46 protein-coding genes and 2 pseudogenes (1 of these 48 running past the window's edge) are annotated in these 57,671 nt (G+C 65.1%); 27 read left to right on the top strand and 21 right to left on the bottom strand.

Annotation, left to right across the window (positions count from 1 at the left end):
- On the bottom strand, positions 1 to 102 hold the 5' end (the start) of the coding sequence (locus I6F38_RS17425) for a hypothetical protein (RefSeq protein WP_225161208.1). The gene continues 822 nt to the left of window position 1, outside the view; the window shows 102 of its 924 coding nt (coding positions 1-102); the start codon lies at positions 100 to 102; the stop codon falls past the left edge of the window.
- 194 nt (positions 103 to 296) lie between these two features.
- Between I6F38_RS17425 and I6F38_RS17420 the strand changes: the two genes are divergently transcribed.
- From I6F38_RS17420 to galE, 5 genes are all read left to right on the top strand, one after another.
- Positions 297 to 1,532, top strand: coding sequence for a glycosyltransferase family 4 protein (locus tag I6F38_RS17420; protein WP_057020241.1), 1,236 nt, complete (start codon positions 297 to 299; stop codon positions 1,530 to 1,532).
- A 15-nt stretch (positions 1,533 to 1,547) separates the two neighbouring features.
- Positions 1,548 to 2,210, top strand: coding sequence for a ParA family protein (locus I6F38_RS17415; protein WP_016841664.1), 663 nt, complete (start codon positions 1,548 to 1,550; stop codon positions 2,208 to 2,210).
- A gap of 219 nt (positions 2,211 to 2,429) precedes the next feature.
- Positions 2,430 to 3,059: a transglutaminase-like cysteine peptidase gene (locus I6F38_RS17410; RefSeq protein ID WP_225161207.1), complete on the top strand. Its 630-nt coding sequence runs from the start codon at positions 2,430 to 2,432 to the stop codon at positions 3,057 to 3,059.
- A gap of 157 nt (positions 3,060 to 3,216) precedes the next feature.
- The gene (locus tag I6F38_RS17405) at positions 3,217 to 3,471 is read left to right on the top strand and encodes a hypothetical protein (protein WP_225161206.1); all 255 of its coding nucleotides are present in this window, start codon (positions 3,217 to 3,219) and stop codon (positions 3,469 to 3,471) included.
- 139 nt (positions 3,472 to 3,610) lie between these two features.
- Positions 3,611 to 4,606 carry a UDP-glucose 4-epimerase GalE gene (gene galE / locus I6F38_RS17400; protein ID WP_225161205.1) on the top strand — a complete coding sequence of 332 codons (996 nt, stop codon included), beginning with the start codon at positions 3,611 to 3,613 and terminating at the stop codon, positions 4,604 to 4,606.
- A 15-nt stretch (positions 4,607 to 4,621) separates the two neighbouring features.
- On the opposite strand, the gene I6F38_RS17395 is transcribed toward galE, so the two are convergent.
- Entirely contained in the window at positions 4,622 to 5,608 is a 987-nt protein-coding gene (locus tag I6F38_RS17395; RefSeq protein ID WP_225161204.1) for a UbiA family prenyltransferase, read from the bottom strand.
- A 36-nt stretch (positions 5,609 to 5,644) separates the two neighbouring features.
- Positions 5,645 to 7,213: a hypothetical protein gene (locus I6F38_RS17390; RefSeq protein WP_225161203.1), complete on the bottom strand. Its 1,569-nt coding sequence runs from the start codon at positions 7,211 to 7,213 to the stop codon at positions 5,645 to 5,647.
- A 129-nt stretch (positions 7,214 to 7,342) separates the two neighbouring features.
- Between I6F38_RS17390 and I6F38_RS17385 the strand changes: the two genes are divergently transcribed.
- Both I6F38_RS17385 and I6F38_RS17380 read left to right on the top strand, forming a co-directional pair.
- Positions 7,343 to 8,500 (top strand): hypothetical protein, encoded by a 1,158-nt coding sequence (locus I6F38_RS17385; RefSeq protein ID WP_225161202.1) that lies wholly within the window; start codon positions 7,343 to 7,345, stop codon positions 8,498 to 8,500.
- Positions 8,497 to 8,730: a hypothetical protein gene (locus I6F38_RS17380; RefSeq protein ID WP_225161201.1), complete on the top strand. Its 234-nt coding sequence runs from the start codon at positions 8,497 to 8,499 to the stop codon at positions 8,728 to 8,730. The genes I6F38_RS17385 and I6F38_RS17380 overlap by 4 nt, the downstream gene beginning before the upstream one ends.
- Positions 8,731 to 8,748: 18 nt before the next feature.
- Here I6F38_RS17380 and I6F38_RS17375 read toward each other — a convergent pair whose 3' ends face one another.
- Positions 8,749 to 9,369 (bottom strand): hypothetical protein, encoded by a 621-nt coding sequence (locus I6F38_RS17375; RefSeq protein WP_225161200.1) that lies wholly within the window; start codon positions 9,367 to 9,369, stop codon positions 8,749 to 8,751.
- Positions 9,370 to 9,518: 149 nt separating this feature from the next.
- Here I6F38_RS17375 and I6F38_RS17370 point away from each other — a divergent pair, with 149 nt between their 5' ends.
- The 3 genes from I6F38_RS17370 (at position 9,519) to I6F38_RS17360 (ending at position 13,712) form a co-directional block, all read left to right on the top strand.
- A complete protein-coding gene (locus I6F38_RS17370; RefSeq protein WP_016841655.1) occupies positions 9,519 to 10,181 on the top strand; it encodes a response regulator transcription factor in 663 nt (220 codons plus the stop codon).
- A 216-nt stretch (positions 10,182 to 10,397) separates the two neighbouring features.
- Positions 10,398 to 11,774 (top strand): sensor histidine kinase, encoded by a 1,377-nt coding sequence (locus I6F38_RS17365; protein WP_225161199.1) that lies wholly within the window; start codon positions 10,398 to 10,400, stop codon positions 11,772 to 11,774.
- Positions 11,775 to 12,317: 543 nt separating this feature from the next.
- Entirely contained in the window at positions 12,318 to 13,712 is a 1,395-nt protein-coding gene (locus tag I6F38_RS17360; protein WP_225161198.1) for a hypothetical protein, read from the top strand.
- A gap of 203 nt (positions 13,713 to 13,915) precedes the next feature.
- Here I6F38_RS17360 and I6F38_RS17355 read toward each other — a convergent pair whose 3' ends face one another.
- Complete coding sequence (locus tag I6F38_RS17355; protein WP_028345270.1) at positions 13,916 to 14,239, bottom strand: DUF1127 domain-containing protein; 324 nt, start codon at positions 14,237 to 14,239, stop codon at positions 13,916 to 13,918.
- Between the two features lie 155 nt (positions 14,240 to 14,394).
- On the opposite strand from I6F38_RS17355, the gene I6F38_RS17350 reads away from it, so the two are divergent.
- The 11 genes from I6F38_RS17350 to I6F38_RS17300 all read left to right on the top strand — a co-directional run bounded on the left by I6F38_RS17350 (position 14,395) and on the right by I6F38_RS17300 (position 28,665).
- On the top strand, positions 14,395 to 15,975 hold the full coding sequence (locus I6F38_RS17350; protein WP_225161197.1) for a winged helix-turn-helix domain-containing protein: 1,581 nt from the start codon (positions 14,395 to 14,397) through the stop codon (positions 15,973 to 15,975).
- A gap of 224 nt (positions 15,976 to 16,199) precedes the next feature.
- Entirely contained in the window at positions 16,200 to 16,400 is a 201-nt protein-coding gene (locus tag I6F38_RS17345) for a DUF6494 family protein (RefSeq protein ID WP_225161196.1), read from the top strand.
- Positions 16,401 to 16,458: 58 nt separating this feature from the next.
- Entirely contained in the window at positions 16,459 to 16,827 is a 369-nt protein-coding gene (locus I6F38_RS17340) for a VOC family protein (RefSeq protein WP_225161195.1), read from the top strand.
- 542 nt (positions 16,828 to 17,369) lie between these two features.
- Complete coding sequence (gene ccmI, locus I6F38_RS17335) at positions 17,370 to 18,527, top strand: c-type cytochrome biogenesis protein CcmI (protein WP_225161194.1); 1,158 nt, start codon at positions 17,370 to 17,372, stop codon at positions 18,525 to 18,527.
- Positions 18,528 to 18,586: 59 nt separating this feature from the next.
- Positions 18,587 to 19,084 carry a cytochrome c maturation protein CcmE gene (ccmE, locus tag I6F38_RS17330; RefSeq protein WP_168858113.1) on the top strand — a complete coding sequence of 166 codons (498 nt, stop codon included), beginning with the start codon at positions 18,587 to 18,589 and terminating at the stop codon, positions 19,082 to 19,084.
- Positions 19,081 to 21,063, top strand: coding sequence for a heme lyase CcmF/NrfE family subunit (locus I6F38_RS17325; protein WP_225161193.1), 1,983 nt, complete (start codon positions 19,081 to 19,083; stop codon positions 21,061 to 21,063). Before ccmE ends, I6F38_RS17325 begins: the two co-directional genes overlap by 4 nt.
- Positions 21,063 to 21,569 carry a cytochrome c-type biogenesis protein gene (locus tag I6F38_RS17320; RefSeq protein ID WP_225161246.1) on the top strand — a complete coding sequence of 169 codons (507 nt, stop codon included), beginning with the start codon at positions 21,063 to 21,065 and terminating at the stop codon, positions 21,567 to 21,569. Before I6F38_RS17325 ends, I6F38_RS17320 begins: the two co-directional genes overlap by 1 nt.
- Positions 21,570 to 21,740: 171 nt before the next feature.
- The gene (locus I6F38_RS17315; RefSeq protein ID WP_057020253.1) at positions 21,741 to 23,327 is read left to right on the top strand and encodes a Do family serine endopeptidase; all 1,587 of its coding nucleotides are present in this window, start codon (positions 21,741 to 21,743) and stop codon (positions 23,325 to 23,327) included.
- A 265-nt stretch (positions 23,328 to 23,592) separates the two neighbouring features.
- Entirely contained in the window at positions 23,593 to 24,273 is a 681-nt protein-coding gene (locus I6F38_RS17310; RefSeq protein ID WP_016842329.1) for a response regulator transcription factor, read from the top strand.
- Positions 24,257 to 25,711, top strand: a complete 1,455-nt coding sequence (locus tag I6F38_RS17305; protein WP_225161192.1) for an ATP-binding protein — start codon at positions 24,257 to 24,259, stop codon at positions 25,709 to 25,711. Before I6F38_RS17310 ends, I6F38_RS17305 begins: the two co-directional genes overlap by 17 nt.
- Positions 25,708 to 28,665: a bifunctional [glutamine synthetase] adenylyltransferase/[glutamine synthetase]-adenylyl-L-tyrosine phosphorylase gene (locus I6F38_RS17300; protein WP_225161191.1), complete on the top strand. Its 2,958-nt coding sequence runs from the start codon at positions 25,708 to 25,710 to the stop codon at positions 28,663 to 28,665. The genes I6F38_RS17305 and I6F38_RS17300 overlap by 4 nt, the downstream gene beginning before the upstream one ends.
- Positions 28,666 to 28,808: 143 nt before the next feature.
- On the opposite strand, the gene I6F38_RS17295 is transcribed toward I6F38_RS17300, so the two are convergent.
- From I6F38_RS17295 to I6F38_RS17275, 5 genes are read right to left on the bottom strand one after another with little or no spacing between them, the layout of a single operon-like run.
- Positions 28,809 to 29,030, bottom strand: a complete 222-nt coding sequence (locus I6F38_RS17295) for a formate dehydrogenase subunit delta (RefSeq protein WP_076833312.1) — start codon at positions 29,028 to 29,030, stop codon at positions 28,809 to 28,811.
- On the bottom strand, positions 29,014 to 29,850 hold the full coding sequence (gene fdhD / locus I6F38_RS17290) for a formate dehydrogenase accessory sulfurtransferase FdhD (RefSeq protein WP_225161190.1): 837 nt from the start codon (positions 29,848 to 29,850) through the stop codon (positions 29,014 to 29,016). The genes I6F38_RS17295 and fdhD overlap by 17 nt, the downstream gene beginning before the upstream one ends.
- Before the next feature lie 2 nt (positions 29,851 to 29,852).
- Entirely contained in the window at positions 29,853 to 32,732 is a 2,880-nt protein-coding gene (gene fdhF / locus I6F38_RS17285; protein WP_225161189.1) for a formate dehydrogenase subunit alpha, read from the bottom strand.
- A gap of 13 nt (positions 32,733 to 32,745) precedes the next feature.
- Positions 32,746 to 34,314, bottom strand: coding sequence for an NADH-quinone oxidoreductase subunit NuoF (locus I6F38_RS17280; protein WP_225161188.1), 1,569 nt, complete (start codon positions 34,312 to 34,314; stop codon positions 32,746 to 32,748).
- The gene (locus I6F38_RS17275) at positions 34,311 to 34,787 is read right to left on the bottom strand and encodes a formate dehydrogenase subunit gamma (RefSeq protein ID WP_225161187.1); all 477 of its coding nucleotides are present in this window, start codon (positions 34,785 to 34,787) and stop codon (positions 34,311 to 34,313) included. Before I6F38_RS17275 ends, I6F38_RS17280 begins: the two co-directional genes overlap by 4 nt.
- 256 nt (positions 34,788 to 35,043) lie before the next feature.
- Here I6F38_RS17275 and I6F38_RS17270 point away from each other — a divergent pair, with 256 nt between their 5' ends.
- From I6F38_RS17270 to mdoH, 3 genes are all read left to right on the top strand, one after another.
- On the top strand, positions 35,044 to 35,940 hold the full coding sequence (locus I6F38_RS17270; protein WP_018270739.1) for a LysR family transcriptional regulator: 897 nt from the start codon (positions 35,044 to 35,046) through the stop codon (positions 35,938 to 35,940).
- Between the two features lie 242 nt (positions 35,941 to 36,182).
- Complete coding sequence (locus I6F38_RS17265; protein ID WP_225161186.1) at positions 36,183 to 37,649, top strand: glucan biosynthesis protein G; 1,467 nt, start codon at positions 36,183 to 36,185, stop codon at positions 37,647 to 37,649.
- Positions 37,637 to 39,757: a glucans biosynthesis glucosyltransferase MdoH gene (mdoH, locus tag I6F38_RS17260; protein ID WP_225161185.1), complete on the top strand. Its 2,121-nt coding sequence runs from the start codon at positions 37,637 to 37,639 to the stop codon at positions 39,755 to 39,757. The genes I6F38_RS17265 and mdoH overlap by 13 nt, the downstream gene beginning before the upstream one ends.
- A gap of 9 nt (positions 39,758 to 39,766) precedes the next feature.
- Here mdoH and I6F38_RS17255 read toward each other — a convergent pair whose 3' ends face one another.
- Both I6F38_RS17255 and I6F38_RS17250 read right to left on the bottom strand, forming a co-directional pair.
- Complete coding sequence (locus I6F38_RS17255; RefSeq protein ID WP_225161184.1) at positions 39,767 to 42,088, bottom strand: ATP-binding protein; 2,322 nt, start codon at positions 42,086 to 42,088, stop codon at positions 39,767 to 39,769.
- Positions 42,089 to 42,281: 193 nt separating this feature from the next.
- Positions 42,282 to 43,670, bottom strand: a complete 1,389-nt coding sequence (locus I6F38_RS17250) for a cation diffusion facilitator family transporter (RefSeq protein WP_225161183.1) — start codon at positions 43,668 to 43,670, stop codon at positions 42,282 to 42,284.
- Positions 43,671 to 44,080: 410 nt separating this feature from the next.
- Here I6F38_RS17250 and I6F38_RS17245 point away from each other — a divergent pair, with 410 nt between their 5' ends.
- Complete coding sequence (locus tag I6F38_RS17245; RefSeq protein WP_225161245.1) at positions 44,081 to 44,695, top strand: TetR/AcrR family transcriptional regulator; 615 nt, start codon at positions 44,081 to 44,083, stop codon at positions 44,693 to 44,695.
- An 88-nt stretch (positions 44,696 to 44,783) separates the two neighbouring features.
- Positions 44,784 to 45,635 (top strand): EamA family transporter, encoded by an 852-nt coding sequence (locus I6F38_RS17240; RefSeq protein ID WP_225161182.1) that lies wholly within the window; start codon positions 44,784 to 44,786, stop codon positions 45,633 to 45,635.
- A 120-nt stretch (positions 45,636 to 45,755) separates the two neighbouring features.
- Here I6F38_RS17240 and I6F38_RS17235 read toward each other — a convergent pair.
- Positions 45,756 to 45,972: pseudogene (locus tag I6F38_RS17235) on the bottom strand (zinc-binding dehydrogenase); the annotation flags it as partial.
- 225 nt (positions 45,973 to 46,197) lie between these two features.
- Between I6F38_RS17235 and I6F38_RS17230 the strand changes: the two are divergent.
- Positions 46,198 to 46,692 carry a septal ring lytic transglycosylase RlpA family protein gene (locus tag I6F38_RS17230; protein WP_225161181.1) on the top strand — a complete coding sequence of 165 codons (495 nt, stop codon included), beginning with the start codon at positions 46,198 to 46,200 and terminating at the stop codon, positions 46,690 to 46,692.
- Positions 46,693 to 46,794: 102 nt separating this feature from the next.
- Here I6F38_RS17230 and I6F38_RS17225 read toward each other — a convergent pair whose 3' ends face one another.
- The 8 genes and pseudogenes from I6F38_RS17225 to I6F38_RS17190 all read right to left on the bottom strand — a co-directional run.
- Positions 46,795 to 47,763, bottom strand: coding sequence for a zinc-binding dehydrogenase (locus I6F38_RS17225; protein WP_141340892.1), 969 nt, complete (start codon positions 47,761 to 47,763; stop codon positions 46,795 to 46,797).
- Positions 47,764 to 47,935: 172 nt separating this feature from the next.
- Positions 47,936 to 48,931 (bottom strand): annotated as a pseudogene (locus I6F38_RS17220) (nitronate monooxygenase family protein).
- Between the two features lie 246 nt (positions 48,932 to 49,177).
- Positions 49,178 to 49,612 (bottom strand): CBS domain-containing protein, encoded by a 435-nt coding sequence (locus I6F38_RS17215; protein WP_028331534.1) that lies wholly within the window; start codon positions 49,610 to 49,612, stop codon positions 49,178 to 49,180.
- A gap of 274 nt (positions 49,613 to 49,886) precedes the next feature.
- Positions 49,887 to 51,203, bottom strand: coding sequence for an oxalate/formate MFS antiporter (oxlT, locus tag I6F38_RS17210; protein ID WP_028331533.1), 1,317 nt, complete (start codon positions 51,201 to 51,203; stop codon positions 49,887 to 49,889).
- Between the two features lie 237 nt (positions 51,204 to 51,440).
- Positions 51,441 to 52,733 (bottom strand): oxalate/formate MFS antiporter, encoded by a 1,293-nt coding sequence (oxlT, locus tag I6F38_RS17205; RefSeq protein ID WP_057020267.1) that lies wholly within the window; start codon positions 52,731 to 52,733, stop codon positions 51,441 to 51,443.
- Between the two features lie 258 nt (positions 52,734 to 52,991).
- A complete protein-coding gene (locus I6F38_RS17200; protein WP_167350443.1) occupies positions 52,992 to 53,129 on the bottom strand; it encodes a hypothetical protein in 138 nt (45 codons plus the stop codon).
- Between the two features lie 188 nt (positions 53,130 to 53,317).
- Entirely contained in the window at positions 53,318 to 57,352 is a 4,035-nt protein-coding gene (locus tag I6F38_RS17195; RefSeq protein WP_225161180.1) for an autotransporter domain-containing protein, read from the bottom strand.
- A partial coding sequence (locus I6F38_RS17190) for an ANTAR domain-containing protein (RefSeq protein ID WP_225161179.1) occupies positions 57,349 to 57,671 on the bottom strand: 323 nt, incomplete at its 5' end. The genes I6F38_RS17190 and I6F38_RS17195, both read right to left, overlap by 4 nt.

Raw genomic sequence — 57,671 nt, 5'->3', positions numbered from 1 at the left:
GCGCACCACCGGAGGTGACACTTTATCATCTGCGCCATTGTATCGAACCAGGAAGAGACCCCGTGCCAGATCAATGGTTTTCTGCTGAATCTGTTCGTTCATTGTCGCCTGCGAGCCTAACGGAATGGATTGGTAAGTCTCGCGCAGTGTGCCCCAAAAATCTGTGTGATAGAAGGGGTCTTAATGTTAATCCGGTAAGATAGTTTCGCTCGCCAATCGATGACATACCGCCGGTGATGATGCAGACCCTGACCCCAATCGAAGACCGCGCGGCCGGGGGGCGCGCTCGCCCGCCAATGAACGTCCTGTTCGTCCACAATAACTTTCCGGCCCAGTACCGCCACATTGCGCGCGCGCTCGCAGAGCAGCCCGGCAACAGGGTCGTTGCGGTCGGTTCATCGACCGCCAGCACGACGCCGGATATCCGGCTGCTCAAATATTCGACGACCAAGACGGATTCCGCGGTCGTCCATCCGTTTGCCCGGCGCTTCGATGTCGAATCGCGGCGTGCCGAAGAGGTTCTGTACGCGCTGTCGTCGCTGTCGGGGCAAGGCTTCGTGCCCGACCTGATCTTCGCGCATCCCGGTTGGGGCGAGACGCTGCCGTTGCGCACGATGTTTCCGCGCGCGCGGATCATCCTCTATTGCGAATTCTACTACGGTGCCGAGGGCAGGGACGTCGGCTTCGATCCCGAGTTTCCCATGACGGGCCTCGATGGCAATGTCGCACTCCATCTGAAGAATGCGACCACGCTGCTGGCGCTCACGGAATGCGATACGGGCGTCTCGCCGACGCCATGGCAGAGGTCGACCTTTCCCGCCGAGTTTCAGAGCAAGATCGAGGTGATCCACGAGGGCGTCGACACCGACGAGGTGAAGCCCAATCCGGTCGCGCGGTTTCAGCTTCCGAACGGCGCGACGCTGTCGGCGGACGACGAAGTGATCACCTACGTCTCGCGCAACCTCGAGCCGGTGCGCGGATTCCATATCTTCATGCGGTCCCTGCCGAGGATCCTCGCCGCGCGGCCGAATGCGCAGGTCGTGATCGTCGGCGGCAGCGGGACATCCTACGGGGCGAACCCACCCAAGGGCTCGAGCTGGAAGTCGATGTTCCTCGACGAAATCAAGTCGGACATCGACCTTCGCCGGGTGCATTTCCTCGGCCGGATTCCTCGGGAACCATATCTCGAGCTGCTGCAGATTTCCTCGGTGCACGTCTATCTGACCTATCCCTTCGTGCTGTCCTGGTCGCTGCTGGAGGCCATGAGCGCGGGATGTGCTGTGGTGGCATCCGACACCGCCCCGCTTCGCGATATCATCTCGGACGGGAACGGCCTGCTGGTGCCGTTTTTTGATATTGATGCGCTGTCGGATCAGGTACTCTCGGTGCTGTCACGGCCCAAGGCCTTCAAGAAGATGCGGATGAAGGCGCGCAGCTTCGTGCGGGACAATTACGACGCAAAGCGGGTCTGTCTGCCCCGGATGCTGACGCTCGTTGATGAAGGTGTCCTCCCGCGCACGTACGGGGGATAACGCCAGGAGTTTGCGATGCCGCTTGTCATCTCGGTTGCCCAGCGCAAGGGCGGAGTCGGAAAGACGACCCTTGCGGTCTTGCTCGCCGCAGAACTGGATCGGCGCACGGGCGTGGTCGGACTGGTCGACGCCGACTCGCAGGCGTCCGCGTGTCACTGGGCCGAGCCCGGCAATCTGTCGTTCCCCGTCTACCAGCTTGATCCGGAAACCCGGCCGGTCGCCGAATGGGCCAGGCTGATGCGCCAGATCCCGCATCAGATCATCGTCGTGGACTCCGCGCCGAACGATCGGGTGCTGGGAGCCGTGCTCGCGGTCGCCAATATCGTGCTGATGCCGTGCACGCCGTCCGGCCTTGACATCGAGGCCACCGCGCGGACGCTCGACATCGTACGGGAAGTGCGTGCCACGCGGCGAACGGCGCTCCGTGCCATGATCGTGCCGAACCGCGTCGACCAGCGCACGCTCGAAGGCCAGCAGCTGATCGAGGAGCTCGATACGCTTGACGAGGAGATCGGGCCGATGATCGGCAGTCGCTCGGCCTATGTGCGCGCCGTCGCCTTGGGGCAATCGGTCGCCGATTTCGCCGGCGGCACACCCGCGGATCTCGAGATCAAGATGCTCGCCGATCTCGTCATGAGCTGGTGCGGGATTGCGCCCAGGCAGCGGGTGGCGATTTAACAGAGCGCGCCGGCGGCTTCACGACAGGCCAACCATGCCGGCATGGGAACGAAAGAGTTCGGGCCGCAACCGGCCCTTGACCTGACGGCGGCGCCCCGCAGGCTTGGTTAACGGATTGCTCGCGCGCACCCTCGCATTTGAAACAAATGCCGCCGCGCGCTTGAGCCCAAGCTCAAGACATTTCCCGTACATGCTTCCCGTCGCTGTGGGGAGTGAAGAATGTACAACGTCAAGAGAGTGATGGCCCTGGTTCTGGCCGTCCTTGCGCTCGGCACAAGCGCACAGAACACCCAGGCTGGAATGGTCGGCTTCCCGCTGCCGCTGCGCGGCGTGATCGAGAAGATCCGCTTCAGCGAGCCGACGCTGGCGCCGATGGCCTACACCATGTTCTGCATGCGCTATGCCGACGAGTGCAAGCCGAAAGCCCGCGCCCGGATGGTGTTCCGCGGCGGCGCCACACGCCTGACCAAGCAGCGCATCGCCGACCTGATCGAGGTCAACGCTTCGGTCAATCGCAGCATCGTGCCACAGCGCAACGAACGCGGCCTTGCCGGCGAGGAATGGTTGATCAATCCGGCGCGCGGCGATTGCAACGACTACGCGGTCAGCAAGCGCCACGAGCTCCTGGCGCGCGGCTGGCCGATGCGCGACCTTCTGCTGAGCGAGGTTGTGACTTCCTCCGGCGAGCATCATCTCGTGCTGGTGGTCCGCGCCAAGGGTGGAGACATCGTGCTCGACAATCTGAATGCGCAGATTCGCAGCTGGTCGCAGGCGCGTTATCGTTGGGTCAGGATGCAGACCCCCGCGAACCCCGATCACTGGGCCGGCGTCGCGCAGGCCGGCGCCTGAATTTCTGAACGAGTCCCATCGATCGAAAATGGCGCGGCGAGACATTTCGCCGCGCCATTTTTGCATCGGAGACGATCGCCAGCGCGCTGCGGCGACATTGCCGGAACGATTGGAGGCATCGACGGTTGACCCCGGTTCAACCCATCGAGGCATCGACATGAAGCTGGCCGGCCTTGTCACAACAGCGGCGCTGGTCGTCGCCACCGCCCCGGCGCTTGCACAGGGCACCGGGCAGACCACGCAGGGCACAACGCGCTATTCGATCGATGGACCGGGCGGCGGCGTTCCGACATCGCGGCCGCAGGCGACCCGGCCGGTCCCGCCGGCAACACCGGCTTACCCGTATGGCAGAGCGTCGCGGCACGCGCCGCCGGTCGGGCAACGGACCAACGTGCCGCTCGGGTCGCGCTGACCGTCCCTTGGGCTGCAAATCCGTTCGGTCTTAACGCTATTCCCATCGTGATTTTGCCGCCTCGGATGGAATGTCGTACCGATGCGATCACTGCGCCGGTTGAGGCGCGGGATTGGTTCGCGCAGGGCGAAATTTTCAGATGGCGAGCAGGGGTTCGATCCTGATCACGGGTGGCGCGGGATACATCGGATCCCATTGCGCCAAGGCGGTTGCCGAGGCCGGGTTTCTGCCGGTCGTCTACGACAATTTGTCCACCGGTCACCGTGATTTCGTGCGGTGGGGGCCGCTCGTGATCGGCGACGTCGCCGACCACGACAGGATCGCCGCCACCGTCGGCGAGCACAATGTGCTCGCCGTGATGCATTTCGCGGCGTTCAGTGCGGTCGGCGAGTCCGTGGCTGATCCGCAGAAATACTTCAGCAATAACGTTGCCGGCACGCTCGGCCTGCTGCGCGGCATGCGGGAGGCGGGCTGCGACCGCCTGGTGTTCTCCAGCACCGGCGCGGTCTACGGCAACGCCGGACGCGATCCAATTCCCGAGAGTGCCGCAGGTCCGACCGTCAATCCCTACGGCCGCTCCAAATTCATGATCGAGCAGATCCTGGCCGACTACCGCGCGGCCTATCGGTTCAACTCGGTCTGCCTGCGCTATTTCAACGCATGCGGCGCCGACGCCTCCGTCACCATCGGCGAACTCCGCGATCCCGAGACGCATCTGATTCCGCGCGCGCTGATGGCGCTGCTGGGGCACGTGCCGGACTTTGCGATCTTCGGCGAAGACTATGACACGCCTGATGGCACCGCGGTGCGCGACTACATCCATGTCGATGACCTCGCGAGCGCCCATATCGCGGCGCTCGAGCTGCTGCTGAGTGGCGACGCCGGCGGCGTGTTCAATCTCGGCACCGGCACCGGCTATTCGGTGCGCAAGGTGCTCGATGCGATCCGCGCCGAGACCGGTGAAGCGGTGCCGAGCGTGGTGCGCGAGCGCCGGGCCGGCGATCCGCCGATCCTGGTGGCCGATCCTTCCAGGTCGGAGCGCGGCCTCGGCTTCAAGGCCAGCCGGTCCGATCTCGGCTACATCATACGTTCGGCCTGGGCCTGGCATCAGAAGGCGCATCCGCGCCGGCGGTAGCCCGCCGCGAGAGGCTCAGTTCAATGTGATGTAGTGCTGTTCGGCCAATCGCGCGAGGAACGGCATGTCGACAAGGCTTGCCACCAGGAAGACGGCGACCAGCGCCAGCACGAGCAGCATCAGGCCGCGCTCGCCATAGAGCTTCTCGGGCTTCTGCGCCGGCGATCCCGGCGACGTCGACATCGAGAAGTAGGTGGTGAACAGCATCACCACCAGCGGCATCGCAAGGACATACTCGATGCGGTACTTCACCAGGAACACCGAGAGGAAGAACACCGAGAACAGCGAATAGCTGAGGCACGAGGCCGTCAGCGACACCTCGGTATAGTGCCCGAAGCTCGCGCGGTAGCGCGCCAGCAGCTCCCTGCCATGGGACGCGGCAATCTCGCGATATTCGGACAGCCGCTTGGCCGCCATCAGGAACGCGCCGCCAAACCAGTAGCACAGGATCACCGAGCCCGGCGGCAGCGAGGTCGGGTCGATCATCGCCCAGCCGATCAACAGCCGCAGCGGATTGTTGACGGATTCCGAGATGACGTCGAAATAGGCCTTGTCCTTGCTGCGGAGCGGCGGGACATTGTAGACGATGCCCTGCAAGGCGAAGATGCCGATTGCGAACAGCATCAGGCGGCTGCTCGCAGATGCGCAGACGAGACCGAGCGTGACCAGCAGCAGCCACTCGATTCCGATGATCTTGCCGTCCATCGCGCTCTGCACCGCGGAGCGCTGCGATTTGGTCGGGTGATGCCGGTCGAAGTCGCGGTCGAACCATTCATTGATCACATAATTGGCCGACGCGATGCAGATCGCGGCCACGAGGCCGAGGACGATCGCGCTTGCGATATGCTCGCCTCTCGGGCCGCGCAACAGCCAGGCGAGGACAATCCCGGGAACGATGAAGATGTGCTTGGTGCTGTGATCGAGCCGCAGGATGGCGAGATACTGCCGGATGCTTGCGGCCGGCGGCTTGCCGGCTTCGACCTTGCTGTCCATCAGCGCCATCGCACGGTCCTTTTTCTGTCGTCGTTGATCGATCGCCTAGTTGAGGAGGTAGACGTCGAAACTCTCGTCGGTCTTGGCGGGGCCGAAGCCGCGGAGCATCGTGGTCGCTTCGCGGAAATCGCGGATCTGCGCCGCCGAGGCGCGGAATGTCCGCCAGTCCTTTCCTTCGTCGTAGATCCGGTCGGGCGTGATCTCGTCGAGTCGGTAGGCCAGCAGGATGATGACGGGCGCACGGGTCGTGTCGCGAAGCTCGCGGCCAAGGCGCAGGGTCTCGCCGAGATCGCTGTCCATCTTGCCCTTGCGCGAGAAGATCACGACGCTGCCGAATTTATGGTCACGCGCGAGATAGATCCGGTTCTTGACGTAATAAGGCAGCGCCTCGACCAGATATTCCGGCTCGGCGAGGATCACTGCATTGGTGAGATCGGCGCGCGAGGCGATCAGGCGGCCGAGATCGGCGCTGCGGCTCGCGACCACGCCGGTCACTGCGTTGCGCAAATCGTTGATGCCGGCGGCGGTCTGGATCGCGAGCACCAGCAGGAGCGACCCGCGTCCGATCGCCGGCAGGCGCCGGTCGAGCCACGCGCGAGAGCCGGATGGCGCGGTGACCCGGCTCCAGCCGATCCAGTAAAGCGCGATCAGGAAGCTCAGCCAGACCGCGGCATGTCGGTAGGCACCGTTGGCGGCGACGGCGAAGAACAACGACGTCAGCAACAGGGCGGCGATGGCGGCGAGGAAGGCCGGTCGCCGCGGCAAGAGCCCGAGCGTCGCGCCGAACAGCAGCACCGATCCCGCGACCCCCGGCAGCAGATTGGCAAACAGCGCGCCCAGCGACGTCGCGCCGGGGTTCACCAGGGACAGGATTGCCGCCGCGAGTGGTGACTCGTGCGACCAGTCCCGGGCCGCGGCGTCATTATAGGTCGGCAACATCGTCGCCGCGCAGATCACGACGCCAATCGTCGCGATCGTTGCATTGATCGCGAAATTGGTGAGTTGCGGCGACCAGCGCCAGCCATCGGTCTCGAGCAGGTCGAGCAGCCAGAACAGCAGGAATGCGCCGGCCATGATCGCGCCGACGACGTTGGTGTTGGCGAGCAGGAACAGCAGTGCGCCGAGCAGCAGACCACGGTCGCGGTGGGCCCGATAGCAGGCCGCGATCGCGAACAGGAACAGGGCCGAGATGCCGTAATTCCTGGCCATCACGACATATTCAAACAACAGCGCATGGCCCGTGATCAGCAGCAGGACCAACGGTCGTGGGAATGGTGACCGGAAGATCAACAGCGCGACCGTGATGAGCCCGACCACGAAGGCGACAGCGGGCAGCACCTCGACCCGATCGAATACGGCATGTGCGCCGCGCAGCAGAAGATACCAAAGGGCAGGGTGGCCCTCGCCATGCAACCCTCTCAGCATGGCGACCGGATCGTCGCCGTTCAGGGCAATGGTGAGCGCGCGGACCTCGTCGCGCCACATCACGTGACGGCCGATCTGGAAGCCGACCAGTGCGATCCATCCCGCGAGGAGCAGGACGTCCGGCCAGGATCGGCGGTCCCGCTTGGGCGCGAACAACCACTGGTCCAGGATGGGCAGAGAACGGGTCAATGAATCCTGCTGCTGCTGCTCGGATGGGGACGGCCAAACCGTGGCGTCATCGGCCGGCCTGGTGGTTTGTGTTAACAGTAAAATCCACATAGAATGTTGTAACATTATGGGCAAACCAGACTAACATTTATGACGCCGACGCCGGCCCAGAGAACGGTCAGGGACATCGGTCCTGCGCACCCCGAGGTGGAGTTCGCGCTGGTGCTGGCGCGAACCATCGATTCCGTGAGCGCCGACCCGCAGCAGCTGCGCAGCGCGGTCTACGAGCTCGCGCGGCAGAAGCTGCAGCAGCTCGCGCACGAGGATCCGGCGGAAAAGCAGCGTCTGATGCAGGCGCTGGAAGTGGCGATTGAAGGCGTCGAAGCGCACACCAAGAGCAATGTGATCGAGAAATTCGAGGTGCCGCCGGCGCGGGCGCTGCCCGCATTCCTCGAGGCGGCGGGCGCTGCGCGGCGGATCGAGGCACCGCCCCGGATCGATGCCGAGGCGGCCTTTGTCACGACCCTCGAGCGCGTCGAGCCCGCCGCGGTGTCGCGCGGTCCGCGATGGTCGTCGTCGGCGCCGCTGCGTTACGTTGTCATGCTGGCGTTCTTCGGGCTGATCTCGGCCGTTGTCCTGCTGCAGCAACGTGGCGTGTCATTGGCCGCGGCCCGCGCGATGATTGCCGGCACGCTGGCATCGGCGCCGCCCGAAGCCCAAAGGCCGGCGGTGGTCGCGGCCGTCCCGGCGCCGGCCGCTGCGGCCGAGCCGCCGGCGCCGAGACGGCCATTGCCGACCGCCTACGGCGTCTACGCCGAGAGCGACGGCAAGCTCTACGAGTTGCAGCTGATCCAGGGGCGTGCGCCGGATCCGCGGGTGGCGATCTCGGCGGCGATCACCAGGCCGAGCGAGACCACGCTGCCGGACGGACATCTCCGCTTCATCGTGTTCCGGCGCGAGGGAGCCGGCGGCGCCTCCGATCCGATCGATGTACGTCTGATCGCGCATGTGAGCCAGCAGACCACGTTCGACGCGACCGGCAAGCCGGTGGTCTCGCCGGGCGACGACAGCTGGGTGATCCGCAACATCTCGATCCCGTTCCGCGCGGCGCCGCTCAAGGACGATCCGCAGATGTTCGAGGTCCTGCCGCGCGACGACGCGCCGCTGCCGCCGGGACGCTACGCGTTGATCCTGAAGGCGCAGGCCTACGATTTCACGGTCGAGGGCGCGGTCACCGACAGGCGGCACTGCCTGCAGCGGCTGGCGGCCGCAAATGGCGTGTTCTACTCGGAATGCGAGAAACCGTGAGCGGGGTGTCCGTCCGGTTCAGCGTCGTGCTGGCGCTCCTGCTGGCATCGCGTGCCGCCGTCGCCGCACCCGCCGCCGAGACCGCAAAGCGCTGCCTGCGCGCGGCCTACATGGTCTACCCCTACAAGCGACCCGGAGCCGTGCCGATGAATGGCGATCGGCTGCATTTCTTTCAGCAATGCATGGTGCGAGACGACACGAAGTCGGCGGAAGCGCCGAAGCGCGATTGAGCGCAGTGCGCCGAATGCTCAGTTCGCGGACTGTTCCACGTCCGACCTCAGCCGGCCGAGCTGGTTGCGCAGCACGAGCAGCATGAAGCGACCGACGCCGATGCCGACGAGACCTCCCGCCACCTTGACGATCGCGTCGATCAGGCGGCCGTGACGGTCCGGTGTCAGGAATTGCATCGCTTCGAGCGTGAACGCGCTGAAGATGACAAGGAGCACGATCAGCGCGGTGCGCCGCGGGTAGCCCAGCACGAAGGCCAGCGCCATCACGGCGAACGCAGCGAAATGCTCGATCTGCGGATGGAATAGCGAGGGACGGTCCTGGATCGGGGACAGTGTCACGAAGGCGATGAACGCAAGCGCAAGCCAGCCTGCAATCACGCCGAACCTCCGTATCTTTGAAACAAGCAACGCGTTCTTCCCGGTCCATATGCGCTGGGCGCACCGCGGTTGAATTAGCGCATCGCCGATGTCAGCGACATGAAAATGGTCGTCGAAGGTTAACTTGCCGATCGACTGCAAATGACCCGACATGTTGTCCGCGCGCCGGTCCGCCGGAAGGTTGCCAGCAACAATCGCTTTCAAGTTTAGGGTATTATAATACCTTAGACTGAAACCCAATCTCACTTCGCGCGCTCTCATGGAGGGAACCAGGGGTGCTTGCGCGGGTTCCCGGGATGGTGCACCTGACGAAAAAATAGCGGCGCCTTGCGGGTCCATTCATAAGCCGTTCACGGCCGGAAGCCTCATTTGGTGCCGGAATGTCGTAATGCTCACTCTCGGAGGCCAAAGTGCGTCTGCTCGTCGTTGAGGATGATCCGGATCTGAACCGCCAGCTCACCACCGCGCTGACGGACGCCGGCTATGTGGTCGATCGCGCGTTCGACGGCGAGGAGGGGCATTTCCTTGGTGATAGCGAGCCGTACGACGCGGTGGTGCTGGACATCGGCCTGCCGAAAATGGACGGTATCTCGGTGCTCGAGGCCTGGCGGCGGAACAAGCGGGTGATGCCGGTGCTGATCCTCACCGCACGTGATCGCTGGAGCGACAAGGTTCAGGGCTTCGACGCCGGCGCCGACGACTATGTCGCCAAGCCCTTCCACCTCGAGGAGGTGCTGGCGCGGATCCGCGCGCTGCTGCGCCGCGCGACCGGGCATGCCCAGGTCGAACTGAACTGCGGGCCGGTGGCGCTGAATACCCGCACCAAGCGGGTCACCGTCAACGGCAATCCGATCAAGCTGACCTCGCACGAATACAATCTGCTCGACTATCTGATGCACCACACCGGGCGGGTGGTCTCGCGCACCGAGCTGGTCGAGCATCTCTACGACCAGGACTTCGACCGCGACTCCAACACGATCGAGGTGTTCGTCGGGCGCATTCGCAAGAAGCTGGAAGTCGATATCATCCAGACCGTTCGTGGCCTCGGCTACATGCTGTCGCCGCCGACCTAAACCATTTTCGAGCGAGATGGATGCCGGTTCGTTCGCGTGAAGAAAGCGCGGACCAAACAACGGGATAAGAGCATGTCCTATTCAATCGGATCATGCTCTTAAGGTGCTTGATCGCGATGCGGGCATTGGCATGATCCGCGCCAGGAGGACTGGATTCGCCATGTCTGAACTCGCCTTGTCGCGGCCCGCTGACCTGATGTTCGAGCTCGTGCCCTGATGGGCGGCAGCTCACTCGCGACACGCCTGTTCGTCTCGGCGACCGCCTGGGTGGTGGTGATCCTGGCGATCACGGGCGTCATCCTGTCGTCGGTCTATCGCGACGCCACCGAGCGCGCCTTCGACCGCCGGCTCAATCTCTATCTGCGCACCCTGATCGCCGAGGTGGCGACGCCGGACGAGCCGGCGGACCGCCAGTTTCAGTCGCTCGGCGAGCCGCTGTTCGACCTGCCATTGTCGGGCTGGTACTGGCAGATCACCCGGACCGATACCGAGAAGGGCGAGACCCGCGCCTCGCGCTCGCTGTGGGACAAGAAGCTACCCAAGCTCGAGGAGCACGGCGCCGAGCTGACCGCTGCCGGGGTCCGGCTCGGCTATGTCGACGGGCCCGAAGGCCAGAGCCTGCGCGTGGTGGAGCGGCCGGTCGATCTCGGCGCCGACGGCAAGTTCCTGGTCAGCGTCGCCGGCGATGCCACCGAGATATTCGATGAGACGCGCAGCTTCGACTATTATCTCGGCGGCACCTTCGCCGCGCTCGGCATCGTGCTGCTGCTGACCACGATCTTCCAGGTGCGCTACGGCCTTGCGCCGCTCAAGCGCATTTCGGATGCGATCGCCGATATCCGCTCCGGCCGCGCCGAGCGGCTGGAGGGCCGGTTTCCGGTCGAGATCGCACCGCTGGCGCGCGAGACCAATGCGCTGATCGATGCCAACCGGGAGATCGTCGAGCGCTCGCGCACCCATGTCGGCAATCTCGCCCATGCGATCAAGACGCCGCTTTCGGTGATCGTGAACGAGGCGGCCGCCCATACCGCCGATCCTTTCGCCAGCAAGGTGCTGGAGCAGGCGGATCTGATGAGGGACCAGGTCGCGCACCATCTGGAGCGGGCGCGGATCGCCGCCCGTGCCACCATCGTCAGCACCATCACCGACGTCGCACCTGTGATCGAGGCGCTGCGCCGGACCATGGAGAAGATCCATCGCGATCGCGACCTCTCGATCGAGGCGAAGGCCGATCCGGCGGCACGGTTTCGCGGCGAGCGGCAGGATCTGGAGGAGATGGTCGGCAATCTCGTCGACAACGCCTGCAAATGGGCGGCTTCGCAGGTGTTCGTCGAGGTGACCGTGGTCCCGCCCGAGGCCTCGGGCGCCGGGCCGAGGCTGCGCATTGTGGTCGACGACGACGGGCGCGGCCTGTCGGAAGCCGAGCGTGCCCAGGTGTCGCGGCGCGGCCAGCGGCTCGACGAGTCAAAACCAGGCTCCGGTCTCGGCCTGTCGATCGTGACCGATCTCGCCGGCCTCTACGGCGGCAATCTCACCCTGAACAACGCGCCGATCGGCGGCCTGCGCGCCGAGCTCGTGTTGCCGGCGGTGTAGGATGTGATGACTTTACCCCGAATCGAGCAGCGGACTCCGTTCACCTCGCCCCGCGTGCGGTAGGGCAATCGCATATGGCCGTTTGAGGCGATCGGAGTTCCCACAAACTCGTCATGCCCGGGCTTGTCCCGGGCATCCACGTCTTCGTTTCCACGCGAAGAAAAGACGTGGATGGCCGGGACAAGCCCGGCCATGACGGCGCGGAAGAATCGGTTCATTCCATATGCGATTGCCCTGCCGCGTGCGGGGAGAGGTCGGAACGCATCGTTAGATGCGTTCCGGGTGAGGGGGAGTCTCCGCAAACGCGGCTATTGCCGGATACGCGGAGGCGGCCCCTCACCCCAACCCTCTCCCCGTAAGAACGGGGCGAGGGAGCGCAGCGCCGCCGCGGTCGCCATCCGACCTAAACCCATCTCGCTCCAGTCTGCCTTGGGAGGCTCGACGCCGCTATTATTCCTAAACGGCTTCTTAACGGGCCAGCCGCTATCATGGCGGGCGGACGGGCTGCGGCGCTTGCCGGGCACCAAGCTTTCACGACCGGGCATGAGCCAGAAATCGACCGAGCGGCTGAGGGATTATCTCGCACAGCTTCCGCCGCAATCGCAGGCGCTGCTGATGCGGGAGCTGGAGCGCGCCGTCGAACGCGGCGATGACGTCGCCGTCGCCAATCTGGTCCTCGAGCAGCTGCGCAAGATCGTGCGCGGGGCCGAGGAGGACGAGCAGATCCAGCCGCGCAGCGACGACCCGGCCCGGCTCCTGTTCCGGCCGCTCGAGCCGTTCCTCGTCGAGACCAATTTCCCGACCCGAGCGGGCCAGATCCGGCGCGCCTCGCTGCTGCCGATCTGGCAATGGCTGGCACGCGAGGGCGCGCCCGAGGCGGCCCGCGCGTTCGAGGCCGCGCTCGCCGCGGCGACGGAGAGCGGTCCGATGGAGACTGCCGCGCGCAAGTTCCAGCTTGCGGCCGCGGACGCCATCCTCAAGATCGCGGCGCCGAGTCAAGACGACCGCCAGCGCGTGCTGTCGCGCGTCGGCCCGCCAAACGTTGTCGAGGACCTGCTGCCGATCGGCCTCGTGCTGCAGGCCCGCGAAGCGCTGGAAACCCTGGGAAGCCGGCTGCCGAGCCAGATCCGGGTATTTGCCGACTCCCAGATCGCGTCCGCGACGGAGGCGCTCAAGCTGCCGTCGCTGCAGACGCCGCAGCTTTTGCCCTTCGCGCTGTCACTGATTGCGCAGCGGCTCGCCGCGCCATGGCAGATCGTCCGTCTTGCCATCAAGATGGCGGCCTCGGACGATGAGCTCCGCGTCGCGGCAACGCCGTATGGCATCGTGGTCACCATCGCGCTGCATGATTTGTCGTTCGTCGCGGCCTGCCTGCGCACCGACATCAGGCGCGGGCATTTCGATTATGTCGGCGAGCAGCTCAAGACCCTGCATGACGGCGTCCGCGGCCTGCGCACCGAGCTTGATCTGCGCAACGATTCCACCTGGGGCCGCCAGCTCACCTCGGTCCGCGCCGATACTTCGAACGCGCTGCAATCGGAGATCGACAGCGTACCCGGCCGGGTCCGCCGCATCCTGCGCCAGCGCGCCGACAAGGACATTACGGCCGGCGCCAAGATCGATGCGACCGAGGTCGAGGACGCCGCCGCGCTGATCGATTTCGTCGCGGTGTGCCGCACCTATGCCAGCGAGCTCGCCATCAACGAGGTGACGCTGCGGACCTTCTCGGACCTGCAACATTATGTCGAGCAGTCGACCGAAGGGCTGGTGCAGTCGCTGCGCGGCGGCGACGCCCGGGTCCGGGCCTTCCGCCAGCAGCAGGTCAAGGCCGCGATCCGCTTCTGCGAGGTGCTGTTCGGCCACGACTATGCCTCGCTGATGAACCGTGCGGCCGAAAACGCCGTCACCGGCGAGCGGAAGTCGTCGCGGGCGGGGTAGCGATAGCCTACGGTTCGAACCCTGTTCGAGCGCTCCAAAATCCCACTTACCAGGGCGTGTACCTGTAAATCCGTCCGCTGTACCAACGTCCGCATTGCCAACGGTAAGCTGACAAAACAGGCGCGCTTGGTCATGTCGGCTAAGGGGCCAGAAGCAGCCATAACGGCTTGCGTAGCAGACCGCGATGGTTTCCGCGCATTGCACTAGCGAGGTTTGACGCGTGTTTCTGAGAGGTGCTTGTCCCAATGTGGGTGGATTTGGCCGTCCACTGTTGGCAGGTATTGGACCCATTCGGCTCGTATGCCTCGCGGGTCGATATCTCTGTTCGACACGACGTAGTCAATCTCGCCTCGCGTCGTGCCAATATCCATCAGCTCGCGGTCCGTCAGGCGGCATAATTCCGTTTGCAGCCTCCGGCGTTTGCGCCACTCCTGAAATGCCTTCCAATATGCTTCGAGCGGACTATAGACCGGCCGGTCGGCAGTTGCTCTGTGCTGCAACTTGGTGATCTCTTGGACTGTGCTCATTGCCGTGTGTCCTGTCTACTTTTCGGAGGACGAACATGCTGTACGACGAGCCACCGCGCCTGACATCCGGCTTACATTTTCCTTACCAGCGGCTTATTCTTTGCGTTCGAGGGCGTTAAAGCCTGAAAATCGAACGCCCTTTAAGGGATCGCCAGATGCGCTATTTCTTCGAGGAGTACGCATTCGATACTGACCGTCGCGAGCTACATCGCGGGACCATCCCTGTTCCCATCACGCCGCAGGTCTTCGATCTACTAGACCATTTGATCCGGCACAGGGAGCGCGTCGTCAGCAAGGACGATCTCATCAGCGCAGTTTGGAACGGACGCATAGTCTCAGATGCCGCGTTGACGACCCGCTTGAATGCCGCTCGCGCCGCAATCGGTGACGATGGTGACAAGCAGCGCCTAATCAAAACGTTGCCGCGCAAAGGCTTTCGCTTCGTTGGCGTAGTGCACGAAGGGCAGACGCCCGAAACTGCGGCGGCTAGTTCGGCGGCGCAGAACGACGGCACGGCACAAATGTCGCTTTCATCGCCTCACCTCTCCATCGTTGTGTTGCCCTTCGCCAACCTCAACGGCGACCCAGAGCACGACTATTTCGTCGATGGTGTAACGGAAAGCCTCACTACGGACTTGTCGCGGATCAGCGGCTCATTGGTGATCGGGCGACACACCGCATTCACCTACAAGGGCAAAGCAGTTGACCTCAAGCAAATCGGTCGCGAGTTGAACATCCGGTATGTGCTAGAAGGCTCCGTGCAGCGTCACGAAAGCCGACTTCGCGTCAACGTGCAGCTGGTAGACGCTGAAACCAGCGCGCACTTATGGGCGGACCGCTTTGACAAACCCGTCGCCGATCTGTTCGATATGCAGGACGAGATCATATCTAGGCTAGCTAACTCCTTAGACGCGCAGCTCGTCGCAGCCGAGGCCGTGAGAGCACAACGTTCGGCGCATCCCAATTCAATGGAGTTGTACTTCCAGGGCAGAGCTAAGCTCAATATGGGGTTGACTTGCGAATATATCTTGCAGGCGCGCCAGTTTTTCGAGCGTGCCCTGACGCTTGATCCCGGCAATATCGAAGCGTGTCTGGGCTTAGCGCATGTTGATGGCATTGTTGGTGCCGGCTACATGACCGACAATCGGATAAAGTACCTTACCGTAGCAGAAGTGGCCGTTATGCATGTCCTGACCCTCGCGCCGAACCACGCCTTGGCTCACTTACATTTGGGAACAGCGAAAATTTTCACGAACCGCGTGTCCGAGGGCATTGACGAACTACAACACGCTTTGGCGTTGGACCGAAATCTGGCCCATGCGCACGGGTTAATCGGTCAAGCCAAGATTTTCCTCGGTCGCGGCGGGGACACTGAGGCGCATGTCTTAGAGGCACTCCGCCTGTCTCCCCGCGACATTCATGCCTTCATGTGGATGCAGTATGTCGGTTTCGCTAAGTTGCAACTTAGTGCCGATAGGGAAGCCGTCTGTTGGCTCCGCAGGAGCATCGACGCCAACCGAAATTATCCGTTTGCGCATCTTGGGCTCGCCGCTGCCCTAGCACTGCTTGGAGCACTCGATGACGCGCGGGCCGCGGCGCAAGCAGGGCTCGCGCTTCAACCTAATTTCAGCATCCGCCGCTTCCGCGCCAGCCCGTCGAGCGATAATCCAGCTTATCTCGCCAAACGTGAGCGCATTTATGAAGGCATGCGATTGGCAGGAGTACCGGAGGGGTAATGTCGCAGATGGGTCACAAGCAGCGGTCGAGGACCGCGCTCAGCCGTGTCCGGTCCACCTCAGCGCGCCGACATTGCAGCGTCAGGTGTAGTCTTCAGATCCGGGCCGAGGTTGGTAGGCGATCCAGGTAAGGAGGAAGTCGGCGGCGACGCGAGCGCGGCCTCGATGTTTGGGGTTTGCTCACCTCGTGTTAGACTTTGGCTACCCGATCAGGGAGAACAGCCATGACCGCCGAGTTCGATGAAGACCGCTTCAATATGGCTGTCCGTAAATTTCTGAAGCATGTCGGAGTTACATCGCAGCGTGAAATCGAGAACCTGGTGCGTAGCGGGGCGGTGAAAGGTGGCGAGCTCAAACTGCGAATGACCCTGTCCGCTGAGGGGACGCCGCTGAAACATGTTGTCGAGGAAACAGTCGCACTCTGACCGCGAGAGAAGTCTTACCTACAAACGACGCAGGAAATAGTGCAGGAGAGTTGTTTCCATGATCGAGGGGATCAGCGCGGTCACGCTTGGCACCCACGAAATGCCACGGGCTGTCCGATTTTACCGCGCCTTGGGATTTGAGGTCCTGCATGGCGGCGAACAGTCGTCATTCACCAGCTTTCGGGCTGGTGCGAGTTATCTCAACCTCATCGCCCAGCCTGCCGATCGGTGCTGGTCCTGGTGGGGACGCATCATCTTTTATGTTGGCGATGTTGACAAACTCTACGACCGTTCGCTTGCAGCCGGATACCAGCCGGCTACTGTCCCCCGCGACGCCGAATGGGGTGAGCGCTACTTCCACCTGATTGATCCCGATGGCCACGAACTCAGTTTCGCCCGGCCTCTGCTCCCAGTTTCCGTCGAATAGCAGCTCGAAGCGACCTACCATCCCGCGCGGCAGCCGGCCTGGGTGCTCAAATGCCACGCTGCATAACAATGATCCTCGGTGACGGCGTGACGCTTTCATCCGCCGCCCGTCGCCGCGTCGCGCTAATGCGAACATCCCTGGATGTCGCAGAAGGGTCGCAGGACGATATTGCCGGGGTCGGGTCGCGTGTCCACTTTGCCCCCGAAAGCGGACGGCAAATTGACGACCGCGCCGGGGTCGGGGGACAGCATTGCACAATTTCGGAATAATGGAAGTGTGCCGCTGATTTGCCCGACATGTCAAGTCGTCAATCGAGCGCCGGCGGAAGCCTGCACCTTTGCATGGGGTTGTTTTCGACATTTTGGTCGTGTGCACCTTCGCCCGGAGACGCCGGCGCAATACCGCCGGAACGGCACCGGAAACCGGCTGATTTCGACCTTCGGTCGATCCAGCAATTGTCAATTGCCGGGCTCGCCGCCGGTAGTGTAAAGCGATTCTAAGGCGGCTTGCCGGAAGCCGCCGTTCCATCCGGGAACCGCTTGATGACGCTGTGGTTTGTGTTCGCGCTGATGACGGTCGCGGCGATCTTTGCCGTGCTGTGGCCGCTCAGCCGCCGCGGGCGCGCGGATACCGGCGGCAGCGAGGTCGTGGTCTATCGCGACCAGCTCGCCGAAATCGACCGCGACATGGCCGCCGGGATCATCGGCGCCGCGGAGGCCGATGCCGCGCGGATCGAGATCAGCCGCCGGCTGCTGGCCGCCGCCGATCAGGGCGGACGTGAGACCCCGGTGCAGGGCAGCCTCAATCTGCGGCGTACTGCCGCGATCGTCGGCCTGGTCGGATTGCCGGTGATTGCCTCGAGCTTCTATCTCGCGCTCGGCTCGCCGCGCCTCGGTGACTTTCCGCTCGCCGAGCGCGGCCGGGTGGCCGACGCCAACCAGCCACTCGCCAATCTGGTCGCGCAGGTCGAGGCGCATCTCGAAAAGAACCCGACCGACGGCCGCGGCTGGACGGTGCTGGCGCCGGTGCTGTCGCGCCTCGGCCGCTACGATGACGCCGTCCGCGCCTATCGCAACGCCATCACCTATGCCGGCGACAGCGCCGATCGCCGCGCCGATCTCGGCGAGGCGCTGATGGGGACTGCCGGCGGCGTCGTCACCGCGGACGCCAAGGCGGAGTTCGAGCGTGCGGTCGCGCTGAATGGCGACGATGCCAAGGCGAACTATTTCCTCGGCCTCGCCGCCGAGCAGGACGGCCGCAAGGCCGATGCCGCGGCGCTCTGGCAGAAGATGCTGGCGAAGGCGCCGGCGGACGCGCCGTGGCGGCCGCTGGTGCAGGCCGCCTTGGTACGCGTCGGCGGCAGCGTGCCCGGCGGCGCTAGCTCGCCCGGCGGCGTCAGCGCACCCGGTGGCGTGAGCGCACCGGCGCTGCCGGACAGTGCGGTGGCCGCGGCTAGGGACATGAGCGAGGCCGATCGCGGCAGCATGATCAAAGGCATGGTCGATCGGCTGGCGACGCGGCTGAAGACCAATGGCGACGACGTCGAGGGCTGGCTGCGGCTGGTCCGCGCCTATCTCGTGATGGGCGAGCGTGACAAGGCGATGAGCGCGCTCGCGGATGCCCGTCAGGCGGTCGCCAACGATGCGGACCGGTTGCGTCAGCTCAATGAGGGGCTGAAGAATCTCGGGCTGGATGGATAACGCATGACGCCGAAAAGTGCGCAGCGGTTTTCGGAGGATGTCATGCGCAAGGATGGAACATGACCAGGAAGCAACGGCGTTTGACACTGATCGGCTGCGCGCTCGTCGTGCTCGCGATCGCCGCGGGCCTGGTGCTGAACGCGCTGCGCGATTCCATCGTGTTCTTCTCGACGCCGTCGATGGTCGCCGAAAAGCATCTCGGTCCGGGCAAACGTTTCCGCCTCGGCGGCCTGGTGGAGCAGGGCTCGCTCAAGCGCGGCGACAATCTCGCCGTGACCTTCACCGTTGGTGACGGCGGCGCGACGCTGCCGGTCGCCTACAAGGGCATCCTGCCGGATCTGTTCCGCGAGGGGCAGGGCGTCGTCGCCGAAGGCGCGCTCGACGCTGACGGCGTGTTCCGCGCCGACACCGTGCTCGCCAAGCATGACGAGACCTACATGCCGAAGGACGTCGCCGACGCCCTGAAGAAGCAGGGGCACTGGAAGGACGATTACGGTGCCAAATCAAGCAATACGCCGAGCGCCTCCGCGGCGCCGACCCAGGGAGCCGTGCGGTGATTGCCGAAAGTGGACATTACGCCCTGGTGCTCGCGCTCGGGCTGGCGTTGATCCAGTCCATCGTGCCGATCGTCGGCGCGCGCTGGCGCGATGCGGCGCTGATGAACGTCGCGCGCTCGACCGCGCTCGCCCAATTGCTGTTCGTCGCGGCGTCGTTCGCGGCGCTGGTGACGTTGCACGTCACCTCGGATTTCTCGGTCGCCAATGTCTACGAGAATTCGCACTCGCTGAAGCCGCTGCTCTACAAGATCACCGGCGTCTGGGGAAACCATGAAGGATCGATGCTGCTGTGGGTGTCGATCCTGGCGCTGTTCGGCGGCCTCGTCGCGGCCTTCGGCAACAATCTGCCGCTGTCGCTGCGTGCGCATGTGCTGGCGGTGCAGGCCTGGGTCGCCAGCGCGTTCTATCTTTTCATCCTGATCACCTCGAACCCGTTCCTGCGCATCGCCAATCCGCCGCTGGACGGACGTGACCTCAATCCGGTGCTGCAGGATATCGGCCTCGCGGTGCATCCGCCGATGCTCTATCTCGGCTATGTCGGCTTCTCGATCTCGTTCTCGTTCGCGGTGGCGGCGCTGCTCGAGGGGCGGATCGACGCCGCCTGGGCGCGCTGGGTGCGGCCGTGGACGCTGATGGCGTGGATCTTCCTGACGCTCGGCATCGCGATGGGCTCCTACTGGGCCTATTACGAGCTCGGCTGGGGTGGCTGGTGGTTCTGGGATCCGGTCGAGAACGCCTCGCTGATGCCGTGGCTTGCCGGCACCGCGCTGCTGCATTCGGCGCTGGTGATGGAGAAGCGCAACGCGCTGAAGGTCTGGACCGTCCTGCTGTCGATCCTGACCTTCTCGCTATCGCTGCTCGGCACCTTCCTGGTGCGCTCCGGCGTGCTGACGTCGGTCCACGCCTTCGCGACCGATCCGACACGCGGCGTCTTCATCCTGCTGATCCTGTTTGTCTTCATCGGCGGCAGCCTGTCGCTGTATGCCTGGCGCGCGCCGGCGCTGAAGCAGGGCGGGCTGTTCGCGCCGATCTCGCGCGAGGGCGCGCTGGTGCTCAACAATCTGCTGCTCACCACCGCCTGCGCGACCGTGTTCATCGGCACGCTGTATCCGCTGGCGCTCGAGGTCCTCACCGGCGAAAAGATTTCGGTCGGCGCGCCGTTCTTCAATTTCACCTTCGCGCCGCTGTTCGTGCCGCTGTTGCTCGCGGTGCCGTTCGGGCCGCTGCTGGCCTGGAAGCGCGGCGATCTGCTCGGCGCGGCGCAGCGGCTGATGGTGGCCGGCATTGTCGCGCTGGTTGCGATGGCGCTGGTGTTTGCATGGACCTATGGCGGTGCGACCTTGGCGCCGCTCGCGATTGCGCTTGCGGTGTTCGTGATCATGGGCGCGCTGTGCGATCTCGCCGAGCGCATCGCGCTGTTCCGGATTCCGTTGTCGCTCTCGCTGCGCCGGGCGCGCGGCTTGCCGCGTGCGACCTGGGGGACCGCCTTCGCGCATGCCGGTCTCGGCGTCGCCCTGATCGGGATCGTCTGCGAGACCACCTGGAACAGCGAATATATCGGCGCGATGAAGCCGGACGACGTCGCCCGCGTCGCCGGCTACCAGCTGCGGCTCGACGGCCTGAACCCGCGGCAGGGTCCGAACTTCCGCGAGATGGTCGCGCAATTCACCGTGACGCGTGACGGCGAGAAGGTCAGCGTGATGACGCCGTCGAAGCGCAACTTCACGACGCGGGGCGCCTCGACGACCGAGGCCGCGCTGATGACGCGCGGCGCCAGCCAGCTTTACATCTCGCTCGGCGATACCTCGGCCGACGGCGCGATCGCGGTACGCATCTATCACAAGCCGCTGGTGCTGATGATCTGGTGGGGCCCGGTGCTGATGGCGTTCGGTGGTCTGCTGTCGCTGTCCGACCGCCGCTTGCGGGTCGGCGCGCCGAAGCCGGCGAAAGCGGCGCGTGCATTGCAGGCGGCCGAATGATGCGGTCGCGCACGCTTGCAGCCGCCGTGCTTGCCGCGGTCCTGATGCTCGGTGCGACGCCTGCCCGGGCGGTGCTGCCCGACGAGATCATGGCGGATCCGGCCAAGGAGGCGAGGGCGCGCGAGCTCTCCAAGGAGCTGCGCTGCATGGTCTGCCAGAACCAGTCGATCGACGATTCGGAGGCACCGCTGGCGCGCGATCTCCGTCTCTTGGTGCGTGAACGCATCTCGGCCGGCGACAGCGACGCCCAGGTGATCGATTTCCTGGTGGCCCGCTACGGCGAATTCGTGCTGCTGAAGCCCCGCCTCAACGAGCACACGCTGCTGCTGTGGCTGACCCCGCCGCTGGCGCTGCTGCTGGGCGGCTTGGCGCTCTGGCGGCTCGGCCGGCGCAAGGCAAATCCGGCCGCCGGCGGGGGCGATTCCGCCCCTGGACTGACGTCCGACGAGCAGGCGCGGCTGGAACGCCTGCTGGCGGCGGAATCCGCGCCGGACAAGCCACTTTAGTTCCCTTTTAAGTCCTTTATTTACCTGCGCTATTCTGCCGCAGCGGCGGCTGCCTCGATTACAAAAGTTTAATTCCGCATCCAGCGCGCCGTAAGGCTGATGACGCCATGTTCAGGCCCATCAGGTGCTCGCCCCCGGCACCAATGATTCTGGCCCTGGAGATTTCAAGACATGACCGACCGTCCCGACCTCTCGACCCTTCCGTCCTACAAGGCGCCGAAGCGCTCGCTGTTCTCTGCCCGCAAACTCGCGCTGATGGCGTCGGTCGTGGCCGGCCTCGGTGCCGCCACCTATGGCTTCAGCCCCTCGCACAACCCCGCCGACCTGTTCACGACGCCCGCGCATGCGCAGGTCAATAACGAGGTCAAGAAGGTTCAGCAGCCGGTCGGGTTTGCCGACATCGTCGAACGCGTGAAGCCGTCGGTGATCTCGGTCAAGGTCAACATTCGCGAGAAGGTCGCGAAGGATGACAGCAACAACAATGACGATTCGCCGTTCCAGCCGGGTTCGCCGATGGAGCGCTTCTTCCGCCGCTTCGGCGGTCCGGATGGCTTGCCCCCGGGCCTGCGCGGTGGACCGCGTGGTGGTGGCGTGGTGACGGGCCAGGGCTCCGGCTTCTTCATCTCGGCTGACGGCTTTGCCGTGACCAACAATCACGTCGTCGACGGCGCCGACAAGGTCGAAGTCACCACCGACGACGGCAAGACCTATTCCGCCAAGGTGATCGGCACCGATCCGCGCACCGACCTCGCGCTGATCAAGGTCGAGGGCGGCTCCAACTTCCAGTTTGCCAAGCTTTCCGAAACCAAGCCGCGCATCGGCGACTGGGTGCTGGCGGTCGGCAATCCGTTCGGCCTCGGCGGCACCGTGACCGCGGGCATCGTCTCGGCCTCCGGCCGCGACATCGGCAATGGCCCGTATGACGATTTCATCCAGATCGACGCGCCCGTGAACAAGGGCAATTCGGGTGGCCCGGCGTTCGACGTGTCCGGTGAGGTGATGGGCGTCAACACGGCGATCTACTCGCCGTCCGGCGGCAGCGTCGGCATCGCGTTCTCGATCCCGGCCCAGACCGTCAAGAGCGTCGTCGCCCAGCTGAAGGACAAGGGCGCGGTCAGCCGTGGCTGGATCGGCGTCCAGATCCAGCCGGTGACCTCCGACATCGCCGACAGCCTCGGCATGAAGAAGGCCGAAGGCGCGCTGGTTGCCGAACCGCAGGCCAACGGCCCCGCGGCCAAGGCCGGCATCGAGTCCGGTGACGTCATCACCGCCGTCAACGGCGAGCCGGTGAAGGATGCGCGCGAGCTCGCCCGCACCATCGGTGGCCTCGCGCCCGGCAACGCCGTGAAGCTGAACGTGCTGCACAAGGGTCAGGACAAGACCGTCAACCTCACGCTCGGCCAGCTGCCGAACAACCTGGAAGCCAAGGCGGACACCGACAAGAGCGACAAGGGCAACTCGTCCCGCGGCACCGACGTGCCGAAGCTCGGCCTCACCGTCGCGCCCGCCAACAGCGTGGCCGGCGCCGGCAAGGATGGCGTGGTCGTGACCGAAGTCGATCCCAAGAGTGCTGCCGCTGAGCGGGGCTTCAAGGAAGGCGACGTGATCCTCGAGGTCGCCGGCAAGTCCGTCGGCACCGCCGGTGAAGTGCGTGATGCGATCACCGCGGCGCGCAATGACAGCAAGAACAGCGTTCTCATGCGCGTGAAGAGCGGCGGTTCGTCGCGCTTTGTGGCAGTGCCGCTGGCGAAGGGATAACTATCTATGAGTTGGAAGGCGTCGTCGGCATCAGTCGCCCCCGCCGACGGCGCTTTCCGGGGGGCGGGCCCCTTGCTCGCTCCCTACGTTGCCTTTCGATGGAATATGCCCCCCTCTGTCGGAAGGTCTCAGGGCGGTGAGGTCCCCCAGCTTCACCGCCCACTTTTTTCAAGCAATCGAGAATATGCGCGGTCGTCTTGCATGTGCAGGCCGGCCGCGTCATGCTGACAGAGGGCCAATTCCCGTGACACCAATCGCTCCGCAAATGCGCATCCTGATCATCGAAGACGACCGTGAGTCAGCTGACTATCTGGTCAAGGCATTCCGCGAAGTCGGCTATATCGCCGATCTCGCCTCCGACGGCGAGGAAGGGCTGTCGATGGCCGAGACCGGCGACTACGACGTGCTGGTTGTGGATCGCATGCTGCCGAAGCGTGACGGCCTGTCGCTGATCGGCAGCCTGCGCGACAAGGGCAACCGGACACCGGTGCTGATCCTCTCGGCGCTCGGCCAGGTCGATGACCGCATCAAGGGCCTGCGCGCCGGCGGCGACGACTACCTGCCGAAACCCTATTCCTTCGCCGAGCTGCTCGCGCGCGTCGAGGTGCTGTCGCGGCGCAATGTCGGGCCGGCCGAGGAGACGACCTACCGGGTCGGCGACCTCGAGCTCGATCGGCTGTCCCATCGCGTCGCCCGCGGCAAGGACGAGCTGACCTTGCAGCCGCGCGAGTTCCGCCTGCTCGAATATCTCATGAAGCATGCCGGGCAGGTGGTGACGCGCACCATGCTGCTCGAGAATGTCTGGGATTATCATTTCGATCCGCAGACCAACGTCATCGACGTCCACATCTCGCGGCTGCGCTCCAAGATCGACAAGGGTTTTGAGCGGCCGCTGCTGCATACCATCCGCGGCGCGGGGTATATGATCCGTGACGGCATTCGGTAAACTGATCCGGACTACGGCGTTTCGGCTGACGCTGGTCTACCTGTTCCTGTTCGCGCTGTTCGCCGCCTCGCTGCTGGCTTACTTCGCCTGGAACACGCGGCGGCTGATCACCGAGCAGATCACGACGACGGTCAATGTCGAAATCAGCGAGATCACCGATATCTACAACCGCCGCGGCCTGCGCGGCCTGCTGGGCACCATGGGCAATCGTGCGCTGCGGCCGGGCGCCAACCTCTATCTGGTGACGGCGCCGAACGGGCAGATGCTTGCCGGCAATGTCGGCGCGCTGGCGCCGGGCGTGATGAGCACGCAGGGCTGGACGGAGACCGCCTATCGCCGGCTCGATGACCAGGACAAGACCGATCACCGCGCGCTGGTGCGGGTCACCCAGATGGACAACGGCTTCCGCCTGCTGGTCGGGCGCGACCTCGAGGAACGGCGGCGGCTGTTCGGCATTGTCGCCAAGGCCGCGCAATGGTCGATCCTCGTCGTCGTCGTGCTCGGCATCGGCGGCGGCATCTTCGTCGCCCGCCGCGTGCTGCACCGGATCGACGCCATGACCGGCACCACCAAGCGCATCATGGCGGGCGATCTGTCCGGCCGGCTGCCGGTCGGCCGCAGTGGCGACGAGCTCGATCGCCTGGCGGAAAACCTCAATGCCATGCTCGAGCGCATCGAGGCGCTGATGACGGGGCTGAAGGAGGTCTCCGACAACATCGCCCATGACCTCAAGACGCCGCTGACGCGGCTGCGCAACCGCGCCGAGGAGGCGCTGGCGCGGTCGGGCTGCGAGGCCGACTATCGCGCGGCGCTGGAGCGGACCATCGAGGAATCCGACGGGCTGATCCGCACCTTCAACGCCCTGTTGATGATTGCGCGTGCCGAGTCCGGCCAGGCACGCGGCAACATGGACGATTTCGACGGCGCCGATGTCGCCAACGGCATCCACGAGCTGTACGAGCCGCTGGCCGAGGACGACGGCATGACGCTGCAGGTGAAGACCGTGCCGGCGCCGATTCACGGCAACCGCGAATTGATCAGCCAGGCGGTCGCCAACCTGGTCGAGAATGCCATCAAATACGGCAAGCCCGACAACAGCGTGCAGCCGCTCAATGCGGATGCGCGGGAGATCCTGATCGAGGCGCGGCGCGAGGGCGACCAGGTCCTGCTCAGCGTCACCGATCATGGTCCGGGCATTCCCGAGGCCGACCGCAAGCACGCGGTCGAGCGCTTCGTTCGGCTCGAGGCGAGCCGGACCTTACCCGGTTCCGGTCTCGGCCTCAGTCTGGCCTCGGCGGTCGCCACGCTTCATGGCGGCGAGCTCAGGCTCGGCGATGCCCATCCGGGGCTGGTCGCCACCCTGGTGCTGCCCGCGCGGGCGGGCGGCAGTGACAGGCTTGCGGCTCAAACGCAGGATGTGCCACAGAAGGCGGCATGAATGCCGCCGCGCCGGGAAACGCGGATCGACATCGCCTGGCCGCGCGGTTCGCGGACGGACCGCGTGTCGCCGCGCCCACATCCGCCGATCAGCGCCTGACCGACTGGTTCGCCGAGCTCGAGCCGGCGCAATTGGCCGCGCTCAATGCGCTGCTTGAACATCCGTTCGCACGCGACATCCTGCGCGGCATCGCCGAGTTCTCGCCCTATTTGTTCGAGCTCGCGCGTGCCGACGCCGCGCGGCTGATCCGGATCCTGTCATGCGACCCGGAGTCGCATCTGGCCAACCTGATCGAGACGACGTCGCGCGAGGTGCTCGCCGCCGGCAGCGAGGCCGACGTGATGGTTCTGCTTCGCCGCATGAAGGCGGAGGCCGCGCTGATGATCGCGCTGTGCGACATCGGCGGCGTCTGGCCGGTGATGCGGGTGACGGCGGCGCTGACCGACATCGCGGTGAATTCGGTGCAATCGGCGCTGCGATATTTGTTCCGGCAGGAAGTGGCCCGCGGCCGGATGACCGCCGCCGACCCCGATCACCCCGAGGCAGGCTCGGGCCTGATCGTGCTTGCGATGGGCAAGATGGGGGCCGGCGAGCTGAACTATTCCAGCGACATCGACCTGATCGTGTTCTTCGATCGCGCGGCCACCTCGCTCGCCGAGGACATCGAGCCGCAGCCGTTCTTCGTGCGCGTCACCCAAGCGATGGCGCGGATGCTGCAACAGCGCTCGGGCGACGGCTATGTGTTCCGGGTCGATCTCAGGCTGCGTCCGGACCCGGCCTCGACCCAGGTCGCGATCTCGACCGACGCGGCGTTGCATTATTACGAACGGGAGGGACGCACCTGGGAGCGTGCTGCGATGATCAAGGCGCGGCCCTGTGCCGGCGATCCGAAGGCCGGCGAGGCGGTGATTGCCGAGCTCGCGCCCTTCATCTGGCGCAAGCATCTGGATTTTGCCGCGCTTGCCGATGTCCACGACATGAAGCGGCAGATGCAGACCTATCGCGGCCAGAGCGAGATCTCGGTCGAGGGCCATAACGTCAAGGTCGGCCGCGGCGGCATCCGCGAGATCGAGTTCTTCGCCCAGACCCAGCAGCTGATCGCCGGCGGCCGCCATCCGGAGTTGCGGGTGCGGCCGACGCTGGAGGCGCTCAACGTGCTCGCCAACAGCAACTGGATCACCTTTGAAGCGCGCGACGAATTGACGACGGCCTATGAATTCCTGCGCCGGGTCGAGCACCGGCTGCAGATGATCGCCGATGAGCAGATCCATTCGCTGCCCGAAGCGCCCGAGGATGTCGAGCGCTTTGCGCATTTCTTCGGCTACGAAAATCGCGAGGCCTTCGCCAGGGACCTGCTCGGCCAGCTCAAGATCGTGCAGAACCACTATGGCAAGCTGTTCGAGGGCGACGATCCGACCGGCACCGCGAAGCTGCCGGATATCGACTACGGCGCCGGGCCCGAGGACGCCCGCCTGATCGAACATCTCGCCAATCTCGGCTTCAAGAAGCCCATTGCAGTTGCCGGCACCGTGCAGCAATGGATCGAGGGCGACTATCGCGCGCTGCGTGTCGAGGCGACGCGCGCCGCGTTCCTGGAATTCATTCCCGGCCTGATCGACGGCCTCGCGCATGCCGAGGAGCCGGACGATGCGGTGGCGGCATTCGACCGTTTCCTCGGCGCGCTGCAGCGGGGCGGGCGGCTGATCTCGCTGCTCAGCCAGAACCGCGATTTCGTCGCGCTGGTGGCGCTGATCCTCGGCGCTGCACCGCGGCTCGGCGACATGCTGGCGCGGCAGCCGCAGATCATGGACGGCCTGGTCGATCCGCGCTTCTTCGGCGCGATGCCGGACAAGAAGGAACTGTCGGAGCGACTCGCCGCCACGCTGCAGGATGCGTCGTCCTATGAGGATTTCCTCGATCGTCTGAGATTGTTCGGCCAGGAGAGCCTGTTCCTGATCGGCACGCGGATCCTGTCCGGCACGGTGTCGGCGCAGCACGCCAGCACCGCCTTTGCCGATGTGGCCGAGGGCATCGTCCACACCGTGCACGGCCTCGTCACCGACCAGTTCGCCGCGCAATATGGCCGGATCAAGGGGCAGGAGACCGCGATCATCGCGATGGGGCGGCTCGGCAGCCGCGAGATGACGGCGTCCTCCGACCTCGATTTGATCCTGCTGTACGATTTCGACAGCGAGGCGCCGGACTCCGACGGCGAGCGCTCGCTGCATGGCGCGCAGTATTTTGCCCGCTTCACCCAGCGCCTGATCAGCGCCTTCACGACCCGGACCAATTACGGCGTGCTCTATGAGGTCGACATGCGGCTGCGCCCGTCGGGGCGCGCCGGCCCGGTCGCCTCGCGGATCGATTCATTCTCCGACTACCAGGAGCGCGAGGCCTGGACCTGGGAGCACATGGCGCTGACACGCGCCCGCGTGATCTCGTCGTCGCCTGAGTTCCGCGAGAAGATCGAGGCGATCATCCGCAGCGTGCTGACCCGGCCGCGCGATGCGGCGTCGACCGCGGCCGACGTCGCCGATATGCGGCGCGCGATCGCGCTGGAGAAGGGCGAGGACGATGTCTGGGACCTCAAGCTCGCCGCCGGCGGGCTCGTCGATATCGATTTCATCGCGCAATATCTCCAGCTCGCGCATGCCGCGGTGAAGCCGGAAATTCTCAGCGTCTCCACGCTGCAGGTGCTCGACAATGCCGCCAAGCTCGGCCTGCTCGGCCAGTCCGAGGCCGAGATCCTGCGCTCGGCGGCGCGGCTCTATCATGACCTGACGCAGATCCTGCGGCTCTGCGTCACCGGCAAGTTCAATCCGGAGACCGCGGGCGAAGACCTGCTGCGCGTGATGGCGCGGGCCGGGGACACGCCGGATTTCTCCGCACTGGAAGCCCGCCTGCGCGAGATCCAGAGCGAGGTGCGCCGCGTCTTCAACGCGATCGTGGGGTAGGGGAAGCTACGATCTCAATCCCGTCATCCTGAGGAGCGCGTAGCGCGTCTCGAAGGATGCACGGCCACCAACTGGGCCGTCGACCCTTCGAGACGCGCTACGCGCTCCTCAGGGTGACGGTGATAGAGCAGGGCGCGGGCTGCCTACGCCTGCTGCTTCAGCTTCTGCAAGGCATCGCGGACGTCGGGATCGAGGCCGGTGCCGCCGGCGTCGAGATGGGCGAAGATCTGCTTGCGCATCCGCGGGTCCCAGAACTTCCAGATGTGCTCGGAAATGCCCTGCACGGCACGCTCGCGCCCCTGGCTCTGGAAGAATTTTCCGATCTGGTTCGCCATATAGACCAGTTTGTCAGGCGACGACGACATAAGCGGGCTCCTTGCCGGCCATCGCGCCTGTGACGCGTTCCGGATGCGTAAAGATTTCAAATCCATCGGCGCGAGCGATCGCGGCCAGCGTGATGCCGGCGGCATCCGCCATCCGCACCGCTAGCGCGGTCGGCGCCGACACCGCGGCGATCAGCGGCGCGCCGATCGCGGCGGTCTTCTGCACCATTTCGACCGAAACGCGGCTGGTCAGCAGCACCATGCCTTCGCCGGCTGCGACCTTGTCGCGGGCCAGCGCGCCGGCGAGCTTGTCGAGCGCATTGTGGCGGCCGACATCCTCGCGCAGCGCCACGATGCCGCGCGCGCCCGTCCAGAACGCCGCGGCGTGCACGGCGCGGGTTTGGTGGTTGATCTCCTGCAGCGGCGCCACCGCCGCCATCGCCGCCATGATCTCGCGCGGCGAGAAGACGCGGCCCGCGCGCACCACCGCGGCCGGCCGAACCGCCTCGCTGATGGAATCGAGCCCGCACAGGCCGCAGCCGGTCGGGCCGGCGATGTTGCGCCGCCGCTCTGCGATCCGCTCGGCCCTGTCAGGCCTGAGCCACATCCGAAGCTCGATGCCGTCATCGAGCTCGACGATGTCGAGGGTCTCGATCTCGTCGGCCGCTTGCACGATGCCTTCGCTCAGGCTGAATCCAACGGCGAAATCGCCGAGGTCCTCGGGCGAGCCCATCATCACGGCGTAGGTACCGCCATTATAGGTCAGCGCGAGCGGCGTCTCCTCCGGGATCAGGCGCGCGCCGTCGCTGAAGACGCCGTTGCGCCAGACCTTCCGGTTCGCCTGATAGACGGGCTCGCGCATCGCTATTCCGCGGCTTCCACCACCGGCGCGGCGATGCGGCGGGAGTGGCGAGCCTGCTCGTCATAGGCCTTCTGCCAGTCGGACGGACCGTTCGACGGCGAGATCTGCACAGCGGTGACCTTGTACTCCGGACAGTTGGTGGCCCAGTCCGAGAAGTCGGTCGTGATGACGTTGGCCTGGGTGTCAGGGTGGTGGAACGTGGTGTAGACCACGCCCGGCGCCACGCGGTCGGTGATCTCGGCGCGCAGCGTGGTCTCGCCGGCGCGGCTCGCCAGCCGCACCCAGTCGCCGTCGCGCACGCCGCGCTGCTCGGCGTCATGCGGATGGATCTCCAGCCGGTCCTCGGCGTGCCACACCACGTTCTCGGTGCGGCGGGTCTGCGCGCCGACATTGTACTGGCTGAGGATGCGGCCGGTGGTGAGCAGCAGCGGGTAGCGCGGGCCGGTGCGTTCGTCGGTCGCGATATATTCGGTGAGGATGAACTTGCCCTTGCCGCGCACGAAGCCGCCGATATGCATCACCGGGGTGCCTTCCGGCGCCTTCTCGTTGCAGGGCCACTGCACCGAGCCAAGCTCGTCGAGCCTGGCATAGGAGACGCCCGCGAAGGTCGGCGTCAGCGCGGCGATCTCGTCCATGATCTCGGATGGATGGGCGTAGTTCATCTCAAAGCCCATCGCCTTGCCGAGCATGATCGTCACTTCCCAGTCGGCGTAGCCGTTGAGCGGCGTCATCACCTTGCGGACGCGCTGGATGCGGCGTTCGGCATTGGTGAAGGTGCCGTCCTTCTCGAGGAAGGTCGAACCGGGCAGGAAGACGTGGGCGTAGTTCGCGGTCTCGTTCAGGAAGAGATCGTGGACGATGACGCATTCCATCGCCGACAGCGCCGCCACCACATGCTTGGTGTTGGGGTCGGACTGCAGGATGTCCTCGCCCTGCACGTAGAGCCCCATGAAGCTGCCTTCGATGGCGGCGTCGAACATGTTCGGGATGCGCAGGCCCGGCTCGTTGTTGAGCTTGACGTTCCACATCGCCTCGAACTGCTCGCGCACCGCATCGCCGGCGATGTGGCGGTAGCCCGGCAGCTCGTGCGGGAACGAGCCCATGTCGCAGGAGCCCTGTACGTTGTTCTGGCCGCGCAGCGGATTCACGCCGACGCCGGGCCGGCCGATATTGCCGGTCGCCATCGCGAGGTTGGCGATCGCGATCACCGTGGTCGAGCCCTGGCTGTGCTCGGTGACGCCGAGCCCGTAATAGATCGCGCCGTTGCCGCCGGTGGCATAGATTCGGGCCGCCTCGCGCAGCGCCTTCGGATCGACGCCGGTCATGATCGCGGTGGCTTCCGGGCTGTGCTTGTCCTGGGCGACGAAGGTGGCCCAGTCCTCGAACTCGCTCCAGTCGCAGCGCTCGCGCACGAAGGCCTCGTCGACGAGCCCTTCGGTGACGATGACATGGGCGAGCGCGGTCAGCACGGCGACGTTGGTGCCGGGCATCAGCGGCAGATGCAGCGCCTTCACGTGCGGCGATTCCACCATCTCGGTGCGGCGCGGATCGATCACGATCAGCCTGGCGCCCTGGCGCAGCCGCTTCTTCAGCCGCGAGGCGAACACCGGATGGGCGGAAGCCGGATTGGCGCCGATGATCAGCACGACGTCAGTGTCCTCCACCGAATCGAAATCCTGCGTGCCGGCCGAAGTCCCGAAGGTTTGCGACAGGCCGTAGCCGGTCGGCGAGTGGCAGACGCGGGCGCAGGTGTCGACATTGTTGTTGCCGAATCCGGCGCGGATCAGCTTCTGCACCAGATAGGTTTCTTCATTGGTGCAGCGTGACGAGGTGATGCCGCCGACCGCGTCGCGGCCGTATTTCTGCTGGATGCCCTTGAACTTCGCGGCGGCGAAATTCAGCGCCTCGTCCCACGACACTTCCTGCCAGGGATCCTCGATCCGCTCGCGGATCATCGGCTTCAGGATGCGCTCCTTGTGGGTGGTGTAGCCCCAGGCGAAGCGGCCCTTGACGCAGGAATGGCCGCGATTGGCCTTGCCGTCCTTCCACGGCACCATCCGCACCACTTCCTCGCCGCGCATCTCGGCCTTGAAGGCGCAGCCGACGCCGCAATAGGCGCAGGTGGTGACGACCGAGTGTTCGGGCTGGCCAATCTCGATCACGGATTTCTCGGTCAGCGTCGCGGTCGGGCAGGCCTGCACGCAGGCGCCGCAGGACACGCATTCCGAGCCGAGGAAGCTTTCGTTCATGCCGGGCGAGACGCGGCTGTCGAAGCCGCGGCCGGAGATCGTCAGCGCGAAGGTGCCTTGTACTTCCTCGCAGGCGCGGACGCAGCGCGAGCAGACGATGCACTTCGAGGGATCGTAGGTGAAGTACGGATTCGAATCGTCCTTCGGCATCCAGTTGTCGTTTTCACAGCCGTGCGATTTGGCGAAGACGTGGTTCTCGCCTTCATAGCCGTAGCGCACGTCGCGCAGGCCGACGGCACCCGCCATGTCCTGCAATTCGCAGTCGCCGTTTGCCGCGCAGGTCAGGCAGTCCAGCGGGTGGTCGGAGATATAGAGCTCCATCACGCCCTTGCGCAGCTTCTTCAGCCGCTCGCTCTGGGTGTGCACGACGAGGCCGGGCATCACCGGCGTCGTGCAGGAGGCGGGCGTGCCGGCGCGGCCCTCGATCTCGACGAGGCAGAGCCGGCAAGAGCCGAAGGCGTCGACCATGTCGGTCGCGCAGAGCTTTGGAATCTGGGTGCCGGCTTCCATCGCCGCGCGCATGATCGAGGTGCCCTCGGGCACCGTGATCTGATTGCCGTCGATGGTCAGCGTGACCATCGTCTCGGATTTGGATTTGGGCGTGCCGAAATCGGTTTCCTGGATCAGCGACATCGTGATTTCCTTGCTATTCCGCGGCCTGCAGGTGGGCCGGTGCGGGACCTAGATCTCCGCCGAAATCTTCCCGGAAGTGTTTCAGTGCGCTCATCACGGGGTAGGGCGTGAAGCCGCCGAGTGCGCACAGCGAGCCGAATTTCATGGTGTTGCAGAGGTCTTCGACAACCGCGAGGTTTTCCGCCACGCGCTCGCCATTGATGATCTTGTTGATGGTCTCGACGCCGCGGGTCGAGCCGATCCGGCACGGCGTGCACTTGCCGCAGGATTCGACCGCGCAGAACTCCATCGCAAAGCGGGCCTGCTTCGCCATGTCGACGCTGTCGTCGAACACCACGATCCCGCCATGGCCGATCAGGCCGTCGCGCGCGGCGAACGCTTCATAGTCGAACGGCGTGTCGAACAGCGCGCGCGGGAAGTAGGCCCCGAGCGGGCCGCCGACTTGAACCGCGCGCACCTCGCGCCCGGTGAAGGTGCCGCCGCCGATCTCGTCGACGAGCTCGCCGAGCGTGACGCCGAACGCGGTCTCGAACAGCCCGCCGTATTTGATGTTGCCGGCGAGCTGGATCGGCATCGTGCCGCGCGAGCGGCCCATGCCGAAATCGGCGTAGGCCTTAGCGCCGTTGTCGAGGATGAAGGGGATCGCCGCGAACGACAGCACGTTGTTGATCACGCTCGGGCGGCCGAACAGGCCCTTATGCGCCGGCAGCGGCGGCTTGGCCCGTACGATGCCGCGGCGGCCCTCGAGGCTTTCCAGCAGCGAGGTTTCTTCGCCGCAGACATAAGCGCCGGCGCCGACCCGCACCTCGAGATCGAACTCATGGGCGGAGCCGCCGATGCGCTTGCCGAGCAAGCCGGCGCGGCGGGCGACCACGATCGCCGCGTTCATCGCTTCGACCGCGTGCGGATATTCCGAGCGGATGTAGACGTAGCCCTTGGTGGCGCCTACCGTGATACCTGCGATCGTCATGCCCTCGATCACGACGAAGGGGTCGCCTTCCATGATCATGCGGTCGGCGAAGGTGCCGCTGTCGCCTTCGTCGGCGTTGCAGACGATGTATTTGCGGTCGGCGCTGGCCTGCGCCACGGTCTTCCACTTGATGCCGGTGGGGAAGCCGGCGCCGCCGCGGCCGCGCAGACCGGACGTGGTGACGTCGGCGAGGATCTGGTCGGAGGTCAGCGTCAGCGCCCGCTCCAGGCCCTTGTAGCCGCCATGGGCGCGGTAGTCGTCGACCGAGCGCGGATCGATCACGCCGCAGCGGGCGAAGGTCAGCCGGGTCTGGCGCTTCAGCCAGGGAATCTCGTCCGTGACACCAAGCCGCAGCGTGTGCTGGCCGCTGCCGGCCATCGCGTCGAGCAGGGATGGAACGTCCGTCGGCATCACCGGGCCGAACGCGACGCGGCCCTGGGCGGTCGCCAGTTCAACCATCGGCTCCAGCCAGTACAGCCCGCGCGAACCGGTCCTGACGATCTCGATCGGCATGCCGCGCGCTGCTGCGGCCTGCTCGAAGGCGAGGGCGACGTCGTCGGCGCCGACGGCAACCGCGCCGGCGTCGCGGGGAATGAAGATTCGCATCGTCATCGCTGTGCCTCCGCGACCAGCGCGTCGATGCGCGCTTCATCGAGCCGGCCGACCACGCGGCCATCCAGCATCGCCGAGGGCGCGGTGGCGCACAGCCCGAGGCAGTAGATCGGCTCCAGCGTCACGCGGTCATCCGCCGTGGTATTGCCGAGGGCAACGCCGAGCCTGGCTTCCGCGCACGCCGCGAGCGCATCGCCGCCGGCGGCCTGGCAGGCCTCGGCGCGGCACAGCTTGAGGACGTGGCGGCCCGCAGGTTGCTTCCGGAAATCATGGTAGAAGGTGAACACGCCGTGCACCTCGGCGCGCGACAGGTTGAGCGCCTCCGCCACCATCGGGATCGCAGGCTCCGGCACGTAGCCGAAGGCCTCCTGCAGCGCGTGCAGGATCACCAGCGTGGCGCCTTCAAGCCCGGCATGCTCGGCGATGATTTCAGCGCCGCGCGCCTTGTCCCAAGGTTCGTATCCCACCGTCATCAGCGCTTCTCACGATCAGTTTTTTGCTTCGCACATGAGAGTTGGAATCCTTCGAAACATCAATAAAGCTGTCTCATGCGGCGATTGCGAAACGCGATTAATAGCGTCGCCGAATGGATCGATGCGGTTTCGTAATAATGTTCTGGAATCACGCACTTCCGCGGCGCTTTGGATTTCGGAATCGCAGCCCGATCGTGCTACCTATGGACGTGTCGGGCTGCCGCTTGGGGCACCGTTTTCCGAAGGGATTTGAACCTTGATCGACAAGCTGGAACTTCTGCTGGCGCTGGCCAAGGAACGGCATTTCGGCCGCGCTGCGGAGGCCTGCGGCGTCACCCAGCCGACGATGTCGACCAGCCTCAAGCAGCTCGAGGAGATCCTCGGCGTCATGCTGGTGCAGCGCGGATCCCGCTTCCAGGGCTTCACGCCGGAAGGGGAGCGGACGCTGGACTGGGCGCGGCGCATCGTCGGCGATGCGCGCGCGATGAAGCAGGAGATCAACAGCCTCAAGGACAAGCTGTCGGGCGAGATCCGGATCGCGGCGATCCCGACCGCGCTCGGCATGGTGGCCTCGCTGACCACGCCGTTCCGGGCGCGCCATCCCGATGTGCGGTTCCGCATCCAGTCGTGCACGTCGGCCGACGTGCTCGGCCTGCTCGAGAATCTCGAGGTCGATGCCGGGCTGACCTATATCGAGAACGAGCCGATCGGCAAGGTTCGCACCATCCCGCTCTACAATGAGAGCTATCGCTTGCTGACGGCACCGGATGCGATGTTCGGCGATCGCAAGCAGGTGACGTGGAAGGAAGTCGGCACCGTGCCGCTCTGTCTGCTCACGCCCGACATGCAGAATCGCCGCATCATCGATCGCGCGCTGACCTCGGTCGGCGCGGAGGCGACGCCGACGCTGACGTCGAACTCACTGCTCGTGCTCTACACCCATGTGAAGACCGGCCGCTGGGCCAGCGTGATGCCGGCCAAGCTTGCCGAGACGCTTGGCCTTGCGGATGCGGTGCGCAGCATTCCGATCGTCGATCCGGTCGTGGACTACAGCATTGGCCTCGTGATCCCGCAGCGCGATCCGATGACGCCGTTGATCGCAGCCCTGGTGCAGGTCGCACGCGAGGTCGCGCCGACGCTCGAGAGCGCGTAGCTCCCGGCATTCTTTCGCAGCCTTTCCGCCACGGTTCCGGCACAGCAGCAACCGACCACGCGTTGTGTGGTTGCGTTGAAGCAAGTCCTGGTGTTCAGCCGGCGAACAATCTTCGCTTGCTCGCAGCAAAGATGGAACTCAGCGCCGGCTCGGCGGTTGCATTGCGGCGTCCCGGTCAGCGAGCAGGAGCTGCTTTGAATCGTCGCCAGTTACTCCACGGATCGGCCGTATTGCCGACACTCATGTTCTTGCCACAGCGCCAGGCCGCCGCCGCAGGGAGCGCGACGGACGCACCCTTCAACCCAGGCATGGTCAGGGAGCTTGCGCGCAATCTCGCCGGCAAGTCGTTCGAGGCGCCGGACGAGAAGTTGCCGAACGGCCTGACGGACCTCAACTACGACCAGTACCGCTCGATCCGCTTCACGCCCGAGCGCGCGTTGTGGCGCGGCGCGAAGCTGCCGTTCGAGGCGCAGTTCTTCCACCGCGGCTTCTTCTACAAGAACAAGGTCAAGATCTTCGAGGTCGCCGACGGCAAGGCCAGCGAAGTCAAGTACAGCAAGGACATGTTCTCGTTCGGCGAGACCGTGCCTGACTTCACCGAGACCGACCTCGGCTTTGCCGGATTTCGCATCCACGCGCCGATCAACAAGCCGGACTATTTTGACGAGGTCTGCGTCTTCCTCGGCGCGAGCTATTTCCGCGCAGTCGCCAAGGACGAGACCTACGGCCTGTCGGCGCGCGGCCTGTCGATCGATACCGGCGAAGCCAAGGGCGAGGAGTTTCCGTTCTTCAAGGCGTTCTGGCTCGAGCGTCCCGTGCCCAACGCAACTTCGCTGGTCATTCACGCCTTGCTCGACAGCAAGAGCTGCGCGGCAAGCTACCGCTTCACGATCAGGCCTGGAGCGACCACGGTGTTCGATGTCGAGGCATCGCTCTATCCGCGTGCCGATCTCGAGCACGTCGGCCTTGCGCCGATGACGAGCATGTTCTTCTTCGGGCCCAACGATCGCAACGAGGTCGACGACTTTAGGCCGTCGGTGCACGATTCCGACGGGCTTGCGATCTACAACGGCAAGGGCGAGAGCCTGTGGCGCCCGCTGAGCAATCCGCGCGACCTCCAGATCAGCACGTTCCAGGACGTCAATCCGCATGGCTTCGGTCTGATGCAGCGCGAGAAGAATTTCTTCGCCTATCAGGACATCGAATCGCGCTTCGAGAAGCGACCGAGCCTGTGGGTCGAGCCGATCGGCGACTGGGGCGAGGGCGCGGTCATCCTGTTCGAGATCCCGACCAAGGAAGAGATCCACGACAACATCGCCGCGTTCTGGCGGCCGAAGGCGCCGCTCAAGGCCAAGAGCGAGACCAATTTCACCTATCGCCTGCATTGGGGGCCGGATGCGCCGAAGCCGCATTCGCTCGCGCGCTTCACGCGCAGCGGCATCGGCGCCCATGGCGAGAACAGCAAGCTGTTCGTGCTCGACCTGTTCGGGGACAATCTGAAGGGGATCGATCCCAATAGCGTCAAGGGCGTCGTGACGGCCGAGAAGTCCGAGATCACGAATGTCGTCACGCAGCCAAATCCGAATACCGGCGGATGGCGGCTCAGCTTCCAATGCGCCGTCAAGAAGGACCCGATCGAGCTGCGTGCGCATCTGGCGCAGGATGACAAGCCGCTCTCCGAGATCTGGGTCTATCGATGGGCGCCATAGTCACGTCGCCTCATCCTGACGTCGCTGCGGCGGCCGACGGCTTCCTGCCACAAGAGAGCCCGCTTGCGATGTCGGCGGCCGATCTTGGCCGGCCGCCGCTTGCGGTGAGCAAGCCGGTGTCGGTCGGTGCGGGCATGTTGATGCGCCGCGCGTTCGTCCTGATGCTGACGGCGGCGCTGACCGGTGCCGGCGCCTACGAGATGTACATGGTGGTCCAGGTCGGCGGCGTGACGATCATGGAAGGCATGGTGCTGGTGCTGTTCGTCGCGCTGCTCGCCTGGATCGCGTTTTCGTTCGCTTCGGCGCTCGCCGGCTTCTTCGCTCTGCTTCGGCGCAACGGCAACGCCTTGCCGATCCGCGACGACGGTCCGTTGCCGCAGCTCGCGAGCCGGACCGCGGTCCTGCTCCCGACCTACAACGAGAATCCGCATCAATTGATGGCGCGCCTGCGCGCCATCTACGAGTCCGTCGAGGCAACCGGGCAGGGCGACAGCTTCGACTGGTTCGTGCTCAGCGACACCCGCGATCCCGATATCTGGATCGCCGAGGAGAGGGCGTTCCTCGAACTCTGCGAGGCCTGCGGCGCGCAACGGCTGTTCTACCGGCATCGCGCCGACAACACGGCGCGCAAGTCCGGCAACGTCGGCGAGTGGATCACGCGGTTCGGCGGCGCCTATCGGTTCATGATCGTGCTCGACGCCGACAGCCTGATGTCGGGCGACACCATGGTGCGGATGGCGCACGCGATGGAGACCAACCCGCAGGCGGCGCTGCTGCAGACGCTGCCGGTCATCGTCAACGCGCGCAGCCTGTTCAGCCGCCTGCAACAGTTCGCCGGCCGGCTCTACGGGCCGATGGTCGCCGCCGGTGTTGCGTGGTGGCACGGCTCCGAGGGCAATTATTGGGGGCACAACGCCATCATCAGGATTGAGGCATTTGCGCAGCAGGCGGGGCTACCCGAACTCTCGGGACGCAAGCCGTTCGGCGGACATATCCTGAGCCACGACTTTGTCGAGGCGGCGCTGATGCGGCGCGCCGGCTGGGGCATCTACATGGCGCCGATGCTCGGCGGCAGCTTTGAGGAGGTGCCGCCGTCGCTCTTGGATTTTGCCGCGCGCGACCGCCGCTGGTGCCAGGGCAATCTGCAGCATCTCGCCGTGCTGAGGACGCGCCGGCTGCACTGGATCTCGCGGCTGCATTTCATGACCGGGATCGGCTCCTACATCACCGCGCCGCTCTGGCTGTCGTTCTTGCTGCTCGGAATCCTGATCTCGTTGCAGGCGCGCTTCATTCGGCCCGAATATTTTCCGAAGGGTTTTTCGCTGTTCCCGAACTGGCCGGCGCAGGACCCGGTGCTCGCCGCCTGGGTGTTCGGCCTCACCATGGCGCTGCTGATCGTGCCGAAGCTGCTCGGCTTCCTCCTGTTGCTGACGCGCTCGGACACGCGTCGGCAATTCGGCGGCGGCTTCCGGGCTCTTACGGGCGTGATCGCCGAGGTGCTGATCTCGGCGATGATCGCGCCGGTCATGATGGTGTTCCAGTCGATCGCGGTCGTCGAGATCCTGCTCGGCCGGGACGCCGGCTGGCAGACGCAGCGGCGCGACGACGGCGCGGTCGAGCGGCGGGAGCTGTATCGGAAGTATGGCGTTCCCACCGCCTGCGGTGTCGCGATGGCGATAAGCGCCTGGGCGGTGTCGTTGCCGCTGCTGCTGTGGATGTCGCCGGTGATCGTCGGCCTGCTGTTTGCGATTCCGATCGGCGCCTGGACCGCCAGGCCCGCGATGCACGCGCTGTTCGTGACGCCGGAGGAAGCTAAGCCGCCGCGCGTGCTGGTCCGCGCCAATGAGCTGGCGGCGTCGCCGGCACACGCATCGGCCCCTGCGCTCGCGACGTTGCGGCAGGATTCCAACCTGCTGCAGCGCCATCTCTCGTCGCTGCCGCCGGCGCGGCGCGGCGGTCCGGGCGAGATCGACCTTCACCTCGCAGTGGCGCGGGCGCGGATCGAGGCAAGCGACAGCTTCGACCAGGCAGTCCGCCATCTCACGCCTCGCGAGACGCTGGCCGTGCTCGGTGATTCCGCGCTGCTGGAAGGGGTGCTTGCGAAGTAGTGTGAGGGCTCAGGCCGCTTCCGGCAGCTTCGTCTGCAGGGACCGCGGATCGCGCGGCAGCGTGACGCGCACGACGGTGCCGACGCCGAGCTTGGAGCGCAGCCGCATCGAGCCGCCGTGCAGATTGGTGAGCGAGCGCGCGATCGCAAGTCCGAGACCGGAGCCCTGGTAGCTCTTGGTGAGCTGGCTCTCGACCTGCTCGAACGGCTTGCCGAGCCGGCGCAGCGATTCCGGCGCAATGCCGATGCCGCTGTCGGCGATCAACAGCACGATCGAGTCATCCAGCATCTGGCCGCGCACCAGCACGCGGCCGTGGTCGGGCGTGAACTTCACGGCATTGGAGAGCAGGTTGACGATGATCTGCTTGACCGCGCGGCGGTCGGCGACGACCGAGATCGTGCTTTCGATATCCGATTCCAGCGACAGCCCCTTGTGCTCGGCGCGGCCGGAGACCACCCGCAGCGACTCCGCGAGGATGCCGGAGAGGTCGAGCGGCTCCATGTCGAACTTCATACGGCCGGCCTCGATCTTCGACATGTCGAGAATGTCGTTGATGACCTCGAGCAGGTATTTCCCCGACGTCAGGATGTCGTGGCAGTACTCCGCGTATTTGTCCGAGCCGAGCGTGCCGAACAGGCCGCTGCCCATGATCTCGGAGAAGCCGATGATGGCGTTGAGCGGGGTGCGCAGCTCATGGCTCATATTGGCGAGGAATTTCGACTTCGCGGCGTTGGCGTCCTCGGCGCGGGTCTTCTCCTGCGAATATTTTTCGGCGAGGTCGGCAAGCTCGACGGCCTGCCGCTCCAGCTCGGATTGCGAGCGCTGCAGGTCGATCACGGTGGCGCGCAGGCGCAGGTCGTTGTCGACCAGCTTCTGCTCGTGCGCCTTGATGCGGGTGATGTCGGTGCCGACGGAGACGTAGCCGCCGTCCTTGGTGCGGCGCTCGCTGATGTGCAGCCAGCTGCCGTCGTCGAGCTGGGCCTCGAAGGTGCGGGCGCCGGGCGCCGGGACGCCGCTCTCGTGCAGGCGGGTGCGCACTTCCGGCATGCTACCGACCTCGATCACGGTCTCGTAGGAGGTGCCGGGGCTGACGGCGGAATCGGGCAGCTTGTGCAGCCGCTGGAAGTGCGAGTTGCAGAGCACGAGGCGGTCGTCGGCATCCCAGAGCACGAAAGCCTCGGGAATGGTCTCGATCGCGTCGCGCAGTCTGAGATCGGCTTCCACCGACTTCTCGGCGAGGCTTTTCTGCTCGGTGATGTCGACCGCGATGCCGATCAGATGCAGGCCGCCATCGGCGGCAGCATGGCTGAGCTCGCAGCGCACCCGCAGCCAGATCCAGTGGCCGCCCACATGGCGCATGCGGAAGCTCTGGTCGATGTGATCGATCTTGCCCGAGATCAGCTGGTCGGCGATGTCGAACAGGTTGATGTCGTCGGAATTCACCAGCGCGTTGACCTCGCCGAAGGTGAGGAGGTCGTTGCGGGTGTCGAGGCCGAGCAGGGTGAACATCGACTGCGACCAGAAGATCCGGCCGCGCGACAGGTCCCAGTCCCACAATCCGCAGCGGCCGCGGTTGAGCGCGGTGTCGATCCGGCCGCGCACGGCGTCGTTGATCAGGTCGCCTTCGCGGGCGCGGGTCGATTGCCAGTGGAACGCGAAGCCGAGGATCAGCACCACGAAGCTCGTGGTCGCCGACAGCGTCACCGAGAGCGCGGCGTCCGATCCCCAGATCGGCTCGTTCATCTCCTGGATCACGACGACCTGGCCGGGCAGCGACTTGACGAGCTGCGAGATCGCCAGCGCGCCGGTGCCGCCGGGCAGCGTCATGTCGCTGACCGTGCCTTGCTGGCCGGGCGCGACGAGCAGCTGCGCGGTGGAGACGATGTCGAGGATGCGGTCGTTCTCGCCGGCGCCGTCGACCGGCACGCGCGCCAGCACGCGGTGATCGGCGCTGGTGATGATGACGTGGCGGCCGTAGGCGATGCCCCAGGACGGGATCAGGTCCGGCAGCAGTTCCTGCATCCGCTCGATGTTGGCGAGCCGGTCGCGCCGCACCGAGGTCAGGCGATCGAGACGTTCGGCGAGGATGTCGGACAGTGCAGCAAGGTCGCGCTTCATCGCGCCGCGCTTCTGCCGGTTCTGGTCGATCACCTGGACGAAGGCGCCGAGGCAGATCGTGATGAGGAAGGCGATGATGAGGGTAGGGACAGCGCGGCGCAGTGCAGGCTCGGCCGTCAGGAGCCTGTGATAGGCCGGTTTCGCGATCGACTGCGCCAATCCCTTGATCGAATCGGATTGGACGCACGCGTTCGCCGCATGCGCGCGCGCCATGCCTGAGACCCCCGCTCTAAGCTGATTTTTTACCCGGTTCGGATGCTCCCCACGATGCATCCGAATCATGATCATTTGAATCCAGATTTCCGGGACTGTCGAGAGTCAACGATTCGTTAATGCGAAAAAATTCTTGTCCCGGGAAGAATCATGCGGCGCAAAGTGAGTCCGAAACGGGAACGGCTCCGTAGAATTACCCGCGCGTCGGCTCTGCGTGACTGATCACACGCTTCACGGTGGGGAACGCACGACGCAGTTTGCGTTCGATCTCGTCGACGCTTTCGTGCACCTTGATCACACTCATCGAAGGCTGCGCGCGGCAATGGAAGTTGACGACCTCGCCGGCGTCGGTGTTGCGGACCCGCACATTGTGGATGTCATGGATCGCGCCGCCATCGGCAAAGCCGGTCAGCTCCGCCTTGATGGCTTCGACGCGGTCCGGCGCGGCGTCGGTTCCCCACGGCAGTTCCGGCTCGAGCGGCTCGATATGGGTGTCGACCTCGACGTCCTCGCCGAAATCCTCGCGGATCGCGCGCTCGAGCCCGTGGGCGATGTCGTGCGCTGCGTGCAGCGCCATGTCGCTGTCGACCTCGAGGTCGATGCCGACGATCAGCTTGCCGCCGATGTCGTGCACCGTGACGTGGTGGATGGCGAGGCCGGAATTGCGCGCGATCACCATGATGCGCTCGCGCACGCTCTCATTGTCGCGCGCCACCGGCACCGCGGTGAAGGTGAGGTCGGCGTCGCCGAACGTCTTGGTCACCGCCGCCTGCGCCCGGCGCTTGATGTCCTCGACGCGGTCGATCGGGTAGGTGCGCGGCACCTTGGCGATGGCATCGATGAAATGCGTCGCGCCGACCATGCGGACGCGCAACCGGTCGACATCGACCACCCCCGGCACGGCCTTGATGGCGGCGGTGGCCTTTTCCAGCGCGCCTTCGGGCGCGCGGTCGAGCAGGGTCTCGACCGTCTCCCGCGCCATGCGCAGGCCAAGCAGGGCGATCATCACCGCGACCGCGATCGCCGCCGCGGCATCGCCCCACCAGAAGCCGAAGCCGGCCAGCACCAGGCCGACGATGACGGCGGTCGAGCCCATCACGTCGGAGGCGAAATGCAGCGCATCGGCGGCCAGCGCCTGGCTCTTGGTGTCGCGCGCGGCGCGGTGCAGCGCCCGGGCCCGCCACAGATTGACGCCGATATCGATGACCAGAACGACAAAGGGAATGGCCGAGATCGACGGCGGCGGCGCGCCCTCGCGCAGATGGCTGTAGGCCTGCACCAGGATGCCGCCGGCCAGCACATAGAGCAGGGCGATGATGCCGAGCGCCGAGACGCTCTCGAACTTGCCGTGTCCGTAATGATGCTCGGCGTCGGCCGGCTGGTCCGACACCCGCACCACCGCCCAGGTGATGATGGTGGCGACCAGGTCGATCGAGGAGTGCAGCGCCTCCGAGATCAGCGCCAGCGATCCGATCGCGATGCCGACCACGAACTTCGCCACCGCCATGCTGCCGCTGGCGAGGATCGAGATCGCGGCGACGGATGTCTTGGTGGAGGGGGCGCTGGTGTTCGAAGAGCTCATGGGCGGCGGTTTAGCAGGGAGTTGGTGAACATCAAGTGTCGTTGATGAAACGCAATCGCCACTCAGTTGCAATTGCAGGATTTTGCCAAAATCACGCGGTCGTCCCGGCGGAAGCCAGAACCCACAACCACAGGGTTGTGTGGTCGAAGTGAGCTGTGGCAACCGCATCGCGTCATGACTCGCATTCGGGGTAATGGGTCCTGGCTTCCGCCAGGACGACGCTGGATGTGTTGCGCGACGTGTCAACCGAACATCTGCGTTCTCGCGACGCGTTTCGCTAGAGCGCAGCGAAACCCATCATCTCGGCGTGCGGATGCAATTGGGTTTCGGTTCGCTCTACCCATCCTACGAGCTAATGATCCAAAGTGGGCCCCTTGCCATTTAAGGACCGATTGGTCTATATATCGGCAATGAGCCGCCAAACCCCAGTGCAGTTGCCCCGTGGGCGCCCGCGAAGTTTCGACGTGGACGCCGCCATCGAACGCGCGATGAATGTGTTCTGGTCGCGCGGCTATCACGCCACGGCACTCCCGGACCTGCTGCGTGCGACAAAACTCTCGCGCGGCAGCCTTTACGCCGCTTTCGGCGACAAGCACTCGCTGTTCCTGCGCGCACTCGATCGCTACATTGCCGATGCCCTGACCCGTATGGATGATGAATTGGACTCCCGCCGAGATCCGGTCGACGGCCTGCGGGCCTACCTTGCCGGCTACGTTGAACGCGCGTGCGGGGCCAATGGCCGGCGCGGCTGCCTGTTGGTGGCGACGGCGATGGAGCTGGCTGGCCAGGATGCCGAGGTTGGCCGTCGCTTCGCGAGCTTCTTCAAGATCATGGAAGCCAGGGTGGCGGACGCATTTTCCCGTGCGGAGACCGCGGGCAGATTGGCCGATGGCGTCGAGCCTTCGAGTGCCGCCCGAATTCTGATCTGTTTCCTTTGGGGGCTGCGCGTGGTCGCCAAGACGGCGCCGGCGCGCACCATGTCGCAAGCCACCGCCGACGCGCTCCTCGCTCGCTTCATCAAATAAGCAGCTGTGACCCCTTGATGTCCACTGTACGTCCGCGGGATCGGCGTGCCGATATATGGACCGATCGGTCTTGAAAGGGAAAGATGCCATGTCTGCCATCCAGATCATCTGCGCGGTGGTCGTTCCCTTGCTCTGGGGTTATCAGTTCGTGGTCATCAAGGTCGGCGTCACCGAGTTTCCGCCGCTGTTCTTCCTCGGACTGCGCTTCCTGGCCATCGCGCTGCTGCTTGTTCCGTTCGTCAGAAGGCCGACACGCCAACAGCTCGGCCCTGTCGCAGCTATTTCGGTTTTCCTCGGCGGACTGAACTTCGGGCTGTTCTATGTCGGCCTTGGGCTCGGCTCGGGGAGCATGTCGGCCGTCGCCTATCAACTCGCCCCGCCCTTCACCGTGCTGCTCGCCTGGCCGCTGCTCGCGGAGCGGCCGTCGCTCATCACATCCGCCGGCGTGGTGCTGGCGTTCGTCGGCGTGGTGGTGCTGGCGGCGGGGCCGGGGCTGTCGGCAAACGTGCTGCCGCTGCTGCTCGTGGTTGCCGCCGCCTTCGCATTCGCGGTGTCCACCGTCCTGACGAAACGCTACGGCCCCTTCGATCCGCTGATGCTGATGGGATGGTCATCGCTGCTCACGGTGCCGCAGGTGATGTTGATGTCGCTGTTGCTGGAATACGGACAGCTGGCGAGCCTTGGCACTGCGGATCAACGGGGCTGGCTGGCGCTCGCCTACACCGTCTTCATCGGCGGCATTGTCGGGTTCGGCCTGTGGTTCTGGCTGATCGCCCGCTGCTCCATGGCCCGCGTCGCCCCGTTCGGGCTGCTGCTTCCGGTATTCGCGCTGATCTCGAGCGTGATGTTCCTTGGCGACAGCGTGACGCCGAAGCTGATTGTCGGCGGACTGCTCGCGATCTCCGGCGTCGCCATTACACAAGTCAGACCGGGTGCGTAGGGCGGATCAACGCGGTAGGTGTAGCATGGGTAGAGCGCAGCGAAACCCATCATCTCGCTGCCCGGATACATCGATGGGTTTCGCTTCGCTCTACCCATCCTACGCAGCAGTGCGTACCGACTACAGCGTCACCACGATCTTGCCGAGGTGATTGTTGGCTTCCGTGTGCTCGAACGCCTTGCCGATATCGGCAAATTTGTAGACCTGGTCGATCGACCGCTGCAGCTTGCGCGCCCCCGATCGCGGGCGAGATGTCCTTGCGGACCTCGTCGAAGATCGCGCGGATTTCCGCGATCGAGCGGGTGCGGAAGGTGACGCCGACACTCCTCACGCGCTGTCGAAGACAGCTCCATTCAGTCATTTTGCTGACGCAATCTCTGTTTTAGTCGAGCCAGAAACTGAAAAACACGGTGTGAGGGCCGCCCAGGTTCTCACGATGGTTCCACCGCCGGAACTGGCACGAATCCGCAAGGAATTGGCACGCGTAAACGCCTCCGCGTTCGCTTGACCATGTTTTGCGGCATCGGGAACCGGACGATCGAAGAAAATCAATCAAGGAGTTATGATGCTGTTCGGCTCGAGCGCCGCGATTTGCGGCGCCCTGGTTGCGCTCGCCTTTTCTGGCACCGCTGCTCGAAGTGAAATCGCTGCGGTTCATTCAAGCGCCGTCGTCAATGCCGCGTGTGGGGATGCAATCGTCGGCGCGGCATCCATGTACAATCCGTTGAAGCCCGGCAAGGAGGAGGGCGGTCCGAGCACAGCCTCCGGCGAGCGCTATGATCACTCGGTCTGGGCGGCTGCCATCAAGACGAGTCTGCGCCGGAAGTTTGGTGGGGTCCAATTTGGCGCGAGGCCGAAATATGCCCTCGTCGAGGCCGTCGGCAAGAAGGTCATCGTGAAGATAAATGACGTGGGGCCACTCAGGCCTGGCCGCATCATTGACCTCAATGAGCGGACGATGCGCTATTTCGATCCAAGCCTGGAGCTCGGAGTCATTAGTGGCGTCAAGGTCAGCCCGCTTGCGGGGGACTATTGGATTCCAGGACCTGTCGGCTGAACATCGCACGCGAAAGTGCCAGGGCGTAGCACGCGGCAAGCGCGGACCCGTTGGCTGATCCGCCCTTCGCGCAATGACGATGACGATCGCCGGAGACTGCTGCTACAGCGTCACCACGATCTTGCCGAGGTGCTTGTTGGCTTCCATGTGCTCGAATGCCTTGCCGATGTCGGCGAATTTGTAGACCTGGTCGATCGGCAGCTGCAGCTTGCGTGCTTCGACCGCGGGCCAGATGTCCTTGCGCACCTCGTCGAAGATCGCGCGGATCTCCTCGATCGAGCGGGTGCGGAAGGTGACGCCGATATACTGGATGCGGCGTGCCGCGTGCAGGTCGAAGTTGAAGTCGCCGTGGGTGCCGCCGAGCCGGCCGACATTGACGATGCGGCCCTTAACCTTGGTCGCCTTGAGGTTCTGGTTCGCGACCGGTCCGGAAACCTGGTCGACGATCAGGTCGACGCCTTCGCCTGAGGTTGCCTGCAGCACCTGATCGACCCAGCCGGGGTCCTTCGAATCCACCGCGAGATCGGCGCCGAACTCCTTCAGCCGGCCGCGGCGCATCGCATCGGTCGATGAGCCCACCACGAGCTTGGCGCCTTTCAGCTTGGCGATCTGCATCGCCATCAGCCCGACGCCGGAGCTTGCGCCCTGGATCAGCACGCTCTGGCCCGGCAGCAGTGCGCCATTGGTGACGACGGCGTTGTGCATGGTGGCGAGCGCAACGGGCAGGGTTGCGGCCTCGTCGAAATTCATGTTCGAGGGCGCGCGGAACAGCCGGCCGTGATCGGCCAGCGTGTATTCGGCGAATGCCGCGCCGCCGGAGCCCATGATCTTGTCGCCGACCTTGACGCCTTTGGCATCGGGGCCGAGCTCGGCGACCTCGCCGGCCCATTCCATGCCGAGCACGGTGCCGACGCCGCCGGCCGCGCCGTGGACATGGCCCTTGGTCATGCCGAGATCGGCGCGGTTCAGCCCGCAGGCATGAACCTTGACCAGCACCTGGGTGCCCTTCGGCACGGGCTTCGCAACGTCGGTGATTTCAGGGCCGTTAGGGCCGTAGACATAGGCTTTCATGGGCTTCTTCTCGTTTGTGTCTAACGCGAGATGACTTGAATTCCGTCATCCTGAGGTGGCCGCTTTTTCAGCGGCCCTCGAAGGATGGACGGCCCGGCTGGTGGCCGTCGACCCTTCGAGACGCGCTTCGCGCTCCTCAGGGTGACGGATAACACTCGTGCTCCGCTCCGGCCTATTCCGCGGCCTGACGCTTGGCGCCGGACATCATCGCTTCCAGCCGCTCGCGAATGATCGCTTCCGCTTCGTGGACGATGCGCGACACCAGCTCGGCGCAGGACGGAATGTCATGGATCAGGCCCTGCACCTGGCCGGCCGACCAGATGCCTTCGTCGGCATCGCCTGACGCGTAGACCATCTTGCCGCGGGCGCCGGCGACCAGCTCGCGCACATCCTCGAACTTGGCGCCTTCCTTCTCCATCTGCACGACCTTAGTCGAGACCGCGTTCTTGGCGACGCGCGAGGTGTTGCGCATGGTGCGGAAGATCAGCTCGGTCTCGCGCTCGTCATTGGCGACGATGCGTTCCTTCACCAGCTGATGGATCGGGCTCTCCTAGGTGCACATGAAGCGCGTGCCCATGTTGATGCCTTCGGCGCCGAGCGCCAGCGCTGCGACCAGGCCGCGCGCATCGCCGAAGCCGCCCGAGGCGATCATCGGGATCTTCACCTTGTCGGCGGCGGCGGGAATCAGGATCAGGCCGGGGGTGTCGTCCTCGCCGGGATGGCCGGCGCATTCAAAGCCGTCGATCGAGATCGCGTCGGCGCCCATCCGCTCGGCGGAGAGCGCGTGGCGCACGCTGGTGCATTTGTGCAGCACCTTGATGCCGTGCGTCTTGAACTCGTCGACATGTTCCTGCGGCTTGTTGCCGGCGGTCTCGACGATCTTGATGCCGCTCTCGATGATGGCCTGGCGATATTCGGCGTAGGGCGGCGGCTTGATCGCGGGCAGGATGGTCAGGTTGACGCCGAACGGCTTGTCGGTCAGCTCGCGGCAGCGCGCGATTTCCTTGCGCAGGTCGTCCGGAGTCGGCTGCGTCAGCGCGGTGATCATGCCGAGTGCGCCGGCATTGGCGACGGCGGCAACCAGCTCGGCGCGCCCGACCCATTGCATGCCGCCCTGCACGATCGGGTGGTCGACGCCGAACATCTCGGTGAAACGCGTCTTGATCATTCTGCCCTCGTTTCCATCAAAATTTTCCGTGGCGCGGACGGCGGCGCACGGTGTTGTTATGGGATGTCGAGGGAAGGATGCAGTCCTGTCCGGCAATTGTCTACCGGCGACCTGCGGCGCGCCCATGCGGAAATGACGGGCCGCGGCGGTCAGGCGAGGGCGGAACGGAAATCTTTCGTCATCTGTTCAGGCGCTGGTGATCGAACACGCAGCGCCTGGCTCAGAGCAAGGTAAAGCAGGCGCTTGTTACGCCGGCACGGCGTCTTTCTTCGACGCGGCGGTCTCCTCGTCGAATGCGGCGGCGATGTCGCGCATGCTGACGACGCCGATCAGGCTGTAGTTGTCGATGACGGGCACGTGGCGAATGTGGTGCTTGGTCATGAGATGACGGATGTGCTCGAGCGTGTCGCTCGATGTGCAGGAGACCAGCTGCTGCACCGACACGAACTGCGACACCTTCATGCTCGCACCGGCCGCGCCGTGCTCGGCGATCGCGCGCACCACGTCGCGCTCGGTGAACATGCCGACGGCGGTGTTGCCCTCGGTGCGAACGACATCCTTGACCACGAGCGCGCTGATATTGCTGGCGCGCATCAGTTGCGCGGCAATCGCAACGGTCTCGTTCATGCGCACCGTGGCGACGCGGGGGGTCTTCTTGCGCAGGATATCTCCGACTTGCATGGCAACCTCCTTGGTTATCGTTGACTGGAGTCTGGTATACAAAATGCCAATTGTCAACGTGGCTGTCACAGAAATCTACCATCAGGAAAATGCTTAAATAGGCAGGTTTGCTGACATTTCCGACGATTGTGAGCGGCCGTGGGCGGCGCGGGCGATCTGCCGCACGAAGCGTGGTGGCATCTGGCATCCCTGTTCTTGGCAAAAAGAAAAGAGGCGCACCGAGATGCGCCTCTGTCCGTTCAGAAGGAAAATTGAGAGTTCAGGCCGTGCTGATTCAAGCCGTTTTGGCGCTCGTCGCGGTCTCTTCCGCGGCGGCGGCCTCGTTGCCGTTGATGAAGGCGCGGCGCATCGGCTTGATCACGAACAGCGCCATCAGCGCCGCGGTGGCGTTGAGGGCGACCGCGATCACGAACACCGCCTGCCAGCCATAGCTGGCGGCAACGATGCTGGCGGCAGGCACCAGGAGCGCTGCGGTGCCCTTCGCGGTGTAGAGCATGCCGTTGTTGGTGGTCGCGAACTTCGAGCCGAAGGTGTCGCCGCAGGTCGCCGGGAACAGCGAGTAGATCTCGCCGAACACGCCGAAATAGACTGCGGTCGCCAGCACGAACACCACCGGGTTGTGACCCCAGGTGGACAGCGTGAGCAGCATCAGCGCGCCGGTGCCGAACGCGATGAACATGGTGTGCTCGCGGCCGATATTGTCGGAGACCCAGCCGAAGAACGGCCTTCCGAAACCGTCGAAGATGCGATCGAGCGAGATCGCGAAGGTCAGCGCGGCCATCTGGAAGCCGGCGAGCGTGACCGGCGTGTTCGCGATCTTGTAGTCGTGCGCGATCGGCGCGATCTGCGCCGCCGCCATCAGGCCGCCGGCGGCGACCATCACGAACACCAGATACATCACCCAGAAGATCGGGCTGCGCAGCACCTGCGGCGGTGTGAAGTCGACCTTGGTCTGCGGCAGATTGAGCTGCTTCTTCTTCGGCGGGATCGAGACCGCGGGCGGCTGGATGAAGAAGGCGAGCAGGAAGACGATCAATCCCTGTCCGATGCCGAAATCGAAGAACGCAGTCTGATAGCCGCTCGCGGCGATCATCTTTGCAATCGGCACCACCGTGAGCGCGGCGCCGGCGCCGAAGCCGGCCGCGGTTGCGCCGGCGGCGAGGCCGCGACGATCGGGAAACCACTTCAGCGCGTTGCCGACGCAGGTGCCGTACACCGCGCCGGCGCCGATGCCGCCGAACACGGCGGCGGTGTAGAGCAAGGCGAGCGAGTCGGCATAGGAGTTCAACACCCAGGCGAGCGCGATCATGATGCCGCCGAACATGATGACGAGCCGCGGGCCGTATTTGTCGACGAACCAGGCCTCGACCGGCACAAGCCAGGTCTCGGTCACCACAAAGATCGTGAAGGCGAACTGGATCGCCGCGCGGCCCCAGTGGTGCGCGCCGTCGATCGGATCGACGAACAGCGTCCAGCCATATTGCAGGTTCGCGATCATCGCCATGCAGACGATGCCCATGACGAGCTGCAGCCAGCGGAAGCCGCTGGACGAAGGTTGAGCTTGTGTGACGGCAGTATTGCTGGAAACCATCAAGTCCTCCCGAGCGCGCTGGTCTTGTGACCGAGTGTCGCAATTATTGTGGCGTATCGTCGCAAGCGCCCGGCGGAAGTTGGTATACTATATTCCAGAAAGCAAGCCCTTCATTCCGCTGCAACGCAGCAAATCTGACATTCGACGCGCCGGTCCAGACGGCATCTCGTGGCCAGCCAAAATGAAAAGCGCCCGGCTTTTGGCCAGGCGCTTCGCAGGCTGTGGTGAGGCGGTTGCTTAAGCCGTAGCCGATTTCGCGACCACGATTTTTCGCCAGGGCTTAAGCAGCATGATCGCGAGCAGCGAGGCGAGGATGTTGGCGCCTGCCGCGATGATGAACACCTTGTCCCAGTTGCCCGACGATTGCTGCATGTAGTTGGCGATCGGCACCAAGAGCGCCGCGGTGCCCTTTGCGGTGTAGAGCAGGCCCGCATTCGTGGTGGCGAACTTGGCGCCGAACGTATCGGTGCAGGTCGAGGGGAACAGCGAGTAGATCTCGCCCCAGGCAAAGAACACGAAGCCCGAGAGCAGCACGAACCAAACCGGGTCGTGTCCCCAGAGGTAGAGCATCCAGATGCCGATGCCTTCCATGCCGAAGGCGATGAACATCGTGTTCTCGCGGCCGATCATGTCGGAGATCCAGCCGAAGAACGGACGCGTCAGACCGTTGAGGACGCGGTCGATGGTTGCCGCGAAGGTCACGGCCGTCATCGTCACCGCCATCAGCGTGACCGGCACGCTGTCGACCTTCCAGTCGACCGCGATCGGCTTCAGGTTCGCGGTCACCATCAGGCCGCCCGCGCCGACGATCACGAACATGAAGTACATCAGCCAGAAGATCGGCTGCCGCAGCACTTCGGTCGGCTGATAGTTGCGCCGGGTCTGGATGATGTTGGCGTTCGCCACGACGGCCGGCACCTGTCCGGCCTTCGGCGCCAGCAGGAAGAAGGAGAGCAGCACGATGATGATGCCCTGGCCGAGACCGAAATACAGGAAGGTGGTCTGGAAGCCGGAGTCCTTGATCATCGCCTGGATCGGCGCGACCGTGAGCGCCGAGCCTGCGCCGAAGCCGGCAGCGGTGATGCCCGCGGCAAGTCCGCGTTTATCCGGAAACCATTTCAGCGCGTTGCCGACGCAGGTGCCGTAGACGCCGCCGGCGCCGATGCCGGCGATGATCATGCCGAGATAGTAGCCGTTCAGCGTCGTCGCCTGCGCGTTGATCGCCCAGCCGAGTGCGCAGAGGATGCCGCCGACCAGCACGACGATGCGCGGACCGTATTTGTCGACGAACCAGCCTTCGACCGGCACCAGCCAGGTCTCGAACAGCACGAACAGCGTGAAAGCCCATTGGATCGATGCGCGATCCCATCCGAATTTCTTCTGGATGTCGGGGACGAAGAACGTCCACCCGTATTGATAATTTGCGATCATCACCATCGCGGCGACGCCGATCGCGAGTTGCGTCCAGCGATAGGTATCGCTGACACGCGCGGCCGCAGGGGCCGCAGTTGCCTGAACCATGTCCGACATAGATCCTCCCAGTGCGCCCCTTGTCGTTGCTTATGAGCGCGCGATGGCCATCTTGGTATCCGATATGCCAAGGTTCAAGCTGTCGAAGGGGCAGCGCGCGCTTATGCCGCACAGGACTCAGCCCGGGCACCCCGGGAGACTAGTTCAGCGCGCAAGGAAATGGCCCCGAAAATCGGGGCCATTGGTCGAAGGTTCAATGTCAGGTCGCATCTTGCGACGAAAGCTGCATCCGGCGGAGAGCGCCGGAAATCCCTTGGCTTAGAGGCCGAAGCGCGGCAGGTCGCCGTTGCGATTCGAAATCTCCGCGCTCTTCATCAGCAGGCGGTCGATCGAGGCCAGCAGACGGCCGAACAGGGTGGAGGAGGGCGCGAGCGTCAGTACAGTGGTCTTGGACATTGGTGTCCCCTTTCATTGGAGGCCAGCAATGGGCCGGCTCATCATCTGCAGCCAAACTATGTATACCAGATGCCAGATACAACGGGCTTGTTTGCATAGCAGCATGCATGACTGTGCAATGCAGCAAAATCAGCTGCTCGGCATCCCGGATTGGCGTGGAAGGGGCGGGGCCCGGCGGCGGCGCCGGGTCAGAATTTCCAGCTAAAACTGGCCTTTATCGAGTGGTCCTGGACCCGGTCGGCAAGCTGGCCGACATAGGCGATGCCGATGCTGGCCTGCGGCGTGACCCGCAGATCGAGCCCGCCTTCAACCAGCGCCGCGTTCCGTGCCAGCGGCACGCCGGCCACGGTGAATCCGGTTCCCAGGCCCTGGAACGCGAGTGCCGATGTCGGGGTCACTTCGCCGAAGGCGTACTGCCAGGCCACCGAGGCACGCGGCGTCAGCTGCATGCCGTTGGTGAGGGCGAAGCTGGTGGCGATGCGGGCGCCGAGCGAGGAGTAGCCGACATCCTGATCGCTGCCGGCGCCGCGCAGCGCGGCAGCGCCGCTGCCGCCGGTTTCGGCAAAACTGTCGGTGCTGAGGTGGGCCCAGGCGAGGCCGGCGAACGGCTCGAGCGCGGCGCGGCCGAGCGATAGCCCGTAGCCGATCTCGCCGAACACCTGCGCCGTGGTCGCGTCATAGCGGCCGCGCGCGGTGTCGAAGAAGCCCGGGAACACGATCGAACGGCTGGTGTCGAGCGTGCTGAAGCTTGCCGAGGCGCCGCCGCGCAGATTGACCGCGCCGTAGCTCGCGCCGACATAGCCGGCGAGATGCGCGGTCTCGATATCGGCCGAGCTCGCGCGATTGCCGACATGAACCGACGAGCTGGTGTAGCCGCCGGCGATGCCGGCGATCCAGTTCGGCGCGAATCTGTGATCGACGCCGCTGAAGAAGCCGGCGAGGTCGCGCGTCATTCCCGCGGCATTGCCGTCGCCGTTCAACCGGCCCCAGGCGCCGACCCCCTGTGCCCAGAATGTGGTGTCCGCGATCGGTGCAGCATGCGCGAGTGGCGGCGCCTTGACCGGAAACGCGGGCCGCTCGGTGCCGGCATAGGCGAGCACGGTGCTGACCGACAGCTGATCCTTCGCAGCGGTCTGCGGGCCACCTGAACCCAGCGCCGCCATCGGCCCGCTGCTGCCGGCGAACGACGCTTGCCGCAGGCGGCCGAGCACGGCTTCGCGCAGATAGCGCGAGTCGTCGAGCATCGCGGTCTGCGCGCTGGCATGCACTTCGCCCGACAGCGCATCGAACGCCCGCCGCGCGCCGGCGGCGTTCTGGTTCAGCACCGCGACCATCAGCGGATCGCGCTGTTGCCCGCTTGCGTCCAGTGCGCCGGCGACGGCGATCTGGTTCGGTGTCGTCGCGACGCTCGTGAGCGAGGTGGCGTTGCGGGCGAGTGTCAGGAAGACGTCGTTGGCGTCGTAGCTCAGCGTCGGCGTGAGGAATGTCAGGCTGCTCGTGACATCGGTGAAGGTGCCGTTCACGCCGCCGTTCGCGGTGAGGATCGTGTAGACCGTCTGCGGCGCATAGGTGCCGGTCTGCGCCAGCGCCAGCACATTGCCGCCGGCGAGCGTCGCGGTGCCGGTGGCTATGATCTTGTCGGACTGGCCGGCCGCATTGGCCTCGACCTGATAGATCGAGCCGGCTGCGAAGGAAACGTTGCCGGCGACGTTCAAGGTGCCGATCGAATTGCCGGGCGCGACGATGCCGCCGGCATTGCCCGTGATGCCGCCGACGGTGCCGATGCCGCCGAGCGTGCCGCCATTGTTCACCGTGACGGCGCTGGCAAGGCTTGCGCCGCCGTGGCTGTCGTCGCCGACCACGAGCTTGCCGGCGTTGACGTTGGTCGCGCCGGTGTAGGTGCTTTGGCCGTTCAGGGTCAGCGTGCCGGCACCGATCTTGGAGAGCGATGCGCCGGTGCCGCCGCTCGCGCCGCCGTCGGCGATGACGCCGCTGACGATCGTCGACAGGTCGTTGCCGCCGACGGTGAGTGCGTTCGCGCCGAGATTATAGCGGCCGGCTCCCTCAATCGAGCCGGCGGAGAGAACGCGGTTTCCGGCCAGTCCCGCGCTTGCGGAAAAATCCACGACGCCACCGGCGTCGGTGACGAGACGGGCATTGCCCGCCGTGCTGTTGCCGGCAAACGCGGTCTGGCCGCTCGCCGTGGTGACGAGCGTGGCGGCGCCGGCCGAGGTCGCGTTGCGGAAGTTCAGCTTGCTGTTGTTGGTGATCGTGGTCAGGCCCGAGGTATCGGCGTTGACCACCTCGAAGGTGGCGTTGTTGAGCACGCTGCCGATGATCTTGCCCTGATGCGTGGTATCGCCGAGCTGCAGCGTGCCGGCCTGGATCGTGGTGCCGCCGGTGTAACTGATGGTGCCGGCCAGCACCTGCTTGTAGGTGCCGTCCTTGACCAGCCCGCCCGCGCCGGTGATGACACCATAGTAGAGCGCGGTGGTGATGGTCGAATTCAGGCTGGTGGTGAGATTGCCGGCGGCCAGATCGACGGTGCCGAAATCGGTGGCGCCGGACGACAGCGTTGCGACCTTCTCGTTGCGGAGCAGGCGCAGCGTGCTGTTGCCGAGCACGATGACGCTGGAATTGTCGCCAATGGCGTTGCCACCTTGCACGACCAAGGTGCCGCCGAGCAGCTGGGTGCCGCCGGTATAGGTGTTGTTCCCGGAGAGCGTCAGCGTGCCGATCCCGCTCTTGGTGAAGAGGCCGCCGCCACTGATCGAACCGGCAAAGGTGCTGTCGTCGGCGCGGTTGAAGATCAGCCGTCCGTCATTGAAGACGTTACCGGTGATCGCGCCCGACGTGCCGCCATTGCCGATCTGCAGCGTGCCGTTCGCGATCGTGGTGCCGCCGCCATAGCTGCTGTTGCCGGTCAGGATGGTGGTGCCGCTGCCCTTCTGCACGAACCCGCCGCTGCCCGAGATGGTGCCGCCGAACGTATAGGTGTCGGAGCGGTTGATGGCGAAGGTGCCAATGTTCACCACCTGGCCCAGGATGGAGCCGGAGGTGCCGCCGTTGCCGAGTTGCAGCGTGCCCGCCCTGATTGCGATGCCGCCGGTCAGGCTGCTGTTGCCGGTCAAGGTCAGCGTTCCGGCGCCGAGCTTGAACAGGGTGCCGTTTCCGTTGATCGACTGGCCCAGGGTGAAATTGTTGGCGGCATCGGCGATATCGAACGCTCCGCCGCCGCTGCCCAGGTTGATGGCGCGCGTGGTGCCGGTGAAGGCTGTGCCGGTGACCCGCAGCGTGCCGCCGCCGTCGAAATTCAGCGCGCCCGATGCGGCGCCGAGATTGCTGTCCGATGACACCTGCACTGTGCCACGCGACATAGTCGTGCCGCCGCCATAGCTGTTGGTGCCGGTCAGGATGGTGGTGCCGATGCCGATCTGCGCGAACGCACCGCTGCCCGAGATCGTACCGCCGAACGTATAGATGTCCGATCGGTTGACGGCGAAGATGCCGTTGTTCACCACGTTGCCGGTGATGGATCCGAAGCTGACGCCGTTGCCGAGTTGCAGCGTGCCGGCGGAGATGGTGGTGCCGCCGGAGTAGTTGTTGCTGCCGGTGAAGGTCAGCGTTCCGGCGCCGGACTTGGTCAGCCCGCCGTTGCCCGTGAACGAGTTGCTGACGACGAAATTGTTGGTGCCATCGACGATCTCGAAGCCGCCGCCGCCCCAATTGATGGTGCGTGACGTACCGGTGAAGCTCGTGCCGGTCACCTGGAGCGTGCCGCCGTTGAAGGTCAGGGAGCCCGAAGCCGCGCCGAGGTTGGCCTCTGACGACACCGACAGCGTTCCGCCCGCCAGCGTCGTTCCTCCGGTGTAGCTGTTGTTCCCGGAGAGTGTGAGCGTGCCTATTCCGGTCACGGCCACGCTGCCGGCGCCCGATACCACACCGGTGACTGAAAAATTGGCCGGCGTGGTGTTGAAGGCGACGAGGGAGCCGGAGCCGAGCACGATGTTGTTGCCGAGCGCGAGCCCGTTGTTTTGTGCTGCAATCGTTGCAGCGGCACCCGTAATCAATTGAATATCGCCGACAAGCGTCGAGCCGGTCAGCAAATTCAGGACGTCGCTGGTTCCACCGAAACGGATCGCGGCCGCATGGGTCGCGCCGTCGGCGTTGAGCCCGCCGCTGATCGTGCCGGCATTGTTGATGGTGCTGTTTCCATTGGTCATGACACCGACGCCGGCCGTACCTGTGCCGTTCGCGGCACCGCCCGTGATGGTGCCGGTGTTGCCCAGTGTATTATCGCTGCTGACCAGATTGACGCCGGCGCCGCTGCCGCCGGTGCCGGCTCCGCCAAGGGAGCCGATCCCGCCGCTGCCGCCGCCGCCTCCGGTAATGCTGCCGGCGTTGCTGATCGACGTTCCATCGCCTGACGTCTGATGAAGCCATAGGCTTCGGTTTCCGGCATCTGCCGCGTCGCCATCAGGATCGCCTTGGCGCGCTCCACCGTGCGCATCGAGCGCAGATTGTCATCGAGCTTCTCGATCT

The organism is Bradyrhizobium sp. BRP56, from assembly GCF_020194035.1.
Classification (GTDB): Bacteria; Pseudomonadota; Alphaproteobacteria; order Rhizobiales; family Xanthobacteraceae; genus Bradyrhizobium; species Bradyrhizobium australafricanum.
The sequence above is the reverse complement of the archived record's forward strand: the minus strand, read 5'-3'. Positions and strand labels throughout refer to the sequence as shown.

Bases quoted from the DNA above. Each gene is read 5' to 3' on its own strand.
- I6F38_RS17420 (WP_057020241.1), top strand. From the start codon at position 297: ATGAACGTCCTGTTCGTCCACAATAACTTTCCGGCCCAGTACCGCCAC.
- I6F38_RS17415 (WP_016841664.1), top strand. From the start codon at position 1,548: ATGCCGCTTGTCATCTCGGTTGCCCAGCGCAAGGGCGGAGTCGGAAAG.
- I6F38_RS17410 (WP_225161207.1), top strand. From the start codon at position 2,430: ATGTACAACGTCAAGAGAGTGATGGCCCTGGTTCTGGCCGTCCTTGCG.
- I6F38_RS17405 (WP_225161206.1), top strand. From the start codon at position 3,217: ATGAAGCTGGCCGGCCTTGTCACAACAGCGGCGCTGGTCGTCGCCACC.
- galE (WP_225161205.1), top strand. From the start codon at position 3,611: ATGGCGAGCAGGGGTTCGATCCTGATCACGGGTGGCGCGGGATACATC.
- I6F38_RS17395 (WP_225161204.1), bottom strand. From the start codon at position 5,608: ATGGCGCTGATGGACAGCAAGGTCGAAGCCGGCAAGCCGCCGGCCGCA.
- I6F38_RS17385 (WP_225161202.1), top strand. From the start codon at position 7,343: ATGACGCCGACGCCGGCCCAGAGAACGGTCAGGGACATCGGTCCTGCG.
- I6F38_RS17375 (WP_225161200.1), bottom strand. From the start codon at position 9,369: ATGAGAGCGCGCGAAGTGAGATTGGGTTTCAGTCTAAGGTATTATAAT.
- I6F38_RS17365 (WP_225161199.1), top strand. From the start codon at position 10,398: ATGGGCGGCAGCTCACTCGCGACACGCCTGTTCGTCTCGGCGACCGCC.
- I6F38_RS17360 (WP_225161198.1), top strand. From the start codon at position 12,318: ATGAGCCAGAAATCGACCGAGCGGCTGAGGGATTATCTCGCACAGCTT.
- I6F38_RS17355 (WP_028345270.1), bottom strand. From the start codon at position 14,239: ATGAGCACAGTCCAAGAGATCACCAAGTTGCAGCACAGAGCAACTGCC.
- I6F38_RS17350 (WP_225161197.1), top strand. From the start codon at position 14,395: ATGCGCTATTTCTTCGAGGAGTACGCATTCGATACTGACCGTCGCGAG.
- I6F38_RS17345 (WP_225161196.1), top strand. From the start codon at position 16,200: ATGACCGCCGAGTTCGATGAAGACCGCTTCAATATGGCTGTCCGTAAA.
- I6F38_RS17340 (WP_225161195.1), top strand. From the start codon at position 16,459: ATGATCGAGGGGATCAGCGCGGTCACGCTTGGCACCCACGAAATGCCA.
- ccmI (WP_225161194.1), top strand. From the start codon at position 17,370: ATGACGCTGTGGTTTGTGTTCGCGCTGATGACGGTCGCGGCGATCTTT.
- ccmE (WP_168858113.1), top strand. From the start codon at position 18,587: ATGACCAGGAAGCAACGGCGTTTGACACTGATCGGCTGCGCGCTCGTC.
- I6F38_RS17320 (WP_225161246.1), top strand. From the start codon at position 21,063: ATGCGGTCGCGCACGCTTGCAGCCGCCGTGCTTGCCGCGGTCCTGATG.
- I6F38_RS17315 (WP_057020253.1), top strand. From the start codon at position 21,741: ATGACCGACCGTCCCGACCTCTCGACCCTTCCGTCCTACAAGGCGCCG.
- I6F38_RS17310 (WP_016842329.1), top strand. From the start codon at position 23,593: ATGCGCATCCTGATCATCGAAGACGACCGTGAGTCAGCTGACTATCTG.
- I6F38_RS17300 (WP_225161191.1), top strand. From the start codon at position 25,708: ATGAATGCCGCCGCGCCGGGAAACGCGGATCGACATCGCCTGGCCGCG.
- I6F38_RS17295 (WP_076833312.1), bottom strand. From the start codon at position 29,030: ATGTCGTCGTCGCCTGACAAACTGGTCTATATGGCGAACCAGATCGGA.
- fdhD (WP_225161190.1), bottom strand. From the start codon at position 29,850: ATGCGCGAGCCCGTCTATCAGGCGAACCGGAAGGTCTGGCGCAACGGC.
- fdhF (WP_225161189.1), bottom strand. From the start codon at position 32,732: ATGTCGCTGATCCAGGAAACCGATTTCGGCACGCCCAAATCCAAATCC.
- I6F38_RS17280 (WP_225161188.1), bottom strand. From the start codon at position 34,314: ATGACGATGCGAATCTTCATTCCCCGCGACGCCGGCGCGGTTGCCGTC.
- I6F38_RS17275 (WP_225161187.1), bottom strand. From the start codon at position 34,787: ATGACGGTGGGATACGAACCTTGGGACAAGGCGCGCGGCGCTGAAATC.
- I6F38_RS17265 (WP_225161186.1), top strand. From the start codon at position 36,183: ATGTTCTTGCCACAGCGCCAGGCCGCCGCCGCAGGGAGCGCGACGGAC.
- mdoH (WP_225161185.1), top strand. From the start codon at position 37,637: ATGGGCGCCATAGTCACGTCGCCTCATCCTGACGTCGCTGCGGCGGCC.
- I6F38_RS17255 (WP_225161184.1), bottom strand. From the start codon at position 42,088: ATGGCGCGCGCGCATGCGGCGAACGCGTGCGTCCAATCCGATTCGATC.
- I6F38_RS17250 (WP_225161183.1), bottom strand. From the start codon at position 43,670: ATGAGCTCTTCGAACACCAGCGCCCCCTCCACCAAGACATCCGTCGCC.
- I6F38_RS17245 (WP_225161245.1), top strand. From the start codon at position 44,081: ATGAGCCGCCAAACCCCAGTGCAGTTGCCCCGTGGGCGCCCGCGAAGT.
- I6F38_RS17240 (WP_225161182.1), top strand. From the start codon at position 44,784: ATGTCTGCCATCCAGATCATCTGCGCGGTGGTCGTTCCCTTGCTCTGG.
- I6F38_RS17230 (WP_225161181.1), top strand. From the start codon at position 46,198: ATGATGCTGTTCGGCTCGAGCGCCGCGATTTGCGGCGCCCTGGTTGCG.
- I6F38_RS17225 (WP_141340892.1), bottom strand. From the start codon at position 47,763: ATGAAAGCCTATGTCTACGGCCCTAACGGCCCTGAAATCACCGACGTT.
- I6F38_RS17215 (WP_028331534.1), bottom strand. From the start codon at position 49,612: ATGCAAGTCGGAGATATCCTGCGCAAGAAGACCCCCCGCGTCGCCACG.
- oxlT (WP_028331533.1), bottom strand. From the start codon at position 51,203: ATGGTTTCCAGCAATACTGCCGTCACACAAGCTCAACCTTCGTCCAGC.
- oxlT (WP_057020267.1), bottom strand. From the start codon at position 52,733: ATGTCGGACATGGTTCAGGCAACTGCGGCCCCTGCGGCCGCGCGTGTC.
- I6F38_RS17200 (WP_167350443.1), bottom strand. From the start codon at position 53,129: ATGTCCAAGACCACTGTACTGACGCTCGCGCCCTCCTCCACCCTGTTC.
- I6F38_RS17195 (WP_225161180.1), bottom strand. From the start codon at position 57,352: ATGACCAATGGAAACAGCACCATCAACAATGCCGGCACGATCAGCGGC.